Source organism: Psychrobacter sp. TB55-MNA-CIBAN-0194, assembly GCF_040309505.1.
GTDB lineage: Bacteria > Pseudomonadota > Gammaproteobacteria > Pseudomonadales > Moraxellaceae > Psychrobacter > Psychrobacter fozii.
The window spans coordinates 57,672-115,342 of sequence record NZ_JBEOOW010000003.1; the positions used below are offsets into that span (position 1 = coordinate 57,672).

48 protein-coding genes (2 of these 48 cut by a window edge) are annotated in these 57,671 nt (G+C 41.2%); 16 read left to right on the forward strand and 32 right to left on the reverse strand.

The window, feature by feature from the left end; translation table 11 throughout:
* The 4 genes from AAEY75_RS04540 to AAEY75_RS04555 form a co-directional block, all read left to right on the forward strand.
* Positions 1–1,001 carry the 3' portion of a flavin reductase family protein gene (locus AAEY75_RS04540; protein ID WP_352258702.1) on the forward strand. The gene continues 232 nt to the left of window position 1, outside the view, so 1,001 of the gene's 1,233 nt are visible here — the last part of the coding sequence; the start codon falls outside the window, past its left edge; it ends in the stop codon at positions 999–1,001.
* 102 nt (positions 1,002–1,103) lie between these two features.
* Entirely contained in the window at positions 1,104–2,432 is a 1,329-nt protein-coding gene (locus AAEY75_RS04545; RefSeq protein ID WP_352258704.1) for a fatty acid desaturase family protein, read from the forward strand.
* Positions 2,433–2,600: 168 nt separating this feature from the next.
* The gene (locus AAEY75_RS04550) at positions 2,601–2,894 is read left to right on the forward strand and encodes a GNAT family N-acetyltransferase (protein WP_352258706.1); all 294 of its coding nucleotides are present in this window, start codon (positions 2,601–2,603) and stop codon (positions 2,892–2,894) included.
* 248 nt (positions 2,895–3,142) lie between these two features.
* Positions 3,143–3,436, forward strand: a complete 294-nt coding sequence (locus AAEY75_RS04555; RefSeq protein WP_110921998.1) for a 4a-hydroxytetrahydrobiopterin dehydratase — start codon at positions 3,143–3,145, stop codon at positions 3,434–3,436.
* 145 nt (positions 3,437–3,581) lie between these two features.
* Here the strand turns inward: AAEY75_RS04555 and AAEY75_RS04560 are convergent, their stop codons facing one another.
* Positions 3,582–3,737, reverse strand: coding sequence for a DUF1328 domain-containing protein (locus tag AAEY75_RS04560; RefSeq protein WP_082624527.1), 156 nt, complete (start codon positions 3,735–3,737; stop codon positions 3,582–3,584).
* 578 nt (positions 3,738–4,315) lie between these two features.
* Between AAEY75_RS04560 and AAEY75_RS04565 the strand changes: the two genes are divergently transcribed.
* A complete protein-coding gene (locus tag AAEY75_RS04565; RefSeq protein ID WP_352258709.1) occupies positions 4,316–5,602 on the forward strand; it encodes a saccharopine dehydrogenase family protein in 1,287 nt (428 codons plus the stop codon).
* Between the two features lie 612 nt (positions 5,603–6,214).
* The gene (locus AAEY75_RS04570) at positions 6,215–6,769 is read left to right on the forward strand and encodes a hypothetical protein (protein WP_352258711.1); all 555 of its coding nucleotides are present in this window, start codon (positions 6,215–6,217) and stop codon (positions 6,767–6,769) included.
* Between the two features lie 199 nt (positions 6,770–6,968).
* Here AAEY75_RS04570 and AAEY75_RS04575 read toward each other — a convergent pair whose 3' ends face one another.
* Complete coding sequence (locus AAEY75_RS04575) at positions 6,969–9,506, reverse strand: helix-hairpin-helix domain-containing protein (protein ID WP_352258713.1); 2,538 nt, start codon at positions 9,504–9,506, stop codon at positions 6,969–6,971.
* Between the two features lie 379 nt (positions 9,507–9,885).
* Between AAEY75_RS04575 and ompR the strand changes: the two genes are divergently transcribed.
* Both ompR and AAEY75_RS04585 read left to right on the forward strand, forming a co-directional pair.
* Positions 9,886–10,644 carry an osmolarity response regulator transcription factor OmpR gene (ompR, locus tag AAEY75_RS04580; RefSeq protein WP_197215590.1) on the forward strand — a complete coding sequence of 253 codons (759 nt, stop codon included), beginning with the start codon at positions 9,886–9,888 and terminating at the stop codon, positions 10,642–10,644.
* 64 nt (positions 10,645–10,708) lie between these two features.
* Positions 10,709–11,950: a CobW family GTP-binding protein gene (locus tag AAEY75_RS04585; protein WP_352258715.1), complete on the forward strand. Its 1,242-nt coding sequence runs from the start codon at positions 10,709–10,711 to the stop codon at positions 11,948–11,950.
* Between the two features lie 61 nt (positions 11,951–12,011).
* On the opposite strand, the gene AAEY75_RS04590 is transcribed toward AAEY75_RS04585, so the two are convergent.
* From AAEY75_RS04590 to ubiG, 4 genes are all read right to left on the reverse strand, one after another.
* Positions 12,012–12,278 (reverse strand): DksA/TraR family C4-type zinc finger protein, encoded by a 267-nt coding sequence (locus AAEY75_RS04590; RefSeq protein ID WP_110922005.1) that lies wholly within the window; start codon positions 12,276–12,278, stop codon positions 12,012–12,014.
* 152 nt (positions 12,279–12,430) lie between these two features.
* Positions 12,431–13,255, reverse strand: a complete 825-nt coding sequence (locus AAEY75_RS04595; RefSeq protein ID WP_227681256.1) for a YciK family oxidoreductase — start codon at positions 13,253–13,255, stop codon at positions 12,431–12,433.
* 107 nt (positions 13,256–13,362) lie between these two features.
* The gene (locus AAEY75_RS04600) at positions 13,363–14,073 is read right to left on the reverse strand and encodes an HAD family hydrolase (protein ID WP_197215583.1); all 711 of its coding nucleotides are present in this window, start codon (positions 14,071–14,073) and stop codon (positions 13,363–13,365) included.
* A gap of 77 nt (positions 14,074–14,150) precedes the next feature.
* Positions 14,151–14,978, reverse strand: coding sequence for a bifunctional 2-polyprenyl-6-hydroxyphenol methylase/3-demethylubiquinol 3-O-methyltransferase UbiG (ubiG, locus tag AAEY75_RS04605; protein ID WP_110922007.1), 828 nt, complete (start codon positions 14,976–14,978; stop codon positions 14,151–14,153).
* A 461-nt stretch (positions 14,979–15,439) separates the two neighbouring features.
* Here ubiG and AAEY75_RS04610 point away from each other — a divergent pair, with 461 nt between their 5' ends.
* Positions 15,440–16,063, forward strand: a complete 624-nt coding sequence (locus AAEY75_RS04610) for a thiol:disulfide interchange protein DsbA/DsbL (protein WP_197215582.1) — start codon at positions 15,440–15,442, stop codon at positions 16,061–16,063.
* Between the two features lie 194 nt (positions 16,064–16,257).
* Here the strand turns inward: AAEY75_RS04610 and yjgA are convergent, their stop codons facing one another.
* The 8 genes from yjgA to mazG form a co-directional block, all read right to left on the reverse strand.
* Positions 16,258–16,770: a ribosome biogenesis factor YjgA gene (gene yjgA, locus AAEY75_RS04615; RefSeq protein ID WP_110922009.1), complete on the reverse strand. Its 513-nt coding sequence runs from the start codon at positions 16,768–16,770 to the stop codon at positions 16,258–16,260.
* Between the two features lie 49 nt (positions 16,771–16,819).
* Positions 16,820–17,785, reverse strand: coding sequence for an RNase adapter RapZ (rapZ, locus tag AAEY75_RS04620; protein ID WP_352258718.1), 966 nt, complete (start codon positions 17,783–17,785; stop codon positions 16,820–16,822).
* A gap of 164 nt (positions 17,786–17,949) precedes the next feature.
* On the reverse strand, positions 17,950–18,849 hold the full coding sequence (gene panC, locus AAEY75_RS04625; protein ID WP_352258720.1) for a pantoate--beta-alanine ligase: 900 nt from the start codon (positions 18,847–18,849) through the stop codon (positions 17,950–17,952).
* Between the two features lie 39 nt (positions 18,850–18,888).
* Positions 18,889–19,689 (reverse strand): 3-methyl-2-oxobutanoate hydroxymethyltransferase, encoded by an 801-nt coding sequence (gene panB, locus AAEY75_RS04630; protein WP_352258722.1) that lies wholly within the window; start codon positions 19,687–19,689, stop codon positions 18,889–18,891.
* A gap of 92 nt (positions 19,690–19,781) precedes the next feature.
* Complete coding sequence (gene folK, locus AAEY75_RS04635) at positions 19,782–20,306, reverse strand: 2-amino-4-hydroxy-6-hydroxymethyldihydropteridine diphosphokinase (protein WP_502944370.1); 525 nt, start codon at positions 20,304–20,306, stop codon at positions 19,782–19,784.
* Position 20,307: 1 nt separating this feature from the next.
* Positions 20,308–22,536 (reverse strand): polynucleotide adenylyltransferase PcnB, encoded by a 2,229-nt coding sequence (pcnB, locus tag AAEY75_RS04640; RefSeq protein WP_352258726.1) that lies wholly within the window; start codon positions 22,534–22,536, stop codon positions 20,308–20,310.
* 166 nt (positions 22,537–22,702) lie between these two features.
* Entirely contained in the window at positions 22,703–23,077 is a 375-nt protein-coding gene (locus tag AAEY75_RS04645) for a ComEA family DNA-binding protein (protein ID WP_352258728.1), read from the reverse strand.
* Positions 23,061–23,942, reverse strand: coding sequence for a nucleoside triphosphate pyrophosphohydrolase (gene mazG, locus AAEY75_RS04650; RefSeq protein ID WP_352258730.1), 882 nt, complete (start codon positions 23,940–23,942; stop codon positions 23,061–23,063). Before mazG ends, AAEY75_RS04645 begins: the two co-directional genes overlap by 17 nt.
* Positions 23,943–24,130: 188 nt before the next feature.
* On the opposite strand from mazG, the gene AAEY75_RS04655 reads away from it, so the two are divergent.
* Positions 24,131–25,618: a phosphohexomutase domain-containing protein gene (locus AAEY75_RS04655; RefSeq protein WP_352258732.1), complete on the forward strand. Its 1,488-nt coding sequence runs from the start codon at positions 24,131–24,133 to the stop codon at positions 25,616–25,618.
* A 99-nt stretch (positions 25,619–25,717) separates the two neighbouring features.
* On the opposite strand, the gene AAEY75_RS04660 is transcribed toward AAEY75_RS04655, so the two are convergent.
* The 4 genes from AAEY75_RS04660 to galE all read right to left on the reverse strand — a co-directional run bounded on the left by AAEY75_RS04660 (position 25,718) and on the right by galE (position 30,887).
* Complete coding sequence (locus tag AAEY75_RS04660; RefSeq protein ID WP_502944374.1) at positions 25,718–27,064, reverse strand: UDP-glucose/GDP-mannose dehydrogenase family protein; 1,347 nt, start codon at positions 27,062–27,064, stop codon at positions 25,718–25,720.
* A gap of 79 nt (positions 27,065–27,143) precedes the next feature.
* Positions 27,144–28,838, reverse strand: coding sequence for a glucose-6-phosphate isomerase (gene pgi, locus AAEY75_RS04665; RefSeq protein ID WP_352258736.1), 1,695 nt, complete (start codon positions 28,836–28,838; stop codon positions 27,144–27,146).
* A 3-nt stretch (positions 28,839–28,841) separates the two neighbouring features.
* Positions 28,842–29,714, reverse strand: a complete 873-nt coding sequence (locus AAEY75_RS04670; RefSeq protein ID WP_352258738.1) for a UTP--glucose-1-phosphate uridylyltransferase — start codon at positions 29,712–29,714, stop codon at positions 28,842–28,844.
* Between the two features lie 90 nt (positions 29,715–29,804).
* Positions 29,805–30,887 carry a UDP-glucose 4-epimerase GalE gene (galE, locus tag AAEY75_RS04675; protein ID WP_352258740.1) on the reverse strand — a complete coding sequence of 361 codons (1,083 nt, stop codon included), beginning with the start codon at positions 30,885–30,887 and terminating at the stop codon, positions 29,805–29,807.
* 159 nt (positions 30,888–31,046) lie between these two features.
* On the opposite strand from galE, the gene AAEY75_RS04680 reads away from it, so the two are divergent.
* The 5 genes from AAEY75_RS04680 (at position 31,047) to AAEY75_RS04700 (ending at position 36,504) form a co-directional block, all read left to right on the forward strand.
* Entirely contained in the window at positions 31,047–32,033 is a 987-nt protein-coding gene (locus tag AAEY75_RS04680) for a capsular polysaccharide export protein, LipB/KpsS family (RefSeq protein WP_352258742.1), read from the forward strand.
* A 47-nt stretch (positions 32,034–32,080) separates the two neighbouring features.
* Positions 32,081–33,340, forward strand: a complete 1,260-nt coding sequence (locus tag AAEY75_RS04685) for a nucleotide sugar dehydrogenase (RefSeq protein WP_352258744.1) — start codon at positions 32,081–32,083, stop codon at positions 33,338–33,340.
* Positions 33,341–33,343: 3 nt separating this feature from the next.
* The gene (locus tag AAEY75_RS04690) at positions 33,344–34,435 is read left to right on the forward strand and encodes a glycosyltransferase family 2 protein (protein ID WP_352258746.1); all 1,092 of its coding nucleotides are present in this window, start codon (positions 33,344–33,346) and stop codon (positions 34,433–34,435) included.
* A 2-nt stretch (positions 34,436–34,437) separates the two neighbouring features.
* Positions 34,438–35,472 carry an ATP-grasp fold amidoligase family protein gene (locus AAEY75_RS04695; RefSeq protein WP_352258748.1) on the forward strand — a complete coding sequence of 345 codons (1,035 nt, stop codon included), beginning with the start codon at positions 34,438–34,440 and terminating at the stop codon, positions 35,470–35,472.
* A 171-nt stretch (positions 35,473–35,643) separates the two neighbouring features.
* Positions 35,644–36,504 carry a hypothetical protein gene (locus tag AAEY75_RS04700; protein ID WP_352258750.1) on the forward strand — a complete coding sequence of 287 codons (861 nt, stop codon included), beginning with the start codon at positions 35,644–35,646 and terminating at the stop codon, positions 36,502–36,504.
* A 1-nt stretch (position 36,505) separates the two neighbouring features.
* Here the strand turns inward: AAEY75_RS04700 and AAEY75_RS04705 are convergent, their stop codons facing one another.
* From AAEY75_RS04705 to sdhC, 13 genes are all read right to left on the reverse strand, one after another.
* The gene (locus AAEY75_RS04705; protein WP_352258752.1) at positions 36,506–37,354 is read right to left on the reverse strand and encodes a hypothetical protein; all 849 of its coding nucleotides are present in this window, start codon (positions 37,352–37,354) and stop codon (positions 36,506–36,508) included.
* Positions 37,355–37,424: 70 nt separating this feature from the next.
* Positions 37,425–37,673 carry an acyl carrier protein gene (locus AAEY75_RS04710; protein ID WP_352258754.1) on the reverse strand — a complete coding sequence of 83 codons (249 nt, stop codon included), beginning with the start codon at positions 37,671–37,673 and terminating at the stop codon, positions 37,425–37,427.
* Complete coding sequence (locus AAEY75_RS04715) at positions 37,670–39,325, reverse strand: AMP-binding protein (RefSeq protein ID WP_352258756.1); 1,656 nt, start codon at positions 39,323–39,325, stop codon at positions 37,670–37,672. Before AAEY75_RS04715 ends, AAEY75_RS04710 begins: the two co-directional genes overlap by 4 nt.
* Before the next feature lie 4 nt (positions 39,326–39,329).
* Positions 39,330–41,519: a glycosyltransferase family 2 protein gene (locus AAEY75_RS04720; RefSeq protein WP_352258758.1), complete on the reverse strand. Its 2,190-nt coding sequence runs from the start codon at positions 41,517–41,519 to the stop codon at positions 39,330–39,332.
* Between the two features lie 108 nt (positions 41,520–41,627).
* A complete protein-coding gene (gene sucD / locus AAEY75_RS04725; protein ID WP_110922029.1) occupies positions 41,628–42,503 on the reverse strand; it encodes a succinate--CoA ligase subunit alpha in 876 nt (291 codons plus the stop codon).
* Between the two features lie 149 nt (positions 42,504–42,652).
* Positions 42,653–43,819 carry an ADP-forming succinate--CoA ligase subunit beta gene (gene sucC / locus AAEY75_RS04730; RefSeq protein ID WP_110922030.1) on the reverse strand — a complete coding sequence of 389 codons (1,167 nt, stop codon included), beginning with the start codon at positions 43,817–43,819 and terminating at the stop codon, positions 42,653–42,655.
* A gap of 152 nt (positions 43,820–43,971) precedes the next feature.
* Positions 43,972–45,426, reverse strand: coding sequence for a dihydrolipoyl dehydrogenase (lpdA, locus tag AAEY75_RS04735; RefSeq protein WP_197215557.1), 1,455 nt, complete (start codon positions 45,424–45,426; stop codon positions 43,972–43,974).
* Positions 45,427–45,648: 222 nt separating this feature from the next.
* On the reverse strand, positions 45,649–46,875 hold the full coding sequence (gene odhB / locus AAEY75_RS04740; RefSeq protein WP_352258761.1) for a 2-oxoglutarate dehydrogenase complex dihydrolipoyllysine-residue succinyltransferase: 1,227 nt from the start codon (positions 46,873–46,875) through the stop codon (positions 45,649–45,651).
* A gap of 153 nt (positions 46,876–47,028) precedes the next feature.
* Positions 47,029–49,914: a 2-oxoglutarate dehydrogenase E1 component gene (locus AAEY75_RS04745; protein ID WP_352258763.1), complete on the reverse strand. Its 2,886-nt coding sequence runs from the start codon at positions 49,912–49,914 to the stop codon at positions 47,029–47,031.
* Between the two features lie 786 nt (positions 49,915–50,700).
* Positions 50,701–51,411: a succinate dehydrogenase iron-sulfur subunit gene (locus AAEY75_RS04750; RefSeq protein ID WP_055123743.1), complete on the reverse strand. Its 711-nt coding sequence runs from the start codon at positions 51,409–51,411 to the stop codon at positions 50,701–50,703.
* Between the two features lie 212 nt (positions 51,412–51,623).
* Complete coding sequence (gene sdhA / locus AAEY75_RS04755; protein WP_352258765.1) at positions 51,624–53,474, reverse strand: succinate dehydrogenase flavoprotein subunit; 1,851 nt, start codon at positions 53,472–53,474, stop codon at positions 51,624–51,626.
* 352 nt (positions 53,475–53,826) lie between these two features.
* The gene (gene sdhD / locus AAEY75_RS04760; protein ID WP_227686587.1) at positions 53,827–54,213 is read right to left on the reverse strand and encodes a succinate dehydrogenase, hydrophobic membrane anchor protein; all 387 of its coding nucleotides are present in this window, start codon (positions 54,211–54,213) and stop codon (positions 53,827–53,829) included.
* 20 nt (positions 54,214–54,233) lie between these two features.
* A complete protein-coding gene (gene sdhC, locus AAEY75_RS04765) occupies positions 54,234–54,620 on the reverse strand; it encodes a succinate dehydrogenase, cytochrome b556 subunit (RefSeq protein ID WP_110922035.1) in 387 nt (128 codons plus the stop codon).
* A gap of 1,069 nt (positions 54,621–55,689) precedes the next feature.
* Here sdhC and gltA point away from each other — a divergent pair.
* Positions 55,690–56,970: a citrate synthase gene (gene gltA / locus AAEY75_RS04770; protein ID WP_197215553.1), complete on the forward strand. Its 1,281-nt coding sequence runs from the start codon at positions 55,690–55,692 to the stop codon at positions 56,968–56,970.
* A gap of 86 nt (positions 56,971–57,056) precedes the next feature.
* On the opposite strand, the gene AAEY75_RS04775 is transcribed toward gltA, so the two are convergent.
* Positions 57,057–57,671, reverse strand: the 3' portion of a protein-coding gene (locus AAEY75_RS04775) for a hypothetical protein (protein ID WP_227681255.1). The gene runs 354 nt beyond the window's last position; the window shows 615 of its 969 coding nt (coding positions 355–969); its start codon lies beyond the right edge, outside the window — the gene reads right to left on this strand; the stop codon is at positions 57,057–57,059.

Here is a 57,671-nt window from a genome sequence, read left to right on the forward strand (position 1 = left end):
TTATTGACGCCATTTACCATCAACGCCATTACTCGTTGGTAGGTTTGCCCAACCAATCCTTATATTTGCAATCTGACATTGAGGACAATGACAATAAGCAGTCGAATATCATTACCATTGCCATCAAACCTCAAGGATTAGTATCCAACTATCTAACACAACAAGCACCACTGGGCATCATATTCGATAGTAGTTTGCCCAGTGGCGACTTCACCTTGGCACAGGCAAAGCTTGATACACAAAGTGCTAACCGCTTACCATCTACGCCGTCATCACTATTGTTTATAGCAGGCGGCAGCGGCATTACCCCAATGCTAGGCCTTATCACACAAGCGTTAGCGCAAAACCATACTGTCACGCTGTTGTATTACAGTCGCATGCCACTGGCAAAGATACCTTTTTTAGAGCATTGGCAGCAATTAAAAGACAGTTATCCAAACTTTACTTATCACTTTATCAATACAGAAGACCCTGATAGTTATTTGGCAAGTACGCGACATCTAAGCGCGGAAAGCTTGTTGGCACTTAATTTGCCATTAGTAGATACGCAGATATTTGTTTGTGGATCGCAGGCATTATTAGCCGGACTATATGATGCTGTTCAAGCAATTACATCATTAGATATGGACTCACTGAAAGACAAACGCTCGTTGCACGACAATCTTATATTCGAGCGTTTTGGCAGTCTGTCACATGAGCTTGCTATCAATGGCAATAGTCATAATACAGACAACGAGAAAGATGATATAGCAACGCAAACGGTCTATTTGCGCGGTCGACAGCGACAATTTAATACCAATACCACGTTACTCATCGGTGCCGAGCAAGCAGGTATAACTCTCAGTTATGGGTGTAGGCAAGGTATCTGTCAGCTGTGTCGGTGTAACAAAGCCAGCGGCGTGGTCAAAAATATTGAGACGGGAAAAATAAGTAGCGATGGCTATGAATCGATTCAAACCTGCATCAATATTGCCATGACAGATGTGGTGTTAGATATATAAGATGATTAAAAACCATGAGTCAGATTGTCCAATAAAATCTAGACATCTGATGAAACCAACCCTATGACATTCGATATTAATAGCCTTAGTTAAGGAGTTTCTATGCGTTTATTACCGCCTATATTCACTGCACAGTCTGCCGTATCTGCATTTTCGACAGATACGAATATGCAATCGAAACAAAATCTCTATCCAACATTGACGGGTGCGCAATTACCAAAAGACCAAAGTGACGCGCTAGCCGATGAGTTAAACACGCTCTACCAAAGCGTCATGGATTCACTGGGTAGCGATGATGCGCGTTATATTCAACGGGTACATGCCACTGTAGTCTATAGCGAGATTATCTCTCGTGGTTTACTTGCAGTGGCTGGGCGTATGCCATCAAAATGCAGTCTAGTCGCTACTTGGCTACTCGGCACCTCTCTACTGAGCTTCAGTAAAATTTTGAATAATATGGAGCTTGGGCATAACGTCATGCACGGGCAATATGACTGGATGCAGCATCCGTATCTCAACAGTCAAAAATTTGATTGGGACATCGTTTGTCCTGCCCCACTATGGCAGCATTCGCACAATTATTTGCATCACACGTTTACCAATATTGTTGGCCGTGACCATGATGTCGGCTATCACTTAATTCGCGTGACTGACGAGCAACCTTGGACACCTAGTGACCGCTATAACCTGTTCAGTACCATGGTATTGGCCTTGGGGTTTGAGTGGGCAGTCGCCTTTCATGATATTCAAATTAGTGCTGATGAATATGCTGATTCGCCGCAGCTCACAGAAATCATGCAACCAAAGTCTCGTGGATTATTTGCCAAAATTGCAAGGCAGGTCGGCAAAGACCATATCGCATTCCCTACGATAGCAGGGCTGGCGTTAGGTCGACGTAGTGCGATAACCACCCTGAGCGGTAACATCACTGCCAACATGGCGCGCAATTTGTGGACATGGGCAGTGATATTTTGTGGGCATTTCACAGACCAAGCACATATTTATACTGAGCTTGATACCAATGAAAGTAAAGGTGACTGGTATATACGCCAAATTCTCGGCTCGAGCAACATTCAAGGTAGCAAGTTATTCCATATTTTGACGGGCAATTTATCACATCAGATTGAGCATCATATCTTTCCTGATATGCCAGCCAATCACTACGCGCGCATATCACCGCAAGTACAAGCGATATGCCGCAAATACAACTTACCCTACAATACTGGCCGTTTTGGTCGCCAGCTGCGTCAGGTCATCGGTCGTATACGTCACTTTAGCAAACCGAGCGCCGAGGAATGGCAGGCCTATTTACAGTCGCAAGCTACCAAATCGACTCATGCTGCTAAAGAAGAACAAGACGATGCTCCAATCATCCGTGGGTTAGGAAAGCACCTTCCCCCCGTCATGCGCCAAGCTTTGTTTTATTTGTAGGGCATCGCCAACATAGACATAGTCAGTCGTTCCAACGACTCTTAACATTTGGCCTATCTACTCTTACGGTAAAGAGCTATAGATTAAATGACAGAATACGCATAATAAGAATTAGAGATACAAACGATATCTGATAACAGAGACACTTAATAATAATGGAGAGTAGCTATGAGTAATCAAACTGCTGAACAACCTATGAAAATTAGCCACGACATAGAAGCCAAACGATTTGAGACTGCTATCGACGGTCACATTGGCTATATCAGCTATCAAGAACGTGATGGTAAACTCATCTACGACCACACTATCGTACCGCAAGCTTTAGGCGGACGCGGTGTCGGATCAGCACTGGTCAAGCACGCACTCAATTATGTACGTAAGAATGATAAGAAAGTGGTGCCACAATGTTCATTTGTATCGTCATACATCAATAAACATCCAGAATATAAAGACTTGCTGTAATCCAATACTAGCAAATATATTCTAAGCAAAAATTCAGCCTTACCTTCTTTTTTATTTGTTGTCTGCACTCGTATATTTATCTTTAAATATATGGCAAGATGACAAATACAGGAGCGGTTTATGTCTTATAATAATTTATAGAATAAGGCACTTTTACATTTATTCTGTATCGTTAGTCGCACCGTATTAGATGTTATCTAATATAAGTTTTAATAAACCAAGTCAGCATAACAATAAAGGTTATTAATATGAGTAGTCTATCTGATAAACAAGTAGATTTGCAGTTAGAAGATTTGCCAGGATGGCAGCGTGATGGCAATGCTATCGTGAAAACATATCACTTTAGCGATTTTATTGAAGCCATGAGCTTTATGAATCAAGCAGCATTTTATGCTGAAGCACTTGAGCATCACCCTGAGTGGCGTAATACGTACAATGTGGTAGAGGTACGACTCACCACTGATGATACGGGCGGCATTACCAGTCATGATATTCGTCTGGCTAAACGTATGGAATATATTATCCAACCCAAACGTCTATAGTGATATGTGAATAATTTTTGATATTTGAATACTTTGACATTTAGATAAACAGTCCAAAAAAAATTAGCCATAAAAAAGTCCTCATAATGTATGAGGACTTTTTTGTTTAACGATTTATTTTTGTTCAATATTCTATAATTAATTATTACATCTTGCGGCTTACGAACGCGACGATGAATAAAATGACAGCAACAGCTAAGAAAATATATGCCAAATTAGCAGACAGTCCAGCGACACCGCCAAAACCTAGGAAACTTGCCAACAATGCGATTACAGCAAAAATAATAGCCCAACGAAACATAATCTTCTCCTTAAATAGTTATTGAAAAATCAGAAATAAGACTCATAAGATAAGTATTAATTAAAACTGGAAAATACTGACCAGTACAATCAATAGCTATTATCTATATTTGTCCTGTTATATCTGACATCTCATTTTTTTGTTTTTAGTATTAGTAAAGTTTTTAGTATTAGTAATAACTGCTTACGACCTTAGATTAGCAATATCCATCTTCAAAAAACGTTCACTTTGGTAATAAAATCGGTAAGTTATGTAATCTTTGTAGCAAATCTTAGCTTTCTGGCATTTTTCTCTAGTTTTATAGGACTTGTGTATAGAGAGAGTGAGTTGGTTTTTATTGACTATCATTTTCACCATATAATCTGATATAAACAGTAAGTAGCAAATACATTTTATTTATCATTATTACCTTCAAAGACAGTTTTTTTAAAACACAAATGCCAATCATGATAGCCATAGTCAGATATATATTTCACTCGTATAGATAATTTGGCTTAGTCTTAGTTGTGCTAAGGCATTCATCGAGAAACCATTCATTTTAAAATGACTCATCAAATCACCTATTAAGGATAATAAATATGGATACCAATACGGAAACCTCAAACAACACACTACAAAGCATTAGTAAGAACCGTCCTTACGCGGTTGTTCTATACGGTGCAACCAGCTTCGTTGGAAAAATTACGGCACATTATCTAACAGAGTTTTTGTCCAATGCCAAAGACGCAAATGGTGCTAATGTCACGTGGGCCATAGCAGGTCGTGACGAAGCAAAACTGAATGAGTTACAGTCAGAGCTAGCTAGCAAAGTAGATATCATTATTGCTAACAGTAATGATTCGGCGAGCCTCGATGAGATGACCAAACAAACCCAAGTTATCATCTCTACCGTTGGCCCCTACCTCAAGTATGGTGAACCTCTGATTAAATCTTGCAGTACTAATGGTACAGATTATGTCGACCTCACTGGTGAAGCCATCTTTATCAAAGACATGATGGATAAATATCAAGATGCGGCAAAACAAAGTGGTGCTCGCATCGTCAACTCATGCGGCTTTGACTCTATTCCATCAGACTTGGGTGTCTACTTTACGCAAATAAAAGCAGAAGAAAAGTTTGGTGACGCATGCGATGTGATCCACATGCGTGTAAAAGCGGCAAAAGGTGGTCTGTCGGGCGGTACCATTGCCTCAATGGCGACTATTTTTGAAGAAGTCGGGAAAGATAAATCACGTCGTAAGCAGGTAGCAAACCCTTATTTACTCAATGATGATACAGATGCGCCAAACGTGCGCCAAGATAATGTCAGCAAACCAGAGTACGATAGTGAGCATAAGCGCTGGCTTGCACCTTTTGTGATGGCAAGTATCAATACTCGCATCGTACATCGTAGCAATCAGCTGCTCGGCTATGAGTATGGCCGTGGCTTTAAATATGACGAAGCGATGTGGATGAAAGATGGGGTGCAGGGTCAGCTATCGAGCTATGCCTTGAGTGCAGGTTTGTTTGGATTTGCCACAGCCATGATGATTACACCGAGCCGTGAGTTATTATCCAAACATGTATTGCCCAAATCAGGTTCTGGCCCGTCTAAAGAAGAGCAGAAAAACGGCTATTTTGATATTCGTCTCTTTGGACAGACCACTAAGAAAGACACGATCAATACCAAAGTTACAGGTGATAAAGATCCTGGCTACGGCAGCACCTCGCGCATGCTGGCTCAAGCGGCACTGTGTTTGGCACAGGATGTCAGTAAAGAGACTGTTGGCGGTGGTTTTTGGACACCAGCGTCTGCGATGGGTGATCAGTTACTTACACGCTTAGAAGAGCATGCAGGCTTGAGTTTCGAAGTCGTCGATCATTAATGTCGTTAATCCTATATAAAAGAGATATAGCATGAAGCTTGCTCAAATTAGTAGCTGTAGCAATTTCACCTAGTCTCTTTGTCTTACAACTCTCTTGGAATAACGATAGCTAATAAGAAATTTGATTTTTAGTACTTTTCTAACCGTATCTTGATATCAAGGTACGGTTTCTTAGTATTTGGATTTCATAAGATTTTAAGGAAGAGAAAAATACATCGCAACTACCAATATATGCTCCATTACAACAACAAAAATACAGTCATTGCACGATGTCACATGAAAACATCAAGCTGTGAGACTATTAATTTATGTACTACTGAATTAAAGTGAGCTTAGTTGGTATTCTCCTCTACAGAGTTTATGACTGGTCAATAGTCAGTTAATAATATCATCTTACTCAATCGTGATAGCCAACGTAGCGGTTATCATGATTTTATTTTACCTATATATTATTTGTTAACTATACTAAATATATATATTTAAAATTATAAACAGCTCTATGTTATACGGAACAAGTTGTACGAAATAATATTGAACACTGGTTAGTTTAAGAGTTTTTAACAAGACTATTTTGAACTGGCACATTAAATTTGTAATTCAAGGAATTAATCCATGCAAAAACGTACTTTACCTCTATCACTACTTATTGGTGCAGCGCTTACTCTGCCAAGTTTGGCAATGGCAGCACCCGCAAATATGAAACCAGTAGACATGCAAAAAGCGGCTGCTGATAGCGCTATGCAAGCTAACGTTGAAAGTGCAGAGGGTGAGATCGCTTCTGCTGAATCTAGCCCGTTTCAAATCAGTGAAACTCAAACTATTTCTATTGCGCGAACCAATAGCAATGCAGGCATGGCTACGCAAGTAGAAGACATGCAACAACCAGATATGCAACAGCCAGATATGCAACAGCCAGACATGCAACAGCCAGATATGCAACAGCCAGACATGCAACAGCCAAATATGCAACAGCCAAATATGCAGCAACCAAATATGCAGCAACCAAATATGCAGCAACCAGACATGCAGCAACCAGACATGCAGCAACCAGACATGCAGCAACCAGATATGCAACAACCAGATATGCAACAACCAGATATGCAACAACCAGATATGCAACAACCAGATATGCAGCAACCAGATATGCAACAACCTATCATCAGATAGTTAAGCAATATCGAATTACGTAAAGCCGTAATCTCATGTTGTGCTTCCAAAAATAAAGGGCAGTGGTGAAGTATTAATGACCACTCACCTAACCAATCTTAAGATACTTTATTTTTTGCGAATGACATAAATGATAGACAAAAAAAGGCAGCCTAATGGCTGCCTTTTTTTGTCTTATAAAACTTAATTGCCCATTAGGCTATTTCTTAGTTTTGGTTACACCCGCTTCTTGCAACAGTGCACCGAGGGTACCCATCTTGCTAGGCGCTTCAGTTTTCTCAGCTCTTGGCGCTTTGCTACGATTACTGCTAGCATTGCCTTTGTCCTGACGATCACCACGTGGCTTGCTTGGTCGCTTGTCAGCAGCTGGACGGCTGCTATTTGGGCGATTGCTACGTGGACGACTAACTTTCTCATCAGAGCTAGTTTCTTTAACAGTAGGTTTTGCTGCTGAACGTGCTGGTTTTTCAGACTCAGGCTTCATGCTGAAACCAATACGACCACGCTTTTCATCAATAGAGATGACACGTACTGACACAATATCACCTGGCTTGACGCGGTTCATGGGATCAGCGACGAAATCATTGGCCATCTGTGAAATATGAACCAAACCGTCTTGATGAACACCGACATCGACGAAACAACCGAAAGCTGTCACGTTAGTCACGACACCTTCAAGCTGCATGCCTTCTTCTAAATCTTTGATGCTATTTACATCATCACGGAAATTGGCCGTCTTAAACTCAGGACGTGGATCACGTGCTGGTTTAGCCAGTTCGTCTAAGATTGCTTTTATGCTGATATTGTCATCATTAGCAGCAATTGCAGTGGTATCGATAGTATTTAGTATGCCATCATTACCGATGATTTCTGGCAAGGCTTTGCCCGTTTGCGCAAGTAAGCTATCGACCAATGCATAACTTTCTGGATGCACACCGGTGGCGTCAAGTGGATTACTACCATCATGGATACGCAAGAAGCCTGCTGCTTGTTCAAACGTCTTAGCACCCAAGCGTGGTACGTTTTTCAATGATTCACGACTGTCAAAGGCACCGTGTTCTTTACGATAGGTGACAATTTGTTGAGCGACATTGCGATTGAGACCAGCGATATGTGCCAAGATAGCAGGGCTAGCAGTGTTCACATCGACACCAACCGCGTTTACACTGTCTTGAGTCACTTTGTCTAAACTATCTGCTAATTGAGTTTGATTCACGTCATGCTGATATTGACCTACACCAATGGCTTTTGGATCAACCTTAACGAGCTCTGACAATGGATCTTGCAAGCGACGAGCGATAGATACTGCGCCACGTACAGAGACATCCATATTGCCAAGCTCATCACTGGCCAACTCACTGGCTGAGTAGACTGATGCGCCCGATTCGTTAACGATAACTGCTTTAGCCTTTAGCTCAGAATTGGCTGCTAAAATCTCTTTAATCATCGCGTCTGTTTCGCGACTCGCCGTACCATTCCCGATAGCCACTAGATCGACGTTATAAGTGCTTAACAATTCATCAATGACTTTTTTGGCTTCACCCATTTTATTATCAGGGGCAAACGGATAGACGGTTGAAACAACAGGCTTGTCTTCGCTGTCTAGCATGACATGGCCTTGAGCATCGACAATCGACATTTTGACACCATGACGAATACCAGGATCGACACCTAAAATAACTTTGCGACCGGCAGGTGCTGACATTAACAAGTGCTGCAAGTTATTTGCAAATACATCAATAGCATCTGCTTCAGCGGTCAGACGTTTTTCAGTCAATAAGCGATGTTCAATATGCGGACGCCATTTGTCTTTCCATAGGCTGCTAGCCGCTTCTGTTAAAAACTCACGGCGAGCGGCTGGTACAGTAGCATCAACATTGAAATGGCTAATAGCTTTTTCAATAAATGGGGCGTCTTCGCCTTCAATTTTCAGACCCAAAACGTTTTCTTGGCGACCACGTAGCATCGCTAATAGGCGATGATTGGGCAGACGAGCTAGGCTTTCGCTGTGCTCAAAGTAATCTTTGAATTTTTCACCGACTTCACGTTTTTCATCACTAGCAACGCTCGATACGATACTCGCCGTCTTGGCGAAACCACTGCGCAAGTTGTCTAGCAAATCTAGTGCTTGCGTCCATTCATCAACGATGATGGCTTGTACACCAGCCAATTGCTTTTCGATATCGCTGAAATCAACGTCAATCTCATTACCACTATCATCGGTGATGCTAGATTGTACTTGATAGTCTGCTAGTGCCTCTGTTGGGGTAATCTCTTGTGTTAGCACCGCTTGGGCAGCAACATCGAGACCAGCAGCACGTGCTTTAGCAGCAGGTGAACGGCGACGCGGACGATACGGTAGGTAGATGTCTTCTAGCTCAAGCTTAGACGTCGCATTGTCGATACGCGACTGCAATTCATCGGTTAAATTACCTTGCGTGCTGAGCAGCTCAGTAATTTTTAGGCGACGGGTGGCCATGTCACGCTCGTAATTGAGAGACTTCTCTAACGCTCGTAATTGCGCATCATCAAGATCTTGAGTCTTCTCTTTGCGGTAACGGGCAATAAACGGAACAGTCGCGCCTTCATCGTAAAGTTTGACAAACGCATTGACTTGAGCAGTCTTAATGCCAAGCGCGCGAGCAAGCTTGTCGTGAATATTCGCGTGTGTGGTTGCATCCAAAACCTTTGCATTTGTCGAGGTTTGAGATGGCGTTAAGGTATCAGTGCTACTCATATACGTATCAATCGTTGAGAAATGTAGTTTTGCATTATAGCAAAAGCTGCATGAATAAAAATCCTTTTTATCTTTTCGTTATTTATCGCGTGTTTTATATCAAAAATCGCCGAATATCATAGGTTCTGTCGCCTTGTTAAACAAACGCATACAGCATTTGTCCTTATGAGTGATGCAATTAGTTGTGCAATCTTATACACTAAAGTATCAATAACTAAAATATCGGTATGTTCTGGTACATTGAACAATAGTTTTCAATTAAATGAAGATATTGCTCCTGACCAGAAGTTAGATAATGATACTGCTTCATTCATAATTTTTTACACATGTTTTTATGTATATTTTCTGCTAATAATAATTTTTATAAGAGGATGCCTGTATGCCTGATAATACCAGCCCCGATACTTTGACCCAGCGTATTTTAGTCGTCGATGACGATGCACGTCTGCGCTCGTTGTTACAACGCTTTCTGGAAGACGACGGTTTTGTCGTTCGTACTGCCCATGATGGCAGCCAGATGGATAAGTTAATGCAGCGCGAACTGTTTTCTTTAGTCGTACTAGATTTGATGCTACCAGGCGAAGACGGTATTAGTATCTGCCAACGTCTGCGCGAAGACAATGGCGACATCCCTATCATTATGCTGACCGCTAAAGGTGGCGATGCGGATCGCATTGCAGGACTCGAAGCGGGTGCTGATGATTATCTGCCTAAGCCATTTAATCCAAAAGAGCTATTGGCCCGTATCAAAGCTGTATTGCGTCGCCAAAACCGCGAGCTACCTGGTGCACCTAGCCATCAGCTTGAAGTGGTTGAGTTTGGGCCGTGGACATTAGACCTATCGACTCGTACTCTCAAACGTGACGGCAACGTTGTTACTTTAACAACAGGCGAGTTTTCGGTATTAAAAGCTTTAGTACAGCATCCACGTGAGCCATTGACCCGTGACAAACTGATGAACCTTGCTCGTGGTCGTGAATGGGGTGCGATGGAGCGCTCTATCGATGTACAGGTATCACGTTTACGTCGCTTGATCGAAGATAACCCTTCTCAAGCACGCTACATCCAGACTGTTTGGGGCGTGGGCTATGTATTCGTCCCTGACGAAGCTGAAGTAGAAGTCATTAAGGGTGAATAACCTTTGGCTGATGTCATTTCTTTTAATATAGGCCGTGTTTGGTTGTTCACAAACACGTGCCAATATGATGAGTATCTCTGTGAAAAACCCTACTATTTTCCAAAACATACCCTGCACCTTAGTGACAGGGTTTTTGGGTGCTGGCAAAACCACTGTCATTAATCAGCTGCTTGCAACAAAACCAACTGATGAACGCTGGGCATTACTGATTAATGAATTTGGTCGTATCGGTATTGATGGTGCATTGCTAGCCAGCTCACAGGACAACTCGAGTGAGCAAAAGAACATTGCAATTCGTGAGGTCAGCGGTGGCTGTATTTGCTGTACCAGTCAGCTACCTTTACAGATCGCTATCAGCCGACTACTCAGTGAGCACCATCCACAGCGCCTACTCATTGAGCCGACAGGGCTTGCTCATCCACGTGAGCTAATCATGCAACTCAGTGCTCCGCATTGGCAGACAGCGCTGAAAATGCAAGCGGTGATAACCGTACTTAGTGGTGCGCAATGGCAACAAGATAAATATCGCAATCATGATGGGTTTCAAGCACATGTCCGCGATGCTGATGTGTTGGTAATTAACCGCTATACCCAACTAAGCGATAGCGAACAACAGGCATTACAAGCGTGGGTAATCACATTAAATCCGCAGGTAAACATCATTTGGACAGTATCTGAGCAGCTATCTCATGATACGAGTGACTCATCCAATATCCATCTATCAAAATCAAGCCTATCAGAGTTAAGCATTCAACTGACCAAGCCTAGTCAGACTATCTCAAAACAACGCACGATAAATATCGCTCACCCTAATAAGTCAGTGATTGGCTTACAACCTCGGATTGGCGCTATATCAGCTGCTTCATTATCTTCTCCATCATCCAACGCTCTAGTAGACAATGACGATGAGACCATTACCGATACAGAGCAGCCTTACCGCTACCATGAAACGCAGCAAGGCATACTATTGGCAGGATGGCGACTACCAGCACACTATGTATTGAAAGCTGATGAATTACAGAGTTGGCTATTAAGGCTGCCAAGCTGGCAACGCATCAAAGGCGTGGTACATACCTCTGATGGCTGGCTACAGATTAACTTTACTCCTGATAGCTTGACCACGAGCACGGTCAGTCCTCAGGTTGATAGCCGGTTGGAAATCATCTTGCAGTTGGATGAAGTTAGTCATGATGACAACGATTCAGCGGTAGAAAGCGACGGTTCAGAAGAAAGAGATAAGACAGCGCTTTCTTATTCTATAGACTGGGAAGCATACGATACTGAGCTAATGGCATTGGTTCTATAGTAATAGACAAAAAAAGGGCGGACATTGCGATATAAAATAGCAATGTCCGCCCTTTTACTTTTTAGCGTAGTTGACTGTCCTTACTACCCCGACGATTGAACAATTCGGCAGCGCGTGCCTCTTGTTCAAGTTCTGTCTGACAACCTACGCAGTGTTGAATACCTGGTACGGCTAAACGCCTTGCCTCTGGAATGGGATTGCCACATTCATCACACAGCTCAGCACTATCGCCCGTTGGCAGCGAACGTCGTGCCCGTTCCAGTGCATCATTAACGGTCGCATCCATTTGCTCGTGCTCAGCACCATCTCTTGACCAACCACCTGCCATAATTCCATCCTATTTATTATCATTAGTTATTACAAATCACTTTAATAACAGATAGATGGGGTTTTTTATAACTGATTACAACCTACTGCTAGGTGCAAAAGATATGTATGAAAGTGATAAATAACCACATTCCCTAGCAAATAATCACACCATCAATCTTTTGGTTGCAGCTCGACCACTTGCCCGCGTACACCGATGCTGTCATCACTCATCAGACAAACATAGCCTGCCATGATATCTTCAGGTGTTTTTAGGCTCATAGGATTTTCGCCTGGGTATGCATGGGCGCGCATGTTGGTACGAGTACCACCAGGATTGACACAGTTAAAACGCAAATTAGTGGTGCTCTGCGTCTCCTGAGTAAAGATATCACTCATACCCTCTACCGCTTGCTTTGAGAGCGCATAAGCCCCCCAAAATGCACGAGGATGTGTACCAACTGTACTAGACGTAAAGACAATAGAGCCATTATCCGCATCTTTAAGTAGTGGTAGCAACGCTTGGGTGAGCATAAACGTCGAGGTAAAGTTAACTTTCATCACTTGAGAAAAGGTATCAACGTCATACATCTCAAGCGGCGTCAGCTGTCCAAGCAGACCTGCATTGTGCAAAATACCATCCAGTTTACCGACTTCTTTGCCAATCAATCCTTCGAGCTGCTGCATTTCAGCATACGTTGCGCCTTCTAGATTCATCGGTAACATCGCTGGTTGATTACCACCAAAGCTCTCTATCTCATCATACACATATTCCAGCTTGCTACTGGTACGTCCAAGCAGCAGAACCGTCGCACCATAGCGAGCGTAGGTTAATGCAGCGACTCGACCAATACCATCACCGGCACCCGTCACCAAAATAGTCTTACCATCTAAACAATTATCAGATGGCACAAAACGACGAATATCATCATGAGTTAAAGGTTGCTTGGTGTTTTGAATATCTTGTTGGTCAGCCGATTGGTCAATATTTGCGCTCATGTAATTGCTCACTGCTTATCGTTTAATAGGTTGGGATGTTTTCTTACATTGTCTGATTCAGAGTTATTCATTGGATATCATTTATATCCATACTTTTGCTCTATGTTTTATAAATAATCAAATTTACCAGATGTCAGCAGCAATTTACTTAATTGCTCAGGTGTCTCGGTAATGTAGTCTGCGCCCCACTTCTTTAGGTTTTTTTGATCTTGCGGCGGGATATAACCATATGCTGCCAAAATCGTCGGCATGCCAGCTGCATTACCAGATTCGATATCGCGTATATGATCGCCAACATAAATCACACAGCCAGCTGCACCACGAGGTATACCTAGCTTTTCGAGTGCCATATACATAGGCTCTGGATCAGGTTTTGGGCGAGACACGTCATCAGGACAGACCAACACCGCACAGCGTTCGTCCAACTGCATTGTGTTTAATAGTTTCTCTGCCAAATAACGCGGCTTGTTAGTCACAATACCCCATGGCACTCTTTTCGCTTCGAGGTCTGTAAGCACTTCCTCTAATTCAGCGAATACACAGCTATCGACACATATATCTGCCTCATAATCATCCAAAAACTGCTGACGAAAATCAAGCAAGGTTTCTTCACTGACATCGAGTTGCTCGTTATGTCGTAACATCAACTGTACCATCGCTGAGGCCCCGGCAGAAACCTGCTCACGTATCTCCGACTCAGGTGGTGCTTGCCAATTGTTTTCGAGGCTCATCTTACCGATGATACGGACGAAGTCAGCAGCAGTATCAATTAAGGTCCCATCGAGGTCAAACAACACTGCTTTTACAAATTGGGCCATAGCAAATACTCTCAAGGTGAATAACAAGATTAATAAAATATGATGTCACAAAAGCAACCGAACACAGTATCAGATTTTTAAGCCATTGGTTTTTGTACAGCAATCATATAATTGACATCGACATTCTGTGCCAGCCAATAACGCTTGGTCAATGGATTATAATGCAACCCAATGATGTCTTTACGCACAAATCCAGCATTGCCTGCCATTTTATCTAATTCGGCTGGGGTAATAAACTTGGCATAATCATGCGTACCACGATCCAGTAAGCGCAGTACGTATTCTGCTCCAACAATGGCAAACAAATATGATTTGGGGTTACGGTTAATGGTCGAAAGTACACAAACGCCACCTGGTGCTAGTAGATCAAAACAAGCCTGCACAATTGAACTCGGATCAGGAACATGCTCAAGCATTTCCATACAACTCACCACATCGAACTGACCTGCATGCGTCTGTGCTAAGCTCTCTACTGGAATATGTTGATAGCGCAAAGTATCCTCTAAACCACTCTGCTCTGCATGTAACGCTGCTGCTTTTAGATTTTCAGTACCTAAATCAACCCCCGTCACATCAGCGCCACGACGTGCCATTGATTCTGACAATATACCGCCGCCACAACCGACATCCAGCACTTTTTTACCCGCTAATCCAGTCTCAGCTGACTTGCTAGAGTCGTGGCTTTGATAACTGCGCTTAACGTTTTCTTCTATCCAATTTAAGCGTAATGGATTGATTTCATGTAAGGTTGCAAACGCGCCCGTATTGCTCCACCACTCACTGGCCAAGTTGTTAAACTTTTCAACTTCGCTAGGATCGACATTGATAGCATTAGCATGGGTATCATTGACGGTGGTATTCATTTGCTCATTCAAAGAAGGCTGGGAAGATAGAGCTGAACTCATAGCGTTTTTCCTTTATTGTCATTATCATATACAGTACGCAATTATGCGTTTAATATTAGCATGCGAGCAGCCATTTTGTTGTGAGGACATCGTCACCGATTGTGAAGTGTGATAACAAACTCTAGCCAATCATCACTTTGAATCATTTGGGCCGCCACCCTTGGTAATAAGCTCAAGCAGCATACCATTCAGACGACCAAACTCTAAAAACAATATCAAAAGCCATAAAAACTAATAATAATGAGTGTCTAGAACAATAAGCAATATACCTTAAATAATAGCTCACAGCTTTACAACCATTGGTTAAGAATCAGATTCACAAGTACACACATTTTACATTATCATAGTCGATACGCTATTATAGTTAGATTATACTCGACGCTATACCGTTTATACACTCAAAACTATTGCTATAGAAGCCTCCTAACACACCCTAAATCTCTACATCTCAAGGATAAAGTATGAAACGTGTCATCACACTGACTGGTCTAGCCATGGCTATTGGTCTTGCCACTACAGGCGCACAAGCCGCTGATTATGTCGCTGGAAAAGACTATCGCGTGCTAGACAATCCAGAAAAAATTAGCGGTGATGCTATCATTGTTCGTGAGTTTTTTTGGTACGGTTGTCCGCATTGTAACGCGTTGAATCCACATATGGAAAAATGGGCAAAGAATAAAGATAAAGACGTTGCCTTCTTCAAAACGCCAGCAGCAATGAATAATGTTTGGGAAACCAATGCTCGTGGTTTCTATGCAGCGCAGTTATTAGGATTCGAAAGCAAAACACATGATGCCATGTTTGATGCAATCCACAAAGATGGTAAAAAACTGTTTGACCAACAGTCAATAAGCAAATGGTATGGTTCACAAGGTGTTGACGAGAAAAAATTCAACAGCCTTTATAATTCATTCGCTGTTGGTACAAAAATTGGTCGCTCACAAGCTGGCGCCAAACGCTATCAAGTATCAGGTGTACCAACGGTTGTGGTACAAGGTAAATATGTCATCAGTGGTCAAGACGCTACTGTGCCTAAGATCGTTGACTTTTTAGTCGATAAAGTTCGTGCTGAAAAGAAAAAATAGTATAGCTTCTATTTATTATATATAGATAAGAGATATATTAAGCCATACAAAAAGCCAATCATATAATGATTGGCTTTTTTGTGTTTCAGTACTGCTGTTTGAACATTTTGGCTAGCCTGTAGGTCTATAAACACTATGTGCCTATAAACTGTGGTTTCTATAAACTAAGCCTGGCTATCAAGTTTATACGTTCATTATTTTTTTAGCTGTGACAGTATAGCTACTTCACGAATATAACTGGCCAAATCTGCTTTTGACTCTGACATTAGCTCATCATCATTTGTATGCTTAGCATACTCAATCCAAAGCAATAGCTGATACATACTATGGTGCTCAGAAGCTTTATATTGTTTAACAAACTGCTTGAGCGTACCTTCATCATTGATATTGAGACGCTCATACCAGCTCTCTATCTTAGAAACTTGCTCTTTAGGAAAGTATGAATCAAATAGTGCCTTGATCAGCTCATGACGATTTTCTTCAATCATAAGCTTGCCAACACGTTTGGTCTGACGATTACGCGCATTGGCGCTAGTAATATCGGCAAGTGCCATCAGCTCTGCCATAAAGTAATCACTGGCAGGCAAGGCTTTCAGCTGTTTTTTTGACAAACTCGCAAGCGGTATCGATAACTGCTGTAAGCGCTCATGGGCTTTTTTGAGTTCTGTGCGCGAGACGCGCATATCCTGTTCTTTCCAGTCGATCATAAAAGCTTTCCAAAATAATAAATAATAAAATGAATAGTGTCTGCTGCTATTACCAGCGACTTTTTTCGCGATGTTTAGCCAGCACTTTTACGCCTTTCGGCATAACATCAGCAAGACGACGCTGTAAATTATCGGTGATGAATACGGAACGGTGCTTACCACCAGTACAGCCAATCGCCACTGTCACCGTATGGCGGTTATTGTGTAAAAAATCTGGTAGCCAACGTGTTAAGAACTTTTCGAGATCATCGATCATCTCGGCGACTTCTGGATAATCGGCAAAGAAGGCTGCCACTTCAGTATCTAAACCTGTCGACGTACGTAGTTCAGGGTTCCAATGTGGATTGGGCAAAATTCTCACATCGAATACAAAATCAGCATCAATAGGACTGCCGTATTTAAAACCGAAAGACAGCAAATTAATGACTATCTGATTATCGACACCAGTATGCTCGCGCAAACTGTCTTTTAATTGATGGATATTCAGCGTGCTGGTATCAATTCTAATATCGGCATGACCCGCAATTGGTTCTAATAGCTCAACTTCTTTTTTGATAGCCGCTGGTAAATTAAAAGCGATATGCTTTGCATTATCACTATCAATATCCTGCGACATCAAAGGATGTACCCGTCGAGTTGCATTAAAACGTGCTATCAATGTGCTTTCTTGTGCGGTCACATAGAGCACTTGAACAGCATTTGCGCCATACGTTTTTTTGAGCAGATCATGTGTTTGTGCAAAGTTAGATAAATCAGCACGCGGCGTACGAATATCGACACCAAGCGCAATACGATGAATACCACTTTCGTTGACCAATTTATGCGCTGCATCGGGTAACAAGGACAGTGGCAGATTATCGATAGAGTAATATCCCAAATCTTCTAAGATATTCAATACCGAGGTTTTGCCTGATCCTGAACGGCCCGATACGACGAGAATACTAAGTGTATCAGAGGTTGCTTTACGTGCTGCCGGCTCAGACTGGTCGTTGTTTTCGCCTTGATTTATATCCATGCTCTATCCATCCTAGTCCATTGCACTTAACAAATCGCCATGTATATATAGTCAATCCTCTATAAAAGAGTGACAGCGTTAACCTCGCTTGAAGTATGATATATACATCTGCACTCGGTTGCCTTGACTCTCTTTTAAACTGAACCAACTATAACTAACAGTAGCTAATCTACTATCACTAATTGATTGTCCAATAAACGCGCACGTCCTAGCCAAGCAGCAACCAGAATAATCAAGTTTTTATTTTCTACGTTAAAAATATCAGTCTCACTAACAACCGAGTCTAGAGTATCAGTTTTTATTTCTAAATAATCAATCGTGAAACCAGCATCAGTAATACGCAGCTGGGTTTCTGCTAGCAATGATTGAACAACTTGCGGACTCTGCTCACCAGTCTCTAACCGTTCTGCTAAATACTGCAACGCTTGATGTAATACCGGTGCTATTTGACGCTCAGTAGCGCTCAAGTATTGATTACGCGATGATAGTGCCAAGCCATCAGTCGCACGGACAATGGGTGCACCGATAATATCAATGGGGTAACTTAAATCACGTACCAACTGCTGAATAATCGCTAACTGCTGGTAGTCTTTTTGTCCAAAAACAGCAATATCAGGTTGTACGATATTAAACAATTTAGAAACGACAATACCAACACCATCGAAATGTCCTGGGCGCGACTGACCACATAACTGAGTCGTAATATCACCGGCAAGAACAAAGGTTGGTGGCGGTAATACTGGGTACATCTCATCAATACTAGGCGCAAAGACATAGTCTGTATCAACAGTGGCCAGCTTTGCAACATCCTCATCTAGCGTGCGAGGATAGCTATCAAAGTCCTCTCCTTCTCCAAACTGAGTAGGATTGACAAAAATACTAACCACTACAATATCAGCATGTTGCTTAGCAATTTTCACTAATTCAAGGTGGCCATCATGCAGGTTGCCCATCGTGGGTACTAAGGCAATACGTGGTTGGCTGCTCTGATTCTCGTTTTTTTGACCACGATAAGACCGTAAAGCGGCACGCAGTGCTGAGATATGATGATGGATAATAGGCATGATTAAATATTCTTCTATCTATAATCGTAAAACTAACTATTAATTGAATTGATGCTGCTCAGTAGGAAAGCTACCTTCACGTACTGACTGCTGATAAAGGGCAAATGCCCCTTCAATACTGTGCGCAGTATTACGCTCATCTGTGAGAAAATCATGAACGAAGCGCGGCACACGGCCGTGAGCCATACCTAACATGTCATGCATAACCAAGACTTGACCGTCAGTATCTGCACCAGCACCAATGCCAATAACTGGCACGGCAACCGCATCTGTCACTGCTTTTGCAAGCTCAGCAGGCACACATTCTAATACTAGTAGTGCAGCACCTGCAGCGACAACTGCTTTGGCATCAGCAAGCAGTTTGTCCGCCGCCTCATCACCGCGACCCTGAATTTTGTAGCCGCCAAATACATTGACCGACTGCGGGGTAAGACCAAGATGTACACAAGTGGGTGTACCTGCCTGTGCTAAGGTAGTAACCAATTCACAGAGCTCACTACCGCCCTCAATTTTGATCACGTGCGCGCCTGCTTGCATCAGCTTACGGCTATTAGCAATCGCTTCTGGCAGTGTCACATAACTCATAAACGGCAGATCAGATAAAATGAGTGCATGGCTGTTACTACGGGCGATATTGGCTGTATGATAAGCCATATCATCGACCGTCACGGGCAGCGTTGAGTCATGGCCTTGCACGACCATACCCAAACTATCACCGATCAAAATGGTATCAATTTCCGCCTTGTCCATCATCCGTGCAAACATAGAGTCATAGCACGTCAAGCAAGTGAACTTAGTACCTTCTTTTTTAAATTTATTTAACGTAGATAGCGTCGTCATATGACCCTCAATTATTCTGCTGTGCAGCTACTCATTAATATTTTTTATCAGTCATTAACAATGCTAACAACGACTATTCTAACATTTGAAAATCATGCGTCGTTTGCCAGTAACTTCAAACCTGTCCAATCTGCACTCTGTAGATAATCACCGATCGGCGTACCTTTGATTATCAAGTTTGGCGCCAATTCCCGAAGCGGTATCAGTACAAAGTTACGCTCAGTCAATCCAACATGCGGTATGCTTAATTGTGGCTCTGCAATGCGTACTTCACCATACAATAAAATATCGACATCGAGACTACGCTCTCCCCAATGTCGTATACGAGCACGCATGGCTTGCGACTCTAACTGCTGGCAAAATGCAAGCAGCTCAAGCGCGGGTAACGTCGTCTCAAAACCAACAACCGCATTGACAAAATCAGGCTGATCCTGCGGCCCCATAGGAGCTGATGCGTAAAATGAAGATACTTGAACATCACGTACCTGCTCATGCTCTCGCATTGTTGCAATGGCTTGCTGCAAATGCTCTGCTGGTGAACCCAGCTCATTAGCAATATTGCTACCTAAGCCTACATAGCAGGTAACCCAATCAGTATGATCCGTATTGTTATCCATATTAGGCATTTTCAATACTTGGCTGACGACGGCGACGCTTCGATGGCACAGGGCCCTTATTGTCACTCACGTTATTAGCAGTAACCTTGCTATGAGCCGCTTGACTGATTTTAGCAGCTTTGCTTTCTACCGCTTTTTCTGATTTTTTAGCTGTTGCAGGAGCAGCAACTTTCGCTACTTGCTTATGTTCTGACGGCTTATTGGCTTTAGCATCGGCTTTATCAGCGGACTGAACTGCCGACTTAGGTACTTTTTTCGTATACTTAGCACTAGCAGTAGCTTGCTCGTTATTAGCCGCTATTTGAGGCATTACACTGTCTACAGTAGGCTCACGACGACGGCGCTTATGCGGTATTGGCTCATTATTCATACTTACTAGTGCAGGCGATCTGGCCACCGAACGAGTAACATGTGTCGTAGATACAGGCTGAGTCTCTGATGGTTTAGCTCTAGATGATGGAACACTATTTGAACGAACTGTACTTGTACCTTCTGCTCGCTCCGCCTTTTTAGCTGAAGTATTCTGAGTTGCTGCTTTTTGCTGCACAGGTTCATTAGAACGTTTTGACTTATCATTACCTGACAGTTGCTTTTGTAATGGTGGCACGACTTTCTCATGCTCTATAACAAATAACGGCGCAGGCTTAGAATGATGGCGTTTATTTGCAGTTTGGCTGCTAGTATTGGCAAGAGATAACTGCTGCAACTGGGCAAGCTCAATACTGTCCTGCTTTGCTTGCTGAAACTCTTGGCTATTGCTTTTGTTGCTACCAGACTGCTTAGGAGGAGTCGATTGACTTGCAGCGCGGCGGCGGCGTGCTGGAATATTTGACGCATCATTTACCATTGTCTGCTCATTCCCACCCTGCTCGGCACTGTTACTCGCTTTGCTTTGCTTGGTATTTTTTTGATGAGAGACTGTGTTATCACCACTATTTGACTCTGGCTTTTGACGATTACGCCCGCGACCACGCTGCCCTTGCTGCTTGTAGGCACCACGGCGGATATTCTCATCGAACTCATCTACAGCTTGCTCTTGGTCTTGCTCAGACAATGTCTGATACGTCTGCCACCAGTCACCCATACCATTAGTTGACTCTGATAGCGGATGCTCAGCATCGCCGCATTGCTCGCGTAATAACAAAAAGTCAAAACCTGCACGGAAGCGTGGATGCTCAGAGAGCTGGACGATTTGTTTGCTACGTGGGGCTGCAAGTTTTGGCTGTAATACCCAAATATCACGGATAAACTGCTCTGCAAACTTAGGAATCGCGGTCTTAATACGTTGACGGTCAATCACTTTACCAGCAGCGTGCATTTGTGCTTCAGCAAACGGCATATTACGTTTTTTAGCTTTTGCCAACTGATGGAGGTAGTTTTCCCACAATAGCGCGGCATAAAAGAACGCAGGATTGATACTTTTACCCGCTGCAATACGTTTGTCCGTATTGATAGCCACTTGTTTGACTAGCGCACTTGGCTCAGACGGTGGATAAATAATTAAGCTGTCAATCGCACCTGATTCAAACAATAACGGCAGCAGTGGTACTAAATAGCCACCCGTAAACATCTTTTGCGTTTCATCATAGAGGCGATGCGGTGATATTTGCTCAAGCAGCGCCCAATTACCATCATGAAACTGATCAGACAATGCCTCATCAAACTCAAAACCGAGCTTGGCCTTAAAACGTAAGGCACGTAATAACCGTACTGGGTCTTCTTCTATACGAACGGGCGCATGGCCAAGCAGTCGAATGATTTTGTTATCAATATCTTCAAGCGCACCACAAAAATCATGAACCACACCTTTAAGCGGTTGATAATAGAGTGCATTGATAGAAAAATCACGACGAGAGAAGTCCTGTTTGATATCACCCCAAACATTATCACGCAGAATCATGCCATCTTGATTGGTATTAGCATCACTCGTTGGCGGACCACGGAAGGTAGCAACCTCAATCAGTTCTCTGCCTGAATACACGTGCGCCAACTGAAAGCGGCGACCGATAATACGGCAGCGCTTACCAAAGACGTCTTTGATTTCATGCGGTTTGGCATCAGTGACCGCATCAAAGTCTTTTGGACGCAGACCCAATAAGGTGTCACGCACACCACCACCGACGATATATGCGTCAAACCCAGCTCGGGTTAAAGTGGCAATTACTTCAGTAATGGAATTGGGTAATTCAGATTTATTCAGTTCTAACTGCTTGGCGGCACGCTCGGCCATGCATCTACTCCTCGCCGGTATTCTTTGACCACCCCTGATGAACACAGCGTTTATCAGGCGGATGTACCCACTAGTTTAACAAATTTTGGACGCAGTAGGTGTGTTATGACATTTACTTACGTGCTATTTTGTCAATATCGGGGTTAATTAAAGCAAAATAATGCCCTTAATCTTGTACGCTTAAACGTCTTCGATTTTTCTCAACGGTTTTTGCACCGATACCTTTGACCTTTGCCAACTCATCAACTGTCTTAAAATTACCAAACATCTCACGATATAAAATAATCGCTTGGGCCTTGCTGCTGCCGATACCATTGAGTGAAACCAACTCACCTTCGCTGGCACGATTGATATTCACAGTATATTGCTCACGCGCTTGAGTTTTAGCATTTTCTTGTGACAACAGGTACTCATAGGCACGCTGAGGATCATCAAAACAGGGCGCTGCATTAGCATTGTTAAGTATCAAAATAGCCAAAGCACAACCTAAAATAGCAGTCTTGGCTACGCTAGCAAATGAGATTTTAGAATGAGCGTTCATGTTGTTTCGCCGCTTCCCACAGTGCATCCATTTCTGTTATATCACTATCTTCTAATCGCTTGCCAGCTGCATCTAATTGCGTTTCAATGTAGCCAAAGCGAGATTTAAACTTGTGCACGCAAGTTAAGGTAGCCGCTTCTGCATCAAGGTTTAACTTGCGCGCGACATTGACTAGGGCAAACATACAATCACCCAGTTCTTTTTCGACTTCTCTAATATTGGCTTTGCTTATGTCGTATTTAGCAGCTTCTTTAGACTTATCCGTCAACTCATTTTTTAGCTCGGCAATCTCTTCATCTAGCTTATCCACTGCCCCTGCAATACCTTCCCAATCAAACCCTAATTTTGAGGCTTGCTTTTGTACATCTTGTGCTTGCATAAGCGCACTACCCACTTTGGTATTATCCAAACGTCGCTTTGGTTTACCGCGTGCCTCGCGTGCGTGCTGCTCCTCCGCTTTAATCTCATCCCAGCGTACTTTTACCGCTACGTCGTCTGTTAGTGTTTCGGCCTCAAACACATGCGGATGACGACGAATCAGCTTCTCTTGTAAGGTCGTAATGACATCACTTATATCAAAGCGCCTTTGCTCAGCATACATCTGACAATGAAACACCACTTGCAGTAGCACATCGCCCAGCTCGCCTTTGATATCTTCATCATCATCGCTTTGTACCGCTTCGCCTAGCTCATAAGCCTCTTCGATGGCATAAGGAATGAGGCTATGATTGCTTTGCTTCTTATCCCATGGACAATCAACTCGCAGCCGCGCCATCAATGCTAAAAGATCGTCAAGCTGGCCTGTGGCTTCTGGTGTTCCTTGTACTGGTACAGGCACTGTGATTTTATTATCAGGAGTATTCATAAGGGAGGCTCTTATCGTTTTGTTTGTTATTTTATTCGGTGGCTTAGTATAAAGTTAATCAATAACTATTGGCGCGCGTTTGATTCATCATTGAGTGGTTAGTGTATCATTGAACCCTGATTGGCCTATAATTGTGCTATCTACTTTATTATTTTACCACTGCTCACGCGCAAGGAACTTTTACCATTATGTCTACTTCTGCGACCATTAGCTATCAGCCAAAAACTGAATTCAATCCTATTACGATCAGCTCATTCAAAGCTTACGATATACGCGGTGAGCTTGGCGTTAATCTGGATGAAGAGATTGCTTACCGTATTGGGCGTGCCTTTGCGCAGATTCTATATCAGCGTCATAGTACAGTAAGTGAGACTCATGACAATGATATGACAAATCTAAAACCTGCCATTGTCATCGGCAGCGACATTCGTCATTCTAGTGAACAGCTTAAACAGGCTACCATAGCAGGTATTATTGATGCTGGTATTGATGTGATTGATTTGGGTATGACTGGTACTGAGGAGGTATATTTTGCCACCAGTCATTATCAGGCATTGGGTGGTATCGAAGTGACTGCCAGTCACAACCCTATCAATTATAATGGCCTAAAACTGGTCAAAGAACATTCAAAACCAATCAGTGCTGATGATGGTTTGGCAGAGATTCAGGCACTTGCAGAATCTGGCAAATTCACGACTGACAATCCATCAGGAAAACTAAAATTATTGACCGATAAAAGTGCTTATGTCGATCATGTCATGACCTTTATCGATACGGATAAACTAAAGCCACTCAAGCTGGTCATTAACTCAGGCAATGGCAGCGCTGGCCCAGTGGTTGATTTATTAATTGAGAAGCTAGCACAAGTGGATGCACCGATTGAAGTGATTAAATTACATCATGCCCCTGATGGCAGCTTTCCTAACGGCATTCCCAACCCTATGATCGAAGCCAATAGAGTGGCTACCCAGCAAGCCGTTTTGGAAAACAATGCTGATCTTGGCATTGCTTTTGATGGTGACTTTGATCGCTGTTTCCTATTCGATGAACGTGGCGAATTTATCGATGGTAGCTACATCGTTGGTATGCTTGCGCAAGCCTTTTTGAATAAATATCCAAGTGAATCAATCGTCTATGATCCGCGAGTGATCTATAATACCGAAGCGGTGATAGAAGAACACGATGGTAAGGCCGTCATCAGTAAATCTGGACACTCATTTATTAAGCAAGTCATGCGTGACTCTGGCGCGGTATACGGGGGTGAAATGTCTGCCCATCACTATTTCCGTGACTTCTTCTATTGTGATAGCGGCATGATTCCTTGGCTATTAACCATTGAGCTATTGTCCATCACAGGTAAAACCTTATCCGAATTGGTCACAGGCTATATTGCCGCCTATCCCAGCTCAGGCGAATTAAACTTTCACCTCACCACTCACGATGCATCGACGATTATTAGCGCTATTGAAACCAAATTCAGTAGCGAGCAACCAATTAAATCGACGCTTGATGGCCTCAGTCTAAACTTTGGCGAGTGGCGCTTTAATCTGCGTGCTTCAAATACTGAGCCGCTTATCAGATTAAACATTGAAAGTCGCGGCAATCAAAAATTGTTAGCCAATAAGGTACAAGAAATAAAGGAATGGTTAGCAGTACAAGGTGCTGTATCAGCGTAAATTCATACTGTTCAATAAGAATAGCTTTGTTTAAAAATCAAAAAAGGCTCGCTAATAATAATTAGTGAGCCTTTTTCATAAAAAATATTTTTAAGAAACTTACTTAGTGCGACCAATGCCCATATAGTCACCAACTAAGCTATTGATTTGCATTCTCGTCAACGCATTTTGCGCATCAAATACTGGCATAGCTTGCTGATTGACTTTGGCAATATCCAACTGGTCTCGTGGCGACCAACTAACAATAAAAATCGCCTGAGCCTCACCAAGTTGCTCGTAAGGAGTGTCAATTAACTCAAGTAATGGTTGCTGCTGATAAAGCACAGCAAGTTCGGCCTGCGCTTTGTCACTATAGACTATCGTACGAATATTATAAGACCACAATAAAGCCAATAGCGGATGAATAGCGGAGCCAGCAGTACGCCCAGATCCAGCTTTATAACTACCACCCCAAACCATCACCGTTTTATTATCAATAAATCCATCAAAATACTGCCAAAACTTACGGAATATCAGCTCTTTTTGGTCTTCGTTGATGTGCATGACTGACTGCAACAGTGGCATATTTAAACTGTGTGTTTGGCTTGACTGCTGTAGCTTAGACAATTCAGTCGGGAGTGTATTACCACCGAAGCCCCAGCCGGCTTGTAAGTAGCTGCTACCAACCCGATCATCCAACCCCATAATACGACTGACTTGCTTGATATCGACCTGCTGACTATCCGCTAAGCGTGACATCTCATTCATAAAGCTCACTCGCGTTGCGAGCATCGCCATGATACTACTACGGGCAAACTCTATCGTCGCAATATCAGCGTGATGGGCAGCACGCGCGTGCTGCATTAAAGGTTTTAACACTTCTAGATGTTGACTACTATTGGCGGTTTTTTCACCGAGTAACCACAATGAAGGATTTAACATTGAGCTATAGGCATCGCCGTCTTGCAAAAAGACAAATGGCAGGTAGTACACCCAAGCACGCTGTAACTGCTGAGCCAGTGCTGAGACTTTCCCCAACTGCTCAATACCGCTCATAACTACAGGTAGCACCTGCTGATGGCTATGATTGAATGCTGTAATCCAGCTGGCTTCTGTCCATACTAATTTGATGCTATCTAAAAACAACCAATAAAATGCCACAGTGCTTTGATTATCAACTTCGTCATGACTTGCCGACTCATAGCATTTGATTAACGTATCGGCACTATCTGGCAATACTTTGCTGGTAATAACCTGCTGCTGCTCATACATCTGCCACAGCGCTTGCAAATGATGCTCAAAACCATATTGCTGTATCTGCTGAGTTAATAAATCCATATCTGCATACAAATGGACGCGCTGGCCTAAGCTTGCCAGCACCACGGCACTGGTAATGGCTTCAATACTATGACCAACCAACACACAAACTTGATTGCTATCAGTACCTTGTGGTTTAGATATATTCATATACTTGGGAGTATTATCATTTATAGAATCAGCGCTCATAAGCTTACCTTTTCACTTTATTAATGTATCGGCAGCAGCATTAAGACAGCTGTCTAATGCGTTGTAGCAGTTGATCAGTAGAGGTATCAAATTGTCCTTGGGAGTCTTGCTGCGTGTGTTGCATCGCTTGATGTACGGACTCTGCCATTTGCTTACCCATCTCCACGCCCCATTGATCAAACGGGTTGATATCCCAAATACTGGCCATGACGTAGACCTTATGTTCATAAAGCGCAATCAGCGCTCCCAAACTATGCGGCGTCAGCTCATCGATAAGCAACGTGGTGGATGGTTGGTTACCACGGTAATATTTATACTTATCGGCATTGGTGGCAGTTTCAGAAATCTCTTCGCTATTACTAGAAGCATCTGCCACAGCAGCATTACCAAACGCCAGTACGCGACTTTGCGCCAAACAATTGGCTAAAGAAAGTTCATGCTGCTGTTGTAATGAGGCGTTTTTTACTTCGACACTATAGCGGCGCACGCAAGCAATAAAGTCGCAAGAGACTTGCTGTGTCCCTTGATGCAGCAATTGGTAAAACGCATGCTGAGCATTGGAGCCAATCTCACCCCATAGAATCGGGCATGTATCATAGTCAATATGATCGCCATGCTGGGTAACAGACTTACCGTTACTTTCCATCTCTAACTGAGTCAAATAGCTTGGCAAATAGCTGAGACGACCATCATAGGGCAATACGGTGTGAGCGTTCACCTGTAAAAAAGTACTGTTCCAAACGGCAAGCAGCCCTAGTAATACCGGTAGGTTCTCCGAAAAATCAGCTTGCGAAAAGTGCTCGTCCATACTATGTGCACCAGCCAATAACTCTTTGAAACCAGACATACCAATACGAATAGCAATGGCCAGTCCAATCGCCGACCATAAAGAAAATCGACCGCCAACCCATTCCCAAAGCTGCAGCTGATGCTCAGGATGAATCCCCCAAGCACTCATTTTCTTACTATTGGCTGATATTCCAATAAAGTGGCGACGTAACACACTGTCTTCGGTGCCTGCACGCAGCTTAGCAGTGGCAAGCAACCAAGACAATGCAGTCTTAGCATTGGATAACGTATCGACAGTACCAAAGGATTTGGATGAGATAATAAATAAGGTTGTCTCAGGATTTAGATGTTTGAGCAAGTTATCAAGCTGAGTGCCGTCCATGTTGGAGACGAAATGTACTTCAATCTCGGTGTCTGCCCATTCATCAAGTGCAGTCGTCGCCATGAGCGGTCCAAGATCAGAGCCACCAACCCCAATATTGACCACATCAGTGATAGCCTTACCTGAAAAACCACGCCATGTTCCACTACGAACCCGCTCAGATAGTCTCGCCACCTGCGCTAAACTATGATGTATATCAGCAACGATATTTTGGTTTTCAACTTGTAATGTGGCTGTTTCTGGCAGACGTAGTGCCGTGTGTAGCGCTGCACGCTCTTCACTGGTATTTACCAAGGCGCCCTGCATAAGCGCATCAATACGTATCGACAATTCACAGCTCTCTGCTAGCTGAAATAGAGTTGCCAGTACCTTCTCATCAATACATTGCTTGCTATAGTCCATGTACAGCGCGCCAGCTTGCATGCTAAAGCGTGCAGCACGACTGTCATCCTGTGCAAACAGCTGTGCAAGCGACCACGGCTGCTTAGCAAGCATCTGTAGTTGCTGCCAGTATTCAGAACAGCGAGCACTGTGATAGCTTATATCATCTTTGATATCAACCATCAGCTATTCATCTTCTGCTAGTTGCTGCTCGGCGAAATAGATAAATGCCTGCATATATGAGCGCATATCGCCTGCATCATAGCTATTTCCACGCATCGTCGTGACATTCACTCCGTATTCACTAATCAATGCATCAATAGCATCCGTCAGCTGAATCTCACCACCGACTGAGGCTTTGGTATTGGCCAAATAGTCAAAAATCTTATTACTAAAGACATAACGACCAACGACTGCTAATTTAGAAGGTGCGTCGGCTAAGTTAGGCTTTTCTACAAACCCTGCGACTTTAAAGCTAGTGTTAATATCTGATTGCTCATCAATATTACTGGCATCGCTCAGCTTAGCAATACCGTATTTATGCACATCTTCATCGGCAACATTATCGACCAATATTTGTGAATGGTTATCTTTGCTAAAAGCATCCATCATAAACGCTAAGTTATCGGCAGACATATTACCTGTAAATGGATCGAGCACGACATCAGGCAACAACACGGCAAAATCATGCTCTCCGATGATGGGTCGAGCCGCTAATACCGCATGACCCAAACCTAACGCCTTACCCTGTCGTATCATCGATACCGTCACATCTTCTGGTAGCCAGTTTAAGCTATCAGCCAACTCGTCTTTACCTTTCGCTCTAAGCTGATTGTCTAGCTCAGCATTGATATCAAAATAGTTTTCAATCGCACTTTTTTGCGCATGACCGACCAAGACGATATGCTTGATACCCGCAGCAATCGCCTCTTCAACCACATAATGGATAGCAGGGCGATTACCTAGCGGTAATAGCTCTTTTGGCACAGATTTCGACAATGGCAGCATACGAGTGCCAAAGCCTGCAACAGGGATAACGGCGTGGGTAATTTTTTTCATAATGTATTAGCTATATTAAAAAGATGGAGGAAAACGAGACAATCATAACGCATTATTAAACAGCTGTAACTCAATACGATTTAAGAGGCATTATACATACCCATTCGGATTCATACTCTGCCAACGCCATGTATCTTGGCACATGTCGGTGATAGGTAGCTTTGCTTCCCAGCCTAATAACAATTTCGCTTTATCAGCACTGGCATAGCAGCTAGCAATATCTCCGGCACGGCGGGCAGCGAATTGGTAAGGAATAGCCTGTCCAGACACGTCAGCAAATGCAGATATCAATTCTAATACAGAGGTGCCTTTGCCCGTCCCTAGGTTAATGGGTAAAAACCCTACTGAACTAGATTTAGAACTGGTTTGCTTTGTACTGGCCGTATTCAAACAGCTTTTTTTTAGACTAGTCTGCTGCTCTAAATAATTCAGTGCAGCCACATGACCTTGTGCCAAATCAGTAACATGAATAAAGTCACGTACACCCGTACCATCTACGGTAGGATAATCATTGCCAAATATGCTGAGCTGTTCAAGTTTACCAACTGCCACTTGAGAAATATAAGGCATCAAATTATTGGGAATATCATTTGGATCTTCCCCAATTTGTCCTGACAAATGCGCCCCTACTGGATTAAAATATCTAAGAGAAATCAAGTTCCACCTATCATCGGATACGGCTAGGTCTTCTAAGATATACTCAACGGCAAGTTTGCTTTGACCATAAGGGTTGGTACAAGAACGTGGTGATTCTTCATTGATAGGTAGGTTTTCAGGGTCACCATAAACAGTAGCAGAGGATGAAAAAACAAAGTTTTTGACATCATACTCTGACATGACTTCTAATAGAGTAATGGTACCACTGACATTATTGTTATAATACATGAGTGGCTTGGCGACTGACTCTCCAACGGATTTTAAGCCAGCAAAATGAATCACACCAAAAAAATGATGTGCAGCAAATACTTTTTTTAGTGATTCAGTATCTCGTATATCACCTTCGATAAACTTAATAGGCTGACCAATCAGAGCAGAGACTCGATTGATCGCTTCACGGCTACTATTAGATAAATTGTCATATACCACAATGTCATAGCCTGCTTCATGCAATGCGATACATGTATGAGAGCCTATATATCCAGCACCGCCAGTGACTAATATTTTTTTACTCATGAAATAATCCAATAGTTTTTTGAACTCATTTTTTCAAAATAGGTATTCATCTTTACTTGTACATGCAACTATACTGGGAACTATAAAACATTGCCAACATAAATACCTTAATAGTGTTTACTTACTCGCCCTCTATAATCCTAAGCTATTAACCATATTATGAAATTTAACACCTACATTCAGCCTCTTTTATCGGGCTATTATAAACAGTCCTGCCATTCCAAACAGCGTTTAGCGTTAGTCGTTGGCATGCAGCCATGGCGAGATATGGTCGGTGAGTGGGTATTAGAGTCAGCGCATATTCAGATACAAAGGCATTTTGATAAACGCTATTTTAATCGATGGCTCAAACCTTTTATCAAACGTGTCAATCCTGTTATCTATATTTGGGGTTATAAAGCCCCTGATTACTTTATAGAGTATGTACGAGAGCAGAATTTAGATATTTTCTTTTTAGAAGATGGTTTTATCCGTTCAGGCCCTGATGACGATAGTGGTACACCACCGCTGTCTATCGTGATGGATAGCCAAGCCCCTTACTTCGATACCACTCGTCCAAATGATTTGACTGACTTGATTGCTAATTTTGACTTTGGGCAAGATAGTTATAATGAGGTACTAGCCCAAGAAATGCTCGACTACTATGTCACACATCGAGTAAGCAAATACAATCATCAGCCATATATGGACGTTGTACCTATATACGGTATCAAGAATAAAAAACGTATATTGGTACTTGGACAAGTACCATACGATGATTCATTGAAATACGGTGGTGGTATTGGTATTACGCTACTTGATGTGGTCAACAAGGCAATTGATGAAAACCCTGAAGCACAAATCATCGTAAAACCACATCCGATGACATTAGACAACCCTGACATTGTTAGCACACTTACTGAGCTAGATTGTCTGATCCTTACCCAGTCCATTCATCTAGTCGATGCATTAGAGACAGTTGATCATGTCTATACGATTACGTCATTGGGTGGCTTTGAAGCATTACTGAGAGGAAAAAAGGTCACCGTATTAGGGCGACCTTTTTATAAAAAACTGTGTCCTAACGATGCAAAATCGAACATACCTTCACTTTCTCAATTATCCTATATCTGCTATTATACTTATCACTTTAAAGTCGTTATTTGATCAAACAAAAGTTGTTATCTACTCAATTCATATCAAAAGGTTATTCAATGAATTCTAAAAAAATCGCGATCATAGGCTTAGGTTACGTGGGTCTACCACTGGCTTGTGCATTTGCAAAAAAATATGATGTTATAGGTTTCGACATAAATGAAGCACGCATTGATGAGTTATCTGATGGTATTGATAAAACTAGAGAGGTAACTAGTGATTATTTAAAAAATACTTCTCGGCTTACTTTTACTTCTAGCACTGATAAATTGTCTGAAGCAAATATCTTTGTGATCACTGTGCCAACACCGATTGATGATAATAACCTACCTGATCTAACACCTTTGATCAAAGCCTCACAAATGTTAAGTAAAATCATTAAAAAAGACGATATTATCATTTATGAGTCAACGGTATACCCAGGTGCTACAGAAGAGGTTTGTATTCCTGAATTAGAAAAATCTGGTTTAGTGTTGAACGACGACTTCGGTGTAGGCTATTCTCCAGAACGTATTAATCCTGGTGATAAACTTCGTACTGTAGAGAATATATTAAAAGTAACCTCAGGTTCGAATGCTTACTATACAGATGTAGTAGATGAACTATATAGCTCAGTAATAACTGCTGGTACATTTAAAGCTTCCTCCATTAAAGTTGCTGAGGCATCTAAAGTTATTGAAAATACTCAGCGTGATGTCAATATTGCTTTGATAAATGAGCTAGCTCTTATCTTCAATGAGGTTGGTATTGATACTCATGAAGTAATAGAAGCAGCTGCCACTAAATGGAACTTCATTAAGCTTATGCCGGGCCTAGTAGGCGGTCACTGTATTGGCGTCGATCCCTATTATCTTGCTCATAAAGCGTCATCTTTAGGTTTAAACCCTAATTTAATCTTGACTTCTCGTGCAATTAACAACTCTATGAGTAAGTTTGTTGCTGAACAAACCATCAAGAAGCTTATCTCATATGGTAAAAACATCAAAGATGCACGTATTCTACTTTTAGGCGTCACTTTCAAAGAAAACTGCCCAGATGTTAGAAATACCAAAGTAACAGATATTGGTGTCGAGCTTGAAAAGTATGGTGTGAAAATGACCTATTCAGATCCGTGGGTTGCTGAAGAAGACTGGAGCCAGCTAAACGTTAAACACATGGCTTATGAGGATATCAAAGAAAACAGTTTTGATGCTGTTATTGTAGCTGTTAATCACTCAGAATTTATTGGTGAAGATGAGAAAATTAATAGTTTTTGCACTAAACCTAAAGTAATTATCGATGTTAAAGGTGCATTAGTAAATCCAGACTGGCGTCTATAATAAATGAGTAAAATTTTAAAAGAGTTTGAATATTATGTTCAAACTCAGCAATATGCCAGCGCAGACTTTTTAGTTGAGAATCTACTACAGACTGACTGTGTTGGTAAGTTGGAAAGAAAGGATGCACTGCAACTTCTATACAGGATAGGTTATATCTATCCTGACCTAACTCTAAAACTATGTAACAAAAGAAATGATATTCCTAAGCCATTTGAGGATACTTTAAGAATAGCTTTAGGAAAGATCCCTCCTTTACGCTTTTACAAAAAAGCTGATGCACTAATTGCCATAAAAATTGCACTGATGCGACATAAACCTCTATTGGCAAAACTGCTAATTTATAGGTTTTATCGTCAATATGAGCTACAACCTATTAACTTAGTTGACAACAATAAAATTACTATCGGTAATAATCATAAAAAAGTAAAAAAAATTCCCAATTCTCACAAGGTGAGTATTATAGTTACTACCTACAATTCCGCAGCCTTTATCGAAAACTGTATAGACTCTTTATTAAATCAAACAATTAACAATATTGAATTGATTATCGTAGATGATGCCAGTACTGATAACACTGTAGAAATAATCAAAAAGTATCCAAACGTCAAGCTCATCGAGCTGGATGAAAATAACGGCACTTACTATGCTAGAAATATTGGCATATCACAGTCTTCTGGCCAGTTTATAACATTTCAAGATTCAGATGACTGGTCACATCCAGAACGTGTCTCAATACAATTACAACATCTATTACAAAATATCAATACTGTAGCGAATTTTTCAAATTTTTTTAGAGTCGAGGAAAAAACAGGATTACCTAGTTGTCGGCAAAACTATCCACTTTTGAGGCTGAATATCTCTTCAATGATGATTCGTAAAGAAAAGTTAGAAGAGATTGGTGGGTTTGATGATAAGTATAGAATTGAGTCAGATAAGAGGCTACTTAATGCCCTTCTTTCAAGATATGGAAAAAACTCTATTAGCTATATTAAACTTCCTCTGGCTGTTGGATTATTAAGAAATAAATCCTTAACTACTGCCAAAGATTCTGGCTTTAATAAATACGGGTATTCACCACTAAGGGACTTAGTATAGCTATGCCGAACTCAAGCACACAGTCAAGAATTTATAATAATACTCTGACCCAACTTAAAATAAATATCAGGCAGCTAAGCAACGAACAAAAATCTCTTCATTTATTGCTAAACAATATTGCCTTACAATACGGCAAAGAAAGTAAAGAATATATGCAAGCATTGGAACTCGTATATGCGGTTATTCCTTTTAAAGAAGTGAGACAAACATATATAGCACCTTATATGTCTCTACCCTCCTCTTACTCTCATGTTGCCAAACAAATAGAGTATATGCGATTTAAACAGCATTTAAGCGCCATAGATTGTAATATCTCTCCTTGGAGCAATAATAAAAAGACAGACCAGGAGTTTGTACAGTCTTTAAATGTTCCTACCCCTCAACTGATTCAAAGTGAATGCGAATTTGATAATATTGAGTTTACCGATTCTACGGTTATTAAACCTTCATTTGACAGCTCTTCTAGAAACGTTTTCTTCTATTTTAATAGCGAGAACATAGTAGAAGTCAAAACAAACCATATTTTTGATAGCTTGGAAGAATTTAAAGCAGAGATAACTCGTAGAAAGATTCAAGGATCATGGCAGACTGAAACCCTTATATTAAATGAAGATGGAAAAGTAGCTCATGATATAAAAGTATATGCTTATTATGGAGAAATCGGAGCTGTATTAGAAATAAAAAGAGCCGATAAAGCCTATCAGTGCTGGTACAACGCTGAAGGCGAAATATTAGAGAATGAACGTTGTAGCCAACCATGGTTTGAAGGAACAGGGTTTGAATCTCAAGTAATAGAATACGCTAAAAAAATATCTTTGAATATTCCTGCTCCATTTATGCGTATCGATTTTTATAAAGGTACAGATGGTTACTATTTAGGAGAGTTGACACCTCATCCTGGTCGTTACTTTCCAGAATATAGTCCAGAACTAGATAAGCAGTTAGGTAAGTTTTTCTGTGAAGCAGAGGCCAGACTCTTTAAGGATCTATTAGAAGGTAATATCTTCTCTAATTACTTGAGATTTTATCAGGCGTAAATTTGACAGCGGATGATTTAGTAGCAAATATAATTGCTATTAATTAAAACGAATTTCATTTAAAAATATTCTTATATTAGAAAAACATATAGATTATCTACTTAAATAAAATGCTTAATAGCTAAATCTTCCTGAAAGCAAACAAGAATACCAATTATCAAAGGTATTATTATGAACAAATATACATTTTCTACTTTTCATTTGAATAAATTAGCAGCTGTATTTATATTGTCAATAATGAGCCCCAATGTTTATTGTTTCGATGTATACACGTTTGTTCCGTGGAAATATTACTTAGAAAAAGGTGAGTTACATCAGACCAAAAACTTAGATGATTACCTTGCAAAGAACGGTACTAAAAAAGCATTTGTTGTTTATCCGAAAGCCATGTTTACTCAAGACAGTCCCGACCCCGTTAAAATTAGGGAAATAGCAAAATTATCACAGAAAAATCCAGATGCTTTAATCTCATTCGATATAGAAATCGGTAATAAAATGAAGCCCGAAACTATACTACCTACAGTCGAAAAAACTTTAAGTTTATATCATAAAAATAATGGTAACACACTCGTTGGAGTTTATGGTTTATTACCTCAGAATACGGTAGGTAGTAACTTTAAAGAATCTAAATACACTCAGCTAAACAGTAAGTATGCAAATATTGCTCCATTAACTACTGTCTTAAGTCCTGTACTATATAATTACGACGGCGAAGATTTTGAAAAATGGAAGATATCAGCTGATTTTGCATTTGAAGCAACAAAAAAATATAGCAATACTCACAAGATTATTCCTTATCTCTCACCAATCTACAAAGTGAAGCGACGAACAGACAATCCAAAAGGGTTTGTGATCAAACAGCTTTCTGAAAGCGATATGAAAAAGCGTTTAGACTATCTAAAAAGTCTAAACGCTGATGGGGTATTGATATGGGAAAGTAGCCAATCAATTGAATTTGATAGAAGCCAGCCTATATTCAATCCATATACAGGCTGGGGTAAAGCGATAATTGATACCGTAAAGTCAAAATAATCTATTTATTTTCACCCAAAATTTTTGGCAGATATTCTTTAACGACCTGTTTTGCTATCTCTGCGGTTTCAGGTCCATGACCTTTTTGGTGCTCAAATAATAACGACCAAAGCCCATAATTATTACTTTTACCACCCTTCAAAGGCAAACCAAAGTGTTCACAAAATGGTGTGTAGTGGGTTAGATAATGCATTTCATCAATTACATTTTGCACTACCACACCTTTAGTTGACAATCCATCTTTATAAGATTTATCTAAGGCAGTAATGATAGACCATCGAGAAGGGTAGCTCTGTAAAATATCACCTATACTCGATTGACTATCAAATACCTTTCTATAATCTTCAACATGCCCTGCATAATAATTATTGATAGTGGATTGACCATTAAAGCTAACAAAACAAGAACCATTAATTTTAGATGCTAGTAAAACACTAGCAAAACCACCGGATGAACTACCCCAAAAAATAATTCTGTCATGTGCAATTCCTAACTGGTCAGCTACCTTAATAACTACTTCAGATACAAATTGAGCAATATCTAATTGGTTTGTTCCTGCAAACCACCCAATTCTCAAAGCGTCATCTAATAGTAGTGCAGGGTCAGATACAGATAGTATAGATGAGTTAAATATGCTTTGATAATTCCAACGTGCAAAAACTGGTAATCTATATTTTTCTCTGTCAACGGCTCCATTGGGAGTAACTACTAAATAATCATTTTTTACTTTTTGATTTATTCGACACTCTAATTTTATTCCTTTTTCTTTAACACTAAAATCTTGTACGAAGTCTTGATTTAAACTTATTTCTTTAATGTTATTAAATGTTGTATGAGGGAAATTTGCCATAGATATATCATCATTTATCGAGAATTAAGATTCTAATACGTTTTCATATCAATAATAATTATATTATTAACTAGATCTGTTTATCTAGCTGATTTTTTATAAAATCAACTAGAGCGCCTACACTTTTAAAAGTTACATCTTCTAAATCTAGCTCCTTGTTAACCTCTTCTTCTATATTAGATAGTAGAATGATATGTGACAAAGAATCCCAACCTGGAATATCGATTGCTACTGTATCTCGAGTTACTTCACTAGCATTTACCATAAATGTCTCTTCAATAGTATCTGCAACTAACTTCATAATTTCGTCATGAGTCATAGTTTGTCCTTATTTAAAAATTCTAGTAATTTACTTTTATTCAATTCTCGACTTATTTTACCACTACTACTTTTATGTAACCACGAAGGCTCTACCAAAATCACATCACGTAATAATAAACCTATTTCATCTTGAACTGTTTGACGTATTACTTTAATCAACTGTTTATCAAGTTTTTCATCAGGTAATTCTTCTTTTGTTCTTTCTTGAACCAGATAGATTTCATTACTACCTATTTGTTCGCTATATACCCCTAACGCAATATTACGACCTGGTTTAATATTAGGTAAATCATTAATAATTCTTTCGATTTCATGCGCAAAATAGTTTCTACCGTTACTAATGATTAAATCATCTCTTCGTCCTAGGACATAAAGTTCACCATCATGTATAAATCCCAAGTCACGGGTTCGATAACATAAACCATCAAATACTTCTTTAGTTTTTTCGGGACGATGATAATAACCATCAAACAAGAATTTGCCAGAAATTACTATCTCACCTACACAATCTGAACTTACCAACTCAGAAGAATCTGGATTCAATATTTTTACTTGGCAGCCTTTTATTACTTTTCCACAACTTAGCAACTGTGAGCCAAAACCAAAGTTAGTTAACAATACTCTATTCTCTAGTAATGCTTGTTCATCTACCCAGATCTTGTTTACAACCTTACCAACTTCTGTCTGAGTGACTGCGTATACCGTTTCAGCCATTGCATAACATACTTGCAACTTTTCTTGTGTAGCACCAATGTCTTGAAAGTGATTGAAAAACCTATCAAAGGTTTCCGCTTTACATGGTTCAGAACAGTTTACGAAAGCTCGCACTGTAGAAAGATCTAAACCCTCAAATTTTTTGAATTTGACAGTTCGACGTAAATGTTCAAAACTAAAGTTTGGTAGCCAAACTAACGTTCCTCTATACTCAGTAATGGCTTGTAATAGGCTTATAGGTTTGCTTACCCATTCAAATGGATCTAATAATACAATCGTTTGTCCCAACACCAACGGCATGATGGTGCAAGCAATCAATCCCATATCATGATATATCGGTAACCAAGAAACAACAACATCTTCAGGGGTAGCAGATAAGGAAGCAGAATATGACTCAATCTGATCCATGACAGATTTGTGAGATAGGGCAACCCCTTTCTTCAGACCTGTGGTACCTGAACTATGCTGCAAGAATGCAATTTCATTCTTAGTAGAATCGGTACTTTCATTATTTGTATATGAAGATATTATTTCGCTACCATAAACAGCGCATTCAATATTAACTGTAACGTCTTTAAAAGCTGACAACCATTCATCTGTCGTAATAATTAATGATGGATTTGTTAACTCGATTAATTGTTGATGGCTTTCCCAGTACTTTTTTGCATCTTGTTTGTGGCTTGGTAGTGGCATAAAGGAAGGAATGATGCCAGCCGACATTAATCCAAAAAACCACATGATTGCTTGAGGTGTCTGAGGTAAAAATATTAAGCCTATACGCCCTTTTTCTATATTTTGTTGGTTAATCCAAGCTCGAACTTTCTGTGTAAATTTATCAAATTGTTCATAACTAATGGAAATATCTTTAAACACGATTGCAGGTTTATTTGGTGAGCCATTGGCATGCAATTTGATATGATAGTATAAATCATCCATATTATTATTTATTCCCAAGTTGTCTATCTACGCTATGCATGGCTTCTAAAATATTTTTTGTGGCTATCTCAGTACCCACAGGCACTTCAAAATTTCTATTGATATGAGGAAATTCTAAATACACATTATCTTTATCTAAAGTTTTATGCCATTCGGTCCATTGGTCTTTGTAGAATTTTCTAGAAGGCGATAAGCCTTTGCCACGTTGGACTCCGTGAATAGGGTTATTTGTCAAACTATTAGGGGCGTTCAAACATATCATAGACACTTGATGATAATCTTTAAACTCTTCACCCAATACTATTTTAGCTCTAGCTATAATCTCACTATCTGCACCAAATCTCGAGCAATCCCAACCTCCCAAAGTATCTCGTAAAAAGCTCGTTTCAAACATGCAAGTTATTGAAGCAACTCTCAGCACACCATCTAAGCAGAAGGTCCCCTCTAAATAGAATGGAAAATACCCATTTTCTTCCATACGAATCATTCTAGTTAAACTAGCTTTAGGCTTGATTATTTCTTTATCAATAGCTTTAAGATGATTCTCAATTCTTTGAGGGTGTGCCCAATCGTCAGAATCGTGGCCTGTTATGTAATGACCAATAGCTACTCTCAAACCAATATTTTTAGATACATAAGCACCGACATTAGAAGGATTATTGATAGCAACTATTCGACTATCTTCATTAGCCATTTTTCTTATAATTTCCCATGTACTATCCTCACTACAGTCGTTAACAACAATTAACTCTATATTAGTCCAAGTCTGACTTAATATAGAATTTATAGCATTTTTGATCGTACTTTCAGCATTAAAGGCAGGCATAATTATGCTAACTTTAGTATTGCTATTTATATTTTTTGTCTTATCAGCTCTAATTCTATAATAGAGATTTTTATTGACTTGGTTAGTCAATCTAATAGGAGAACATCCGAAACTACTCAGGTATTCATTAATGTAGTTTAGCCATTCTTCATCATCACCTAAAGCAATATTCGCATTTAACACATTCAATGCAGATCTGAATTTATTTTTTATGTTTTTTTCAGCAAATGCTTTAGCTACTTCCTTACCACAAGTATCTATGATTTGATCAGCTTCAAAAAGCACTGCATTAGGTTTTTTAAGAGTAGGGATCACTACCTTGGTGGTTTCAGGTTTCTTCGAAATCGATGTAATAGTATCTTTTATTTTTTTAGAGTATATATTTTTAATCTTTGATTCATCATTATTAGATATCCTTAAGCAAGATGGTACACCTCTTGTTTTTTTGAAACTGACTTTCATTCCACCTTTGTTAGACAATATGTTAAATAAAGGAAATACTACATCATCTGTCATAGTAAAGGTTATCACATAGTGCTCCCCCTTTTGCAGTTGATGCAGACCTAGTGATTTATCTTTGAATTGGAGAGTACAGCTTCCATCTAAAGCTTGAAACCTAACTTGAATATCAACCGATGTATTGACCTTAACCCCATATAGCTGCAAATCAAAGTTACCAGCAATATTTTTATCTAATATCACAGAAACAAACTGTGGCTTCAACATGAAGCTACAGTCACTATCAAACAAAATATGATTAGTTGAATTATTGAAAGCTAATAATTGGGTTCCTGGATTTTTTATAACTTCAATTGACTCTTTATTCAGATTCGTCTTGAAATCAATATAATCTTCAAATACCTTTTTCGGCAAACCAATAATATCTTTTTTCTTTTTTACACCTATAAGTCTACTTCCAAGTCGGTAGGACATTTGATTTTTTAGTTTCGAGTATTTACCTTCTTGCTTAACAATTTCAGAATTCAATAACACTATCTCATTTTTTAACTTTTCGACTAAGATTTGATATCTATACTTCTCTTCTTGTTCAGCTCTAAAGATATTGAAAAAATCTCTCATTTTTTGCTCATGCGATTTCATCGCATCTAAGCTATTATCATATTTTTCTTTTAAACTGCTATTAAAACTTCTTAGTCTTTCATTTTCACTTTTCAAGTCATCAACCTGTTTTTCAAGAAACTTATATCGAAGGTTTTCCTGAATATTATTCTGACTTAAATTCAACTTATCTAAATTGAAGTCCTTCTCATCTAAAAGAACATTCAATGAACTATGTTTTTCGATATTTTGGGATAAATCTTGCAAAATATTTTTGATGTTATTAATTTCACTCTGATCATCTGACATAGCTTCGTACCCTAAATAAGCAAACAAAAAAAAGACACCCCATTGTAGGGGTGTCTTTCTGCTATTTCAAGATAGTTTTGGTAGCTATATGACAGACATATGCCTATCTTACCAACCAGTAACTTCTTTTAGCTTTTCGCCAAGCTTAGATGGGTCACGTGTATACGCGATGCCAGCATCTTCAAACGCTTTGAACTTTTCTTCAGCAGTACCTTGACCACCAGAGATGATAGCGCCAGCATGACCCATACGCTTGCCTTCTGGAGCGGTAACACCAGCGATATAACCAACAACTGGCTTAGTCACATGATCTTTGATATAAGCAGCAGCTTCTTCTTCAGCAGTACCACCGATCTCACCGATTAAGATGATAGCTTCAGTTTGTGGATCAGCTTCGAACAATTTCAATGCGTCAATTTGGTTCATACCAGGGATAGGATCACCACCGATACCGATACAAGTTGACTGACCAAAACCAAGCTTAGTTGTCTGAGCTACGGCTTCATAAGTCAATGTACCAGAGCGTGAGATGATGCCCACTTTACCTGGCTGATGGATATGGCCTGGCATGATACCGATTTTGCACTGACCCGGAGTGATAACACCTGGGCAGTTAGGACCAACTAAACGCACATCGCCCGCTTCTTCAAGATAGCGTTTTGCTTTTAGCATATCGATAGTCGGTACGCCTTCAGTGATCACTACGATCAATTTAACGCCAGCATCGATTGCTTCAACGATAGAATCTAGTACGAATGGTGCAGGTACATAGATAACAGAAGCATCAGCTTGAGTCGCTTCCATGGCTTCTGCCATTGTATTAAATACTGGTAGGCCTAGATGCGTTTGACCGCCTTTACCTGGTGTTACGCCGCCGACTACTTTAGTACCGTATTCGATCGCTTGCTCAGAGTGGAACGTACCATTTTTACCAGTAAAACCTTGTACCAATACTTTGGTATCTTTATCGATTAATACACTCATTATTTATTCCTTGTATTCGGTTGTCTTGTAATAGCGACTCTCAACACCATTTTTATTCAATATTAATGGTTAGTTTTTATATGAAAGCCACTATCACGCGTTGACTACTATGCTTTGGTATTTATTGCTAAATACCAATCATTAAAGACTTAGGCTTTAACCGCATCGACAATTTTCTGAGCGGCATCTGCTAGGCCTTGAGCTGTAGTCAGCTTAAGACCAGACTCTTCTAGAATTTGTAAGCCTTTTTCAGCATTATTACCTTCTAGACGTACAACCACAGGTACTTGTACATCGACTTCTTTAACAGCAGCGATAATGGCTTCTGCAATCATGTCACAACGTACGATACCACCGAAGATGTTGATTAGAACACCTTCAACGCTGCTGTCTTCAAGAATGATCTTGAATGCTTCAACAACGCGATCTTTAGTTGCGCCGCCGCCAACGTCCAAGAAGTTAGCAGGCTTGCCGCCATACAATTTGATGATATCCATCGTTGCCATTGCAAGACCAGCACCATTGACCATACAACCGATGTTACCTTCTAGGGCAACGTAGTTTAGGTCAAACTCAGCAGCTTTAAGCTCACGCTCATTTTCTTGAGTTTTATCTTGTAGTGCTGCAATTTTAGGCAGACGATATAGTGCGTTTGAATCGATACCGATTTTGCCATCAACACAAACAATTTCGCCATTTTCACGAACAGCCAATGGGTTAATTTCCATTAGCGCAAAGTCATTTTCAACAAATGCTTTATAAGCACCAGTCATCAATTTAACGAACTGGTTGATTTGCTTGCCTTCTAGACCAAGTTTGAACGCAACATCGCGCGCTTGGAAAGGCATTAGACCAACTAAAGGATCAACATGTACTTTGAAGATTTTTTCTGGTGTCTCGTTTGCTACTTCTTCGATATCAACACCACCTTCGGTTGATGCCATGAAAGTCACACGACGAGTCGCACGATCAACGACTGCACCGAGATATAGCTCAGTTTGTACTGGATACATATCTTCTGCAACCAATACGAAGTTAACTGGTTGACCATCAGCGTCAGTTTGGAAAGTAACCAAATTGGTACCGATAAGCTCTTCAGTTACTTGCTTAGCTTCTTCACGAGTTTTAACCAGCTTTACACCACCAGCTTTACCGCGACCACCAGCATGTACTTGCGCTTTAATAACCGCAATGTCAGTTGGCGTTTTATCAAAAGCAGCAGCAGCTTCGTCGCCACTATAGGCAATGATGCCTTCTTGAATCGGCAAACCATAGCTTTTTAACAGCTCTTTTGCTTGATACTCATGTAAATTCATTGATTGTATCCTTTATTTTTTACAATTAATAAAAAGTGAAAATGAGTGCGCATATATATTAGACATCCGTCTGGCGCACTCGTGACTGTAGCGATAGCTTTAACAGCGACACTACAGTCAGGTTATAAGTCAGTACTTATCAAACTAACTACTTATTTCTTACGCTTTTTGCGCTGAATGGCGTGAATAGCACGGCCATCAGCAGACAGAGCAGCTTCATGCACAGCTTCTGAAATAGTTGGATGCGCAAATGTCATCAATTGCAGATCTTCAATACTAGAGACAAACTCCATCGCGATCATACCTTGATGGACGATATCGCCAGCACCAGCAGCGATAGCATGCATACCTAACAAGCGATCTGTTTTTGCATCAGCAACAACTTTCACAGAGCCTTCCGCTTCACTTTGAGCAAGTGCACGGCCGTTAGCTGCTAGGTTGAATGAACCGGTTTTAACTTCATAGCCAGCTGCTTCAGCTTCTTGCTCAGTTAAACCAACCCATGCGATTTCTGGATGCGTGTAAATTACGTTGATGATAGTATCATAATTAACCTGAGCTTTTTCGCCATGAATACGCTCAACAGCCATCATGCCTTCTTCCATTGCTTTATGCGCAAGCATAGGGCCACGGACTAAGTCACCGATAGCATAGACGCCATCAAGGTTGGTTTTACACTGATCGTTTACGTCGATAAGACCACGTTCAGTCAATGTGATACCACTGTCATCGCCAAGCAATTTTTCAGAGTATGCGCGGCGGCCTACACAAACGATAAGTTTGTCGAAGCTTTCTTCACTTGACTCGCCTTTAGTATCGCTAGTGACAACAACTTGATCGCCTTTAACTTCAGCATTGGTTACTTTGGTATCGACACGGATGTCAAGACCTTGCTTCTTCAGCATTTTACCAGCTTCTTTTGCGATGTCTTTATCAGCGGCTGCTAGGAAACTTGGAAGGGCTTCATAAACAACCACTTCAGCACCTAGACGACGCCATACTGAACCAAGCTCAAGACCGATAACACCAGCACCGATAACGCCTAAACGCTTAGGGACTTCAGTGAAATCAAGTGCACCAGTAGAGTCAACGATACGATCGCCGTCAGTTTTGGCCACAGGGATATCGATAGGGACAGAACCTGCCGCTAAGATGACATTTTTTGCAGTGATGGTGGTTTCGCTTTCGTCTGCCAGTGCAGTAAATTTGATTTGCTTGTCAGCGCCTTTACCATCAACCAATGTGCCCCAGCCTTGCAGCCAATCAACACCATTGCCTTTTAGCAAAGCGGCAACACCACCAGTCAATTGCTTAACGATGCCTTCTTTACGAGCAATCATTTTTTCGATATCGATGGCTACATCGCTAGTGCTGATACCATGCTCAGCAAGATCGTGCTTGGTCGCTTCATAGCGATGTGAGCTATCAAGCAATGCTTTTGATGGGATACAACCAACGTTCAAGCAAGTACCGCCAAGCGCTGGCTCACCTTTATAAACACGTTTTTCGATACAAGCAACGCTCATACCTAACTGACCTGCACGGATAGCGGCTTCATAACCACCAGGACCGCCGCCGATGACGACTAAATCATAATTGTCTTTCATAGTACGTTCCTATTTTTAATTATCATTCTAATTGTAAATATCATTTAAACTGAGGATTATCTCGTTAATAAATAAGCGATGTTTTTGCTCAGTATGCCTGTGCTTAATGGTCAATACACCATGTCAGCAAGACACCTTTATTTATCAATAAACAGCTAATACCACTGTCTAGACTAAAGTTAAAAAGCTTGTATCAGCGGTTGCCAATACAAGCTTAGAAGCTTATAGGTCTAGTAGAAGCATGGCTGGATCTTCAACCAATTCTTTGATGGTTACTAAGAACTGTACTGCTTCTTTACCATCAATCATACGATGGTCATAAGATAGGGCTAGGTACATCATTGGTAAGATTTCAACTTTTCCATCAACTGCCATTGGGCGGTCATTGATAGCATGCATACCTAGGATAGCAGTTTGTGGTGGGTTCAAAATAGGTGTAGACATCAATGAACCAAATACACCACCGTTTGAGATAGTGAAAGTACCGCCAGTCATGTCATTCAGACCAAGTTTACCTTTTTGAGCAAGGCCACCAAGCTCACGAATACGGCTTTCGACATCAGCCATGCTCATGCGATCTGTATCACGTAATACTGGAACAACCAAGCCGCGATCTGAAGAGACTGCTACACCAATATCATAATAACCATGATAAACGATATCATCGCCATCTAATGAAGCGTTTACAGCTGGGAAGCGTTTGAGTGCTTCTGTTGCTGCTTTTACGAACAATGACATAAAGCCCAAACGTACGCCATGACGTTTTTCGAACTGTTCTTTGTACTTAGCACGCATGTCCATCAACGGTTTCATGTTAACTTCGTTGAACGTCGTTAGCATCGCAGTATCTTGTGATGCTGACAATAGACGATTCGCTACTGTTTTACGTAGACGTGTCATTGGAACACGTTTTTCAGTACGCTCACCCGTTGATTCAGCAACTGGACGGCCGCTGTCAGATTTGATGCTGCTGTCAGATTTTAGTGTTGGGTTAGCCATGTCAGTTTTGGTCACACGACCGCCACGACCACTGCCTTCAACTTCTTTAGGATCTACGCCGCTTTCTTTCGCAGCTTTGCGAACTGCTGGGCTTTGATCTTTATGATCCGCATCATTGCTGTCGCTTTTAGCAGCTGCTTGTACTGGCTCGCCGCCATCTGCTGCTTGTGCTGGCTCTGCTGGTGCTTCTGTAGCAGTGTCTGCACTGGCGCTTGCACCCGCTTCAAATTGAGCGATAAGCTCATCAGACAAAACAGTATCATCAACTTGCTTGACGATTTTGGTCACAACACCGTTGTCAGGCGCTACAACTTCTAATACGACTTTATCAGTTTCGATTTCAGCCAATAGGTCATCACGGTTAACTTGCTGACCTTCAGTAACATGCCACTCAACGATTGTACCGTCGGCAACCGATTCTGGAAAAACGGGGGCTTTGATATCAGCCATCGATATACTCCTTAGATTTGGATATTCATATTTGTTATTAAGTCGTGATAAACAGTCAGTGCCATCTTGGATAGCGATCTTATATAATACTATCTAGATTTTATTACAGCATACTGACTGTTATCGCCTGATTCATTTACATTCAATAATATGTTACTTAGACAACTCATCAACACTGATACCAAGACCGCCAGCGATTAACGCTTGCTGCTGTTGAGCGTGTAGCTTTGGTGAACCTGTTGCAGGTGCTGCACTAGCAGGACGTGCCACCGGCTCCATGACTTTCGCCTTGGTTGGGTGCGGTACGACAATACGGTACATATGCGGTGCTAAGTAATACCAAGCGCCTTGGTTAAGCGGCTCTTCTTGCGTCCATACGATCTCAGCCAAGTTGCTATATTTTTCAATCTCAGCCATCAAACGCTGCTCTGGCAACGGATAAAGCTGTTCGATACGAACGATAGCTACATGCTCTAGACCTAGTGCACGGCGCTGTTCAAGCAAGTCATAATAAACCTTGCCGCCACATAGCACCATACGAGTCACTTTGTCTGCGTTGTGATCGTCCATCTCTGAAATGACGGTTTCAAACTTACCATTGGCAAGCTCTTCCAGATTTGAAGTTGCTAACTTATGACGTAGCAAACTCTTCGGCGACATAACGATCAACGGCTTACGAATAGGACGTACCGCTTGACGACGTAGTGCATGATAAATCTGTGCTGGAGTCGTCGGCGTGATAACTTGCATGTTGTCTTCAGCACATAGCTGTAAGAAACGTTCAAGACGCGCAGATGAATGCTCAGGGCCTTGACCTTCAAAACCATGTGGTAACAGCATCGTTAGACCACAAACACGCTGCCACTTAGTTTCGCCACTTGAAATAAATTGATCAATAACAACCTGTGCACCGTTGACGAAATCACCAAACTGCGCTTCCCAAACGACCAATGCGTTAGGGACAGTCGTTGCATAACCATATTCAAAGGCTAGCACTGCTTCTTCTGATAGCAATGAGTTATAAGTTGCAAAACGAGCTTGATCTTCACTCATATGAGCCAATGGCACATACATGCTGCCGTCATTGATATTGTATATTTCACTATGACGATGTGAGAACGTACCACGGCCTACATCTTCACCAGTAATACGTACCAATACTTTATCGTTATCGACCAATGAAGCATAAGCCAATGTTTCAGCTGCACCCCAGTTCAATGGCTCTTCGCCAGTTTGCATAGCTAGGCGCTGCTCGACTACTTTTTGAACTTGGCGTTGTAGCTTGTAGCCCTCTGGCATTTCGGCCATACGGCGTCCGTAACCTTTTAGGACTTCGATATCGACGCTGGTATCCCACTCATCGACCAAATCATGACCCAAATAAGGCGTCCAATCTACGAATAAGCCCTCATTCGGCTCATTAACCAATGAGTTGGCAACATAGTCACCACGATCTAAAGACTCACGATACTCATCTTCATACTGCTTTTCTTGATCGGCATTCAGGATGCCTTCTTTGATAAGCTGCTGTGCATAAAGCGTACGAGTGGTTGGTAACTTTTTGATGACAGCATACATAAGTGGCTGCGTCGCTGATGGTTCATCAGCTTCATTATGACCATTACGACGATAGCAGAACAGATCAATAATGATGTCTTTCTCAAACTCATGACGATAATCTAATGCCAATTGAGCTGCGAATACGACTGACTCTGGATCATCACCGTTCACGTGTAAGATAGGCGCATGTACCATTTTTGCCACGTCAGTACAATATTCAGTTGAACGAACATCTTCTTGACGGCTAGTGGTGAAGCCTACTTGGTTGTTGATAACGATATGTACGGTACCACCAGTGGTATAAGCACGGGTTTGTGACATCTGGAAGGTTTCTTGAACCACGCCCTGACCAGCAAAAGCAGCATCGCCATGAATGACGATTGGTAGTACTGAATTACCGCCTTTATTGTCTAAAAGAGGTTGGTCATTACGACGCACCTGACGGGCACGTACTGAACCTTGCAATACTGGCGCAACGATTTCAAGATGTGACGGGTTAAAGGCCAAAGCCAAATGAGCTTCGCCACCTGGCGTCATCACATTAGATGAGAAACCATTGTGATATTTAACATCACCTGAGCCTTTTTCTGGCTGTACCTTACCATCGAACTCGTCAAACAAGTCCGCAGGGTTTTTACCTAAGATGTTTACTAGCAGGTTTAGGCGGCCACGGTGAGCCATACCAATGACCATCTCTTTGGTGCCATAACTGCCAGCACGTTGGATGATTTCATTGATAGCAGGAATAAAGCTTTCACCACCTTCTAGACCGAAACGCTTCACACCCGTATATTTACGTGCTAGATACTTTTCTAAGCCTTCAGCAGCTGTAAGACGTTTAAGAATAGAGATACGTTTTTCTGTATCAAATTTGATATGACCTAAGTTGCTTTCTAGATATTTTTCCATCCAGCGTTTTTCTACGCTGGTGGTTACGTGCATGTATTCGACACCAATGTGGCGGCAATAAACACGTTCCATGATCTCAATGATTTCACGTAGAGGTGCTGAATCTTTAGCGATACTTAGATCATTGGTAGGGAATACGGTATCAAGGTCAGCTTCTGAAAGGTTATGGTAAGCGAGGGTTAAATCTTCTACTTCTGCACGTACTTCAAGGTTTAACGGATCGAGACTAGCACGGCGATGACCACGGCGGCGATAGGCTGAAATCAGCTGCTGTACACCCATTTTCTTTGGGTTACCACCATCTACTAAAGCACTAGGCGCTGAGCTAGTCGCTTGATCGCTACTTTTGCCTGCAGTCTGATTGCGGGCAAGCAATAAGAACTGGTCTTTAATGGCATTATGCGGTGCATCATTTGGCGATTTGTATTGTGCAAAATACGTTTGCCACTCGGTATCAACACTACTCGGGTCATTCAGGTATTGCTCATAAAGAGCTTCGATATACTGGGCGTTATCAGCGGCCAGTTCTGTATGTCCTGAGCCTTTTGCTTCTTTAGTTATACTATTCATAATAATCGTCTATTTGATAGATAAATGAATGGAATCGTGCTTATTATTGTGTCATCTGTCGTACGTTAAGTGCTGTCACCTGCAATATCTATATTAGCAATACAATTATTTGTGAACGTCCAGTTTTCTTATCCGGCTCGTTTCACAAAATTAATTTATATATACTACTGTTAGCCATAACCAATTAATTGGTAAAAAGTTATCGTTAAACTATCAACGTTTTAACTGATAATTTTCACTACAATTTCTTGTTATTTCTAACATATTACAGCTTTTCAGCCAAACATACACTGCTGTATAGAGTAGCACGCCTGTATTTTAGGCCATAGTTTGTTTGTTCAATACTAGGTATTTAGGTAATGAATAACTATTCTCACCTTAGGTACTGCATATTGACCCTATTCTGTCTCGATATGATATCTTGTTGGTATATTACCAGTAACACAAACTATCGCTAACTGATATTTACTCATCACAACATCCTACCAGTACAACTATGCGCTATTCTAACATTTAACGTAGCCAATATCTCTTGATGAATGCTTTTTACTGTTGCCAATTATATAGATTGCTTGTGCATATATCATGTTTTCTTACACACGGCCAACGTATTGTTAGCACAGCCTTACCTTTGATCGTCGGTCGTTTTCCTCATCGCTACAGCTTATTTGCATCTAAAGAAAAAGCCAAACTCTCTCAGAGTCTAAATCATAAAAAACACCACCTAATATATTAGGTGGTGTTTTTCGTATTATATCTGCAAAAAAACCATGCAATTATAAACGATTAACCTGCTTGGTCAATCAACATATTACGCAGATGACCAATTGCTTTGGTTGGATTTAGGCCTTTTGGACAAACTGACACACAGTTCATGATACCGCGGCAGCGGAACAAGCTAAATGGATCATCTAGACGAGCCAAACGTGCTTGAGTATCACCATCACGGCTATCAGCAACAAAGCGATAAGCATGTAGTAATGCTGATGGACCTAGGAACTTATCAGGGTTCCACCAGAATGATGGGCAGCTGGTTGAACAGCAAGCACATAGGATACATTCGTACAAACCATTCAGTTTTTCACGCTGTTCAGGCGATTGCAGACGCTCTGTTGGCGGTGCTGGTTGGTCATTGATTAAGTACGGATGTACTTTTTCATATTGCTCGTAGAATTGGTTCATATCGACGACCAAATCACGAACAACTGGAAGACCAGGCAACGGACGTACCGTTACTTTTTCTGGCAAAGTATTCATGTTGATTAGACATGCTAGACCATTTTTGCCGTTGATGTTCATGCCATCAGAGCCACAGATGCCTTCACGGCAAGAGCGACGGAAGGTCAGTGTTTCATCTTCCTTTTTTAGGCGTAATAACACGTCAAGCAACATACGATCTGAGTCTAACAACTCAATGGTATACGTTTGCATGCGTGGCGCTGCGTCCAGATCAGGATCGTAGCGATAGATTTCGATGGTGCGAGTACCTCGGCTCATAATGCTAAACTCCACACGTAGGTGATGGCGGGCATACAAAGATTGCAACAGGATGACGCTAACTATTAATCTGTACTGATAAACGATATCAAATACCGATTAATAGTGTGCTAGCGCTGGCAAGTGCATGTAGCTGGCGGTCACCTTTTTAATAAATTAATAAAGGATAAAACATTAACGCTGCTGCTGTATATCAGGCGCAACATCTAAGACTAATAGACGCGAACTTTTGGCTCGATATAATCAACTGTCAATGGAACTTTGCGAACTGGCTTATAAATAATTTTATTGCCTTCAGAATACCATAAGGTATGCTTCATCCAGTTTTTGTCATCGCGGCCATTTGGTGCATGCTCATCATCTTCTGGACGATCATAATCAGACACACTATGGGCACCACGGCTTTCATGGCGCATAGCCGCTGATATCATTGTCGCTTTGGCCACTTCGTACAAGTTGGCAACTTCAAAAGCTTCGATACGTGCAGTATTAAAGACTTGTGATTTATCAGCCAAATGAATTTGGTCGATTTTGTCGCCTAGCGCTAAAATTTTCTCAACGCCTTCGTCCATCATTGCTTGAGTACGGAATACACTGGCATGTAATTGCATGGTGCTGCGAATCTCGTCAGCCACTTCTTGAGCATTGTACCCTTCAGTAGACTGTTGCAGCTTGTCCAAACGACGCATAGTGTAATCAAGTACACGAGGATCAAGTGGCTTGTAATTATGGTCAGCATGATGGAATTCATCAACGATATGCTTACCAGCAGCACGGCCAAATACCAATAGATCAAGTAGTGAGTTCGTACCTAGACGATTGGCACCATGAACACTCACACAAGCACATTCGCCGATGGCATAAAGACCTTTAACGACCTTGCCTTGTGTGTATTGACCTTCTTCGTCCGTACCTGCTTCTAAATCAGGTGTCACCACTTGACCATGAATAGTGGTTGGAATACCGCCCATCATATAATGAATGGTTGGGATAACTGGAATAGGCTCTTTAGTGATATCTACGTTGGCAAAGTTTTTACCAATCTCAAATACTGATGGTAGACGCTTCATAATGGTTTCAACACCTAGATGCGTCATATCCATTACGATATGGTCAGCATTAGGACCACAACCACGGCCTTCTTTGATTTCTTGGTCCATAGAGCGTGATACGAGATCACGTGGTGCCAAGTCTTTTACGGTTGGCGCGTAACGCTCCATGAATGCTTCGCCATCTTTGTTACGTAAGATAGCGCCCTCTCCACGGCAACCTTCGGTCAATAGTACGCCTGCACCATGAACGCCCGTTGGGTGGAACTGCCAGAACTCCATGTCTTGTAATGGAATACCTGCACGTACCGCCATACCAATACCGTCACCAGTATTGATATAAGCATTGGTGGAAGCCGCAAAGATACGGCCTGCACCACCTGTCGCTAGGACAGTAATCGGCGACTGGAATACGGCAATAGTACCGGTTTCTTGCTCAAGTGCGATGACGCCGTTGATGTTGCCAGCTTCATCTTTAATCAAATCAAGTGCAATCCACTCGATGAAGAACTCAGTACCTTGCTCAAGGTTTTTCTGATATAGCGTATGTAGCAGTGCGTGACCTGTACGGTCAGCAGCAGCACAAGCACGTTGAACGGCTTTTTCGCCATAGTTAGAGGTATGACCACCAAACGGACGCTGATAAATCGTGCCATCTTCGTTACGGTCAAACGGCATGCCCATGTGCTCAAGCTCATAGACGACTTTTGGCGCTTCACGGCACATATATTCGATAGCGTCTTGATCACCTAACCAATCTGACCCTTTAACGGTGTCATAAAAGTGAAAGTGCCAGTTATCGTTACTCATGTTACCCAAGCTTGCACCGATACCGCCCTGAGCCGCAACCGTGTGCGAACGCGTTGGGAATACTTTGGTAAGAACTGCAACCTTCATACCTGCTTCAGCCAAATGTAGTGAAGCACGCATACCTGAGCCGCCACCACCGACGATGACTGCATCGTAGTTTAGGGTCTTAATATTACTAATGGTATTATCTTGTCTAGTTGCCATTACGGTTTTCCTAATGCCTGTTAATGCTTAGAATTAAATAAAAAAGCTGTATCAAGCGTCATCTCATTGCAGGGCCAAATGTCATATTTATTCGGCCATTGAACACAATTATTTAAGACGGTGACGCGAACAACCTTTAACCACTTAATTTGCATATCTATCGTTATATTGGGCTAATTTCGTTTACTTTCAATTTGACTCAGTTATCTTTAAATGACTGCTCAAGTCAGAAATTGCCCAATGCTATGACTATTATCGGCTATAACGGACGGCTTTGGAGTCATTCAGCAGCCAATAATGCTGCTGAGTGCATCCGTTATTATTTATAGATAGTAAAGGTATAAATTATTGGTTAAACAGCAACAACACTGAAGCCACTACCCCAAAAAATCATGATACCCCAAAATAGAAATACTAAAATAGCGATAATCATCAATGACTGTAGGACTAAACGTAAACCTGCTGCGCTTGAGCCTAGTTTGCCAGTAGTAATATAGTCAGTAAAGACTGTCCACATTCCAACCCAAGCATGACCTGCTAGCGCAAGTACTGCTACTAAGCTAAACAAGCGCATAGGCAGGCTAGTCATAAATGATGACCACTCAAGATAAGTGACGTCGCCATGGGTCAAAAAGAAACCCAGCAACACCACACTATAAACGGCTAAAACAACAGCGCTGATACGCTGGATAATCCAATCACGTGAGCCTGAGCCGGTCAGACCAGTAGCACTTTTTATTCCTGAATCGTTTTTAATCATTAGAACATCACCCATACAAATGACGCGACAATTAGAATCGCTGCGATCACAAAACTGACCTTAGAAGCGGCACGTCCAGATTTTAGCTCTTCGTTCATGCCCATATCAGCAAATAAGTGCTTGATGCCCATCACAAAGTGATAAGCGATCGCGGCAACAAATATCCATGCCAAAAAGCGCACGAGTACGTTGTCAAATACGGTTGCAAAACTCTCAGGCGATGCCAAAGAATTCTGTAACAACCACAACATGACAGGAATAAGTAAGAATAAAATAATGCCAGATATACGATGCAAAATTGAGGCAATTGCAATCGGTGAGCGATTAACGCTAATCACTTGGCTTAAAGGCAGATCAATAGGTCGGTTGCTTTTCACAGCGGGCATCCTTTTTGCGGTTATACTCCTGTATCTGCTATCCACGCTTTGTATAAATGCTATACAGCAGCGACGAGCAACACATGAGACGAATAAAGTAAGGAAGGGCTAGCTGACGTAGTTTAATTTGCGCTAAAGTTAAAAGGCGAATATGTCTTATACGATCATTATAGACGGTCGAACCTGACTCGTTGAACTGATACACCCTTTTATTAACGAGCCTTCTACTTAAGTTATGACAATAAGTACGAAGCATGGGATCAATCGATTAACTATTCTATTTTTACTGATTCCCATTAACAAAAAAAGATAACGCCATTGTGTCATCTCTATACGATCAATTTATTAAGGTAAACTTCACTGTTGGCTATCTAAAAATAGAACAGTTAACAAGAATATTCAAACGATAAGCTAGGTTTTGGTCTATAAACTGGTCGTCCAATCGTAACAAAATATGAGTAAAGCAAAGCTTCACTGATTATTCCATTAAGATGATCGCTCAATATGCGCAAAGCTAGTGCCAGTTAAATCCCTCTAATTATAAAATGACTGGGCGCTAATTACAAATTTATCCCCTAAATATTGGTTATTAGAGATTAATTAACAAAAAGCTGGCTATTTGCAATATTAATTCATTAGTATTACCCACCCCTAACGAACCATAAATCTAAACCAAATGGTCGTTTGTTCATACTCTGTCTGTTTTATAGTTAATATGACTAAACCGTTAAACTTATAATATTGCTAAAAACACTTTAATATTATAATGTTAATGATAATCATTACTTTCTATAAAGAAGCGGTTTAAAAGACAAATAGCTTACCAGACATATTTTGATACAAAAATTACAGTGAATAAACACGTCAAAACCATACTAATTGGCAGTGTTGACAGTAAAAGTCTTTTCAAATCATAGGGAATTGCTGCTAATATACTCTGCGTATTAAACGAGTTAGATGTATTTTGAGCATTTGACTGATGATGGTGCAAGGGTATGTGCCTGTAATAATCGACGACGCGAGGGTATGCGTCTGCAATAATTTTATTCTAACAAGCTAAAACAATGGAGAGCAATTTATGGCTGACACTAATGCCAAATTAACCGTAAATGGTAAAGAGTACGAATTTCCTATCATCGAAGGTACTTTAGGGCGCCCAGTTATCGATATTGCTGCTCTACAAGACTCAGGCTTTTGGTCTTATGACCCTGGTTTTAAAGTAACAGCCCCTGTGGAATCAAAGATTACTTATATTGATGGTGGCAAAGGCGAGTTATTACACCGCGGCTACCCTATCGATCAGTTAGCAAACAACGCTGAATACTTAGAAGTTGCTTATGCACTGATTCATGGTGACCTACCAAACGCTGAGCAAAAAGCAGACTTCTTTGAAAAAATCCGTAAACATACGGGTGTTCATGACCAATTACGTAAGTTCTTTGAAGGTTTCCGCCGTGACGCGCATCCGATGGCCATTATGGTCGGTGTCGTTGGTGCGTTATCAGCGTTCTATCATGAAAATCTAGACGTCAGTAACGAAGACCATCGTGAAATCACTGCTATCCGTTTGATTGCTAAAATGCCAACGCTTGCTGCAATGAGTTATAAATACTCACAAGGCGAACCGTTCATGTATCCGCGTAATGACTTTAACTACGCAGAAAACTTCTTGTACATGATGTTTGCGACGCCTGCTGATGTTGATTATAAAACCAACGACGTCATCACTCGCGCAATGGACAAAATCTTTACTTTGCATGCTGACCATGAGCAAAACGCTTCAACGTCTACTGTACGTTTGGCTGGCTCTACTGGTGCAAACCCTTATGCGTGTATCGCTGCTGGTATCGCCGCCCTTTGGGGTCCATCACATGGCGGCGCGAACGAAGCTGTTCTTGAGATGCTAGACGAAATCGGTTCAGTTGAAAACGTACCTGCATTCATGGAAAAAGTGAAGAGCCGTGAAGTGAAGCTAATGGGCTTTGGTCACCGTGTTTACAAAAACTTTGACCCACGCGCACAAGTAATGAAAGAAACTTGTGACGAAGTACTTGCTGCACTTGGCATCAACGATCCTAAGCTTGAATTGGCAATGGCGCTTGAAAAGATTGCTTTAGAAGACCCGTTCTTCGTTGAGCGTAACCTGTATCCAAACGTTGATTTTTACTCTGGTATTATCTTAAAAGCCATCGGTATCCCAACGTCAATGTTTACCGTAATCTTTGCATTGGCTCGTACTTCAGGTTGGATCAGCCATTGGTTAGAGATGCACAGCGCACCGTTCAAAATCGGTCGTCCACGTCAGTTATACACTGGCGAGTCGCATCGCGATTTTGTTAAAGTTGAAGATCGTAAATAAGTAGCAATAATCTTTGCTCAATAAAAAATCCCGCCATTGTGCGGGATTTTTTATTGCTTAGAAATTGTCTTAATTGCTGAAAACATTTATTTAAACGATTCTAATGTCTGCTCGTACTTGGCAATCTGTTCATCGTATCCTTCAATTGTCTCGTTAAACTTAGACATGAGCGACTCAAACTCTTTTTGTTGATCAATTTTCATCTGTTGCATATCAATGACTTGCTGGGCTTCTATTTGCTCCCAAACTTGATGTTGGATTATCAACCGTGCCAGCGCTGGACTCTTGGCACTGACTCTCCCAGCAATTTCTGCGCTTTCAAACAATTGTGGTGCCAACGTCGCTATATTAATTAAAGTATTGATATCTTCTGCATTAAGCGGAGACGTCACAGGTTGGTAAAGGGCATCCATCGCTTGTTGATAGCTGTCAATGATTTGATCTTCGGTCATCATAGTAGGTTTACGTGGCTCAAGACTGATACGTTTTAAGACAGTTAAATCTCGCTCACCTACTTCTGTACTGGTATTGATATCAGCCGTAGCATCAACATCGCTATCTACAGCGGTAGTATCTACCGAATTAGTAGGTACGGTGGCTGAAGACGTAAGATCAGCTACATTTTTATCACTACTATCAATGATATCGTTAGTATTATCGGTCTTGATATTAGTATTGAGTAGCGAGTCTGCATTTTCTGA

Bases quoted from the DNA above. Each gene is read 5' to 3' on its own strand.
- AAEY75_RS04570 (WP_352258711.1), top strand. From the start codon at position 6,215: ATGCAAAAACGTACTTTACCTCTATCACTACTTATTGGTGCAGCGCTT.
- sucC (WP_110922030.1), bottom strand. From the start codon at position 43,819: ATGAATTTACATGAGTATCAAGCAAAAGAGCTGTTAAAAAGCTATGGT.
- AAEY75_RS04545 (WP_352258704.1), top strand. From the start codon at position 1,104: ATGCGTTTATTACCGCCTATATTCACTGCACAGTCTGCCGTATCTGCA.
- AAEY75_RS04610 (WP_197215582.1), top strand. From the start codon at position 15,440: ATGAAACGTGTCATCACACTGACTGGTCTAGCCATGGCTATTGGTCTT.
- AAEY75_RS04595 (WP_227681256.1), bottom strand. From the start codon at position 13,255: ATGAGCGCAAATATTGACCAATCGGCTGACCAACAAGATATTCAAAAC.
- ubiG (WP_110922007.1), bottom strand. From the start codon at position 14,978: ATGAGTTCAGCTCTATCTTCCCAGCCTTCTTTGAATGAGCAAATGAAT.
- AAEY75_RS04645 (WP_352258728.1), bottom strand. From the start codon at position 23,077: ATGAACGCTCATTCTAAAATCTCATTTGCTAGCGTAGCCAAGACTGCT.
- sdhC (WP_110922035.1), bottom strand. From the start codon at position 54,620: ATGCCCGCTGTGAAAAGCAACCGACCTATTGATCTGCCTTTAAGCCAA.
- AAEY75_RS04660 (WP_502944374.1), bottom strand. From the start codon at position 27,064: ATGAATATATCTAAACCACAAGGTACTGATAGCAATCAAGTTTGTGTG.
- AAEY75_RS04550 (WP_352258706.1), top strand. From the start codon at position 2,601: ATGAGTAATCAAACTGCTGAACAACCTATGAAAATTAGCCACGACATA.
- AAEY75_RS04585 (WP_352258715.1), top strand. From the start codon at position 10,709: ATGATGAGTATCTCTGTGAAAAACCCTACTATTTTCCAAAACATACCC.
- AAEY75_RS04710 (WP_352258754.1), bottom strand. From the start codon at position 37,673: ATGACTCATGACGAAATTATGAAGTTAGTTGCAGATACTATTGAAGAG.
- AAEY75_RS04680 (WP_352258742.1), top strand. From the start codon at position 31,047: ATGAAATTTAACACCTACATTCAGCCTCTTTTATCGGGCTATTATAAA.
- AAEY75_RS04590 (WP_110922005.1), bottom strand. From the start codon at position 12,278: ATGGCAGGTGGTTGGTCAAGAGATGGTGCTGAGCACGAGCAAATGGAT.
- AAEY75_RS04750 (WP_055123743.1), bottom strand. From the start codon at position 51,411: ATGAGCCGAGGTACTCGCACCATCGAAATCTATCGCTACGATCCTGAT.
- AAEY75_RS04695 (WP_352258748.1), top strand. From the start codon at position 34,438: ATGCCGAACTCAAGCACACAGTCAAGAATTTATAATAATACTCTGACC.
- AAEY75_RS04655 (WP_352258732.1), top strand. From the start codon at position 24,131: ATGTCTACTTCTGCGACCATTAGCTATCAGCCAAAAACTGAATTCAAT.
- AAEY75_RS04705 (WP_352258752.1), bottom strand. From the start codon at position 37,354: ATGGCAAATTTCCCTCATACAACATTTAATAACATTAAAGAAATAAGT.
- panC (WP_352258720.1), bottom strand. From the start codon at position 18,849: ATGCCTATTATCCATCATCATATCTCAGCACTGCGTGCCGCTTTACGG.
- rapZ (WP_352258718.1), bottom strand. From the start codon at position 17,785: ATGGATATAAATCAAGGCGAAAACAACGACCAGTCTGAGCCGGCAGCA.
- gltA (WP_197215553.1), top strand. From the start codon at position 55,690: ATGGCTGACACTAATGCCAAATTAACCGTAAATGGTAAAGAGTACGAA.
- folK (WP_502944370.1), bottom strand. From the start codon at position 20,306: ATGGATAACAATACGGATCATACTGATTGGGTTACCTGCTATGTAGGC.
- AAEY75_RS04715 (WP_352258756.1), bottom strand. From the start codon at position 39,325: ATGGATGATTTATACTATCATATCAAATTGCATGCCAATGGCTCACCA.
- AAEY75_RS04700 (WP_352258750.1), top strand. From the start codon at position 35,644: ATGAACAAATATACATTTTCTACTTTTCATTTGAATAAATTAGCAGCT.
- AAEY75_RS04745 (WP_352258763.1), bottom strand. From the start codon at position 49,914: ATGAATAGTATAACTAAAGAAGCAAAAGGCTCAGGACATACAGAACTG.
- panB (WP_352258722.1), bottom strand. From the start codon at position 19,689: ATGACGACGCTATCTACGTTAAATAAATTTAAAAAAGAAGGTACTAAG.
- lpdA (WP_197215557.1), bottom strand. From the start codon at position 45,426: ATGAAAGACAATTATGATTTAGTCGTCATCGGCGGCGGTCCTGGTGGT.
- AAEY75_RS04720 (WP_352258758.1), bottom strand. From the start codon at position 41,519: ATGTCAGATGATCAGAGTGAAATTAATAACATCAAAAATATTTTGCAA.
- AAEY75_RS04560 (WP_082624527.1), bottom strand. From the start codon at position 3,737: ATGTTTCGTTGGGCTATTATTTTTGCTGTAATCGCATTGTTGGCAAGT.
- AAEY75_RS04685 (WP_352258744.1), top strand. From the start codon at position 32,081: ATGAATTCTAAAAAAATCGCGATCATAGGCTTAGGTTACGTGGGTCTA.
- AAEY75_RS04575 (WP_352258713.1), bottom strand. From the start codon at position 9,506: ATGAGTAGCACTGATACCTTAACGCCATCTCAAACCTCGACAAATGCA.
- odhB (WP_352258761.1), bottom strand. From the start codon at position 46,875: ATGGCTGATATCAAAGCCCCCGTTTTTCCAGAATCGGTTGCCGACGGT.
- AAEY75_RS04670 (WP_352258738.1), bottom strand. From the start codon at position 29,714: ATGAAAAAAATTACCCACGCCGTTATCCCTGTTGCAGGCTTTGGCACT.
- yjgA (WP_110922009.1), bottom strand. From the start codon at position 16,770: ATGATCGACTGGAAAGAACAGGATATGCGCGTCTCGCGCACAGAACTC.
- AAEY75_RS04690 (WP_352258746.1), top strand. From the start codon at position 33,344: ATGAGTAAAATTTTAAAAGAGTTTGAATATTATGTTCAAACTCAGCAA.
- mazG (WP_352258730.1), bottom strand. From the start codon at position 23,942: ATGAATACTCCTGATAATAAAATCACAGTGCCTGTACCAGTACAAGGA.
- sucD (WP_110922029.1), bottom strand. From the start codon at position 42,503: ATGAGTGTATTAATCGATAAAGATACCAAAGTATTGGTACAAGGTTTT.
- sdhA (WP_352258765.1), bottom strand. From the start codon at position 53,474: ATGGCAACTAGACAAGATAATACCATTAGTAATATTAAGACCCTAAAC.
- ompR (WP_197215590.1), top strand. From the start codon at position 9,886: ATGCCTGATAATACCAGCCCCGATACTTTGACCCAGCGTATTTTAGTC.
- AAEY75_RS04565 (WP_352258709.1), top strand. From the start codon at position 4,316: ATGGATACCAATACGGAAACCTCAAACAACACACTACAAAGCATTAGT.
- pgi (WP_352258736.1), bottom strand. From the start codon at position 28,838: ATGGTTGATATCAAAGATGATATAAGCTATCACAGTGCTCGCTGTTCT.
- AAEY75_RS04600 (WP_197215583.1), bottom strand. From the start codon at position 14,073: ATGGCCCAATTTGTAAAAGCAGTGTTGTTTGACCTCGATGGGACCTTA.
- AAEY75_RS04555 (WP_110921998.1), top strand. From the start codon at position 3,143: ATGAGTAGTCTATCTGATAAACAAGTAGATTTGCAGTTAGAAGATTTG.
- galE (WP_352258740.1), bottom strand. From the start codon at position 30,887: ATGAGTAAAAAAATATTAGTCACTGGCGGTGCTGGATATATAGGCTCT.
- pcnB (WP_352258726.1), bottom strand. From the start codon at position 22,536: ATGGCCGAGCGTGCCGCCAAGCAGTTAGAACTGAATAAATCTGAATTA.